Below are 57,671 nucleotides of genomic sequence, written 5' to 3' on the forward strand. Positions count from 1 at the left end.
GTATTTAGTATTTTGGTGTTTCTACTGCTCGTATTATTTCAACCCTTTGAATATAGATCATACTCATTGGCCAGAATAGTTGGAGATTCTTTACTCTCTTCTTTTCTAGTTTTATTAGCGACAGCAAGTACTAGAATTGTTTTTCCATATCTATTTAAAGATTATTTGCAGAATAATAAGAGTATTTTTGTTCATGAATTGAAGAATGTTTTCCTGGACATTTCATTGTTTTTAATACTTTCCTTTGTTATTAATATGTTTTTTGCAGGCTTTACTACGATCACTTATTTCAATTGGTTAAAGCTTTCGATAAAGTATGTTCTAATCTTCGAAATACTTTTTATTCCTTTATCTTTATTTCTAAAGCATTATTTTCGATCTTATTCTACTTCTGACGAACAAGAAATACTGTCATTGCAACAGAATCAAATTGAAAAACTAAAGCTTACATCTAATCTGAACCAAGAGTATATTGAAATCTCTCCGTGTGATTTGATAATGATTAAAAGCTGGAATAATTATATAGAAGTTTTCTATACAAAAAATAACGAAGTGGTATCGAGTTTACTTCGTAATACTATGAACAATATTAATGCTATATTAGTTGAATATCCTTTTATAATAAGATGTCATCGCTCTTATTTAATTAATACTAATAAAATACAAAGCGTTGCCGGTAATTCTAGAGGATATCAACTCTCAGTAGAAGGAGTGGGGGATAAAATTCCTGTATCTAGATCAAAGATATCTTCGTTCAATAAGATTCATCAAGGGTTCAAGTAATAACGTTTTCTACACGTTTTAGCCATTACATACTTAATATCTGAATTCTTCATTAGGGTATTCTTCCATTTTACCACAATTACTTCCAGATCACCCCATTTTATTGCTTTTACATCAATAAAAATCTTGTTTTGTAAGGGTAATCTAATTTGTTTTTCTATGAAAAAAGTAATAAATAGTGTTCTTATATTTAGCATTCTACTTGGATGTATACAATGCAAAACGGTAAAGAAGGATAATCTTTTAAAGGCTCCAGATAACTGGAGGGGAGAAGTATTGAAATTTCCGTTGATCTTTGCTAGATCACTACCATATAAAGGTGAAGAACATATTCGCTTCGCTAAAGGATGGGGGGATACGACTAGTGAAGAATATTTTAGTTATGTATTTGTCTGGATTCTGGATGAGAGCTCAGGTTTCACAGCGGATAAAATTAAGGAGAATATGGATATTTATTTTACAGGGTTGATGAAGACAGGGTTGATTATAAAGCTGAGATTTTTCAAAAGGCTGCCCAAAACGTTAGTAATGATTAGTGAAGATGATCCCGAAGAAAACTCCTATAAAGGCAAAATTCGTGTATATGATGCTTTTTTTAAGAAAGAGGAAATTAATTTGAATTCTAAAGTATCTATATCATACTGTAAAAAGATAGATAAACATCTTGTTTTCTTTCGATTGTCTCCTAAAGAATTTGAACATGCAATATGGAAGGATCTTGATGATGTCAGAATTAAATTTGACTGCAATTTGATGTAAAGTTTTAAACAAAAAAACGGCATCTAAATAAGTAGATGCCGTCGTGAAAAATTTTATTTTGGGGCTACAAAATAAAATTCATTTTATATTAGTTTCCAGTGTATCCAGCAAATTGCTGTATAGCTGTTTCTGTAAGCTCTTTAGCTCTGTTTACATAAAAGTTTTTAGTATCGTTAAGTGACTCATTTTTTAAATCATTTTCACTTCTTAGATAATCTCTTTGTGATTCGAATTTTGATTCTTCATTTAAAACTACACTTAATTCTTGAAGTGCTATTTCTAACTTTTGAAGTGCTTTTTCAGCCTTGGATTTTATTAAAGATTGCTCTTTAAATTCAGCAGCTCTTTTAGCTTCTAACTCAGCTTTCATTTTATTTTGCATTGCAATTTGCTCTTCAAGCTCTTTTTGCTCGATAGCTAATTGTCTTCTTTTTTCTTCAAGCGCCTTTTGCTTTTCAGAAACCTCATTTTCTGCTTCTGCTATTTCATTCTCTTCTTCAATCGAAGCTTCTTCAGCATACATGTTATTTCCAGTACTAGCTTGGCAATATGTTAATTGCTCAAGTAGTTGAGAACCTAATTCTTTAGCACGCTTAGCAAAAAATCTACTGCGTTCATAAGTATCTTGCTCTAATGAACTTTGCATGTCAACTCTAGCTTGATATGCAGTTTCATTGGCTATTTTACAACCACATTCGTTAGCAAGGTCTTCCACTTTTTGAAAAGACTCAATAGCTTTATCTGCATATTCTTGAGTGTGATAAACATTATTCGCTCCATGTGCTTTTTTGCTATGAGAATATGCATAGCTTGCTGCAGTTAAAGCGTCATCATAAAGGTCTTGAGCATTTGCTTGAAAAGCAAAACAAGATAAAAATAAGATAAGTGCAATTCTTTTCATTGTAAGGGGGCTTTTAAATCACGAAGCAATAATACAATTTTTTTCATGTAATACCCAAAAAAAATGTCATTAATCGATAAAAAGCGCATTTTATCTTGATTTTTACGGGGAAACCTTAGTTTTTTGGAATAAATGTCCTACTGTTTTGTAAGAATAACCATTTTATTACATGAATATTTAAGAAACGATAATATTTATGTAATATTTTAACAACCATAAATAAATTTTAATTTTATGATTCTATACATATAATATGTAAGTTAATTATGTATCTTTCGTCTTAATATTTTATGAAACGATTAATTATATCCTCAATAAATCATAATCTTAATAATGCTGTTGCTTTATTAAAGTCTATAGATTCAAAAACGTATTGCGATGCTTCATTAGGGCCGTATTATTCTAGTATAGGTTCCCATATAAGGCATACTTTGGATTTTTTTGACTGTATTATCAATGGGTTAGATTCTAATGATATTGATTTAACCGCTAGAAAACGCGATGAAATTTTGTCTACTGACAAAGCTGCTGCAATACAACATATATATAATCTGCAAGAAACTTTATTGTCTTATGTTGATGTCAATACTGATTATTTGATTCATGTAACCGACAATATGGGGCAGGGTAAGGTGACCGTTAATTATACATTAGAAAGTATTCTGGCTCATGCTAATAGTCATACTGTTCATCATTATGCGACTATAGGCTATATACTTAATCATTTAGGTAAGGAAGTAAAAATTCCTGGTTTTGGATATAACCCAACAACTCCTATCAATAAAAGAGAGGGGATATAATAATTGTATTAACTCTACGATTAGTACGAAAATGTCCTATTTCTTACCAAATATGGAATTCATTATAGTCTTTAATCCTCTAAAAGCCATGAATATGGCAAAACCAGCACCTATTAGCCCTAAAACCAAAATGGGTACATATAACGGATGATCTTGATTTTTAAATGCAGAATGAATGATCACCGGGCTTATAAACATAAAGATAAGGGCTATAGCCATTCTCTGTACACCCTTTCCTAGTAATTCTTTATTGGTTCTATTGGGCTCCATAGTGATCAATTGCATTACGCACACTTCCATATTGCTTTAATAACTCGGCTGCTTGTTTTTTATCAATATGCAGTTCTTCCATAATCATGCGAGTTCCTCTATCCACTAGTTTGTTGTTGCTAAGTTGCATGTCTACCATTTTATTGCCTTTTACTCTTCCAAGTTGTATCATCGAGGAAGTAGAAATCATATTTAAAACCAATTTCTGTGCTGTTCCAGCTTTCATACGAGAACTTCCGGTAACAAATTCTGGTCCAACAATAACCACAATAGGAAATTGAGCAGTATTTGCTAAAGGACTTCCTTCATTACATGTAATACAACCTGTAATAATATTGTTATTGTTACAATGCTGTAATGCACTAATAACATATGGTGTTGTTCCTGAGGCGGCGATACCTATAACAACATCTTTTTCAGAAATATGATACTCTTTAAGATCTTTCCACCCTTGCTCAGAACTATCTTCTGCAAATTCTACTGCTTTTCTGATGGCATCATCTCCTCCCGCAATTAGACCAATTACCAAATCATGAGAAACGCCAAACGTAGGAGGGCACTCGCTTGCATCAACAACTCCTAATCTTCCACTGGTTCCGGCACCTATATAGAAAAGTCTACCTCCATTTTTTAGTTTTTGAACAATTTGGGTTACTAGAGCTTCAATCTGAGGGATTGATTTTTCTACAGCATTAGGAACTGTCTTATCTTCTTTATTGATGTTAGAAAGTAACTCATTAATGCTCATTTTTTCTAAATGATCATAGTCTGAGGTTTGTTCTGTAGTTTTTATAAAAGACATAGGTCAAAAGTACTGATTTTTGATTTCTGAATTACACACTATTTTCTTTTACTACAAATTTTTATCCTCAATAGTGAAGTCAATTCTATCTGCTTCAGATAAGTTGAAATATCCATAAGCAAAATTATCTTGATTTGTAGTATTAATAATATTGCCTCTTAATACCGATGGAGGGGCTAGAAAAGGATTTCCCCCATCTTGCTCACTTTGTTCGATAAGTAGAGTGGCATAATTGTAGTAACGTTGATCAACCCCTAAAATTTTAATTGTTACATCTTGTCCTGCTACCATATTTTCGTAGAAATATGAAAATTTAAAAGGTTGACCCTGGTAAAATCGATCTTCACTTGCAAGAAATAAACTAAAATCGAAATCAAAAAGATAAAAATCATCTCGACTTCCATCATCAGTAAAGGAAATAATTATCTCTGTTTCGTCATCATCAAAAAGAGTAGCATCTCCTTGTACGACATTGTCAATAGGGACTGTTGGGATAAGTTGAGTAGTCGCTACATAGGTTTCTCCTAAATAATTAACTGTTAATTCGTATGGAGTATTGAATTCAGGAAGAAAACCTAGTGTTTCTGGGATATAGAACCCATCTTCTCCCGACTCTACAAAATTAATAATTGAATCATCATTTTTATTGGTGATAAAAACATTTGCATTACTTACAGTGGGAACATTTGTATCAAAATACGGAGCTGATAATGTCAATCTAACTCCACCTTCCAAATTAACGGGAGTTTCGTTTGTATATAATTCAAATGAAGCATCGACAACTAATCTAGGATCACTAAAAAGAACGTCTACATCAACTACATCTTCACAACTTAGGCAAATCGTAATTGATATAAGTATATAAAATATTTTTTTCATTGCTCTAGAATTTAAAATTATAAGTTACCGCTGGTATAATTCCGAATATTGAAGTTCTAATGGCTTCATTTATAAACGTATCTTCATTTCTCGTAAATGTTATCGAAGCTGCATTTCTACGGTTATAAAGGTTGTAGATGCTAAAAACCCATTCACCTTTCCACTTTCTATTCTTATTTTTTCTGGGAGTTAAGGTAGCCGATATATCTATTCGGTGATATGCGGGTAAACGTTCACTATTTCTTAATCCATCGAATATTGGTACTGATAACCCTTGAAATTCAAACTGACCTGATGGATAGTTGGTCGGTTGCCCGGTCTGGAATACAAAATTGGCCCCGAATTTCCATTTTTCATTTAATTCATAAGACCCATTAAATGATATGTCATGAGTTTTGTCGTATGGGGTATTGTACCATTCGTTATTGCTGATCCCGGGTTCTTGAGGTGTTCTTCCTGGCGTTCGTTGTTCTGATTTTGATAAAGTATACGCCAGCCACCCTTTGAGTTTACCTTCGTTTTTTCTTAGTAACATCTCTAAACCATAGGCTCGTGCTTCACCGTTAAGAATATCTTGTTCTATAGCATTATTAGCAATAAGGTCAGCTCCGTCTATATAATCGATACGATTTTCTATGTCTTTATAAAAAACTTCGGTTTCTAGAGAGTATTTGTTATCGCTAATGTTTTTGAAATACCCTAATGCATACTGGTTTAGCAATTGAGGTTTTATGTATTTGCCACTAGGAGTCCAAACATCCAAAGGAGTAGGGGAGTTTGTATTTGATAAGAGGTGAAGATATTGCGCCATCCTGTTGTAGCTTGCTTTTATCGATGTGTTATCATTAAGTACATAGGCTAATGATACTCTCGGTTCTAAATTGGTAAAAGTTGCTATTTGATCACTTCTTTTAAAATTATCTACTCCAATGGGCTCTGCAGATTCATACACCTGAAGCTCTTCATTGAATAAAAGTGGAATATCATTTTGATATCTGTTCAATTCGTCTTGTCCCAACCGTATAAAATTGCTTAGCCTTAGTCCATATTGTAATGTTAAGTTGTCTGAAACTTTATGTTCTGCATCTATATATGCTCCAAATTCGTTTGCATATTTATCGGTTAGTTTTTCTCTATTGATTCCAGAATCATTACTATTTGGCTTTATTTCTCCAGGATTAAATTTAAAATAGATGTTGTTGATCCCGTAATTGAGCTGAAAGTTGTTGCTTATATAATGCTTCAAATCATATTTTACATTAAAATTTCTAATTCCGGAATCCCATTCAAAACCTACAAACCCTAGTTCCAAGCCATAAAAATAATCTGAATATATCAAAGATAGATTGGAGAATAACTTATCTGAAAACAGATGATTCCAACGTAAGTTAAGTACCGTATTGCCATAAATGTTTTCAAAACTTTCGGATATACTAAATACATCACGTCCAAAATACCCAGAAAGATATACATTGTTATTATCGTTAATTTTATAATTCAATTTTGTATTTAAATCGTAGAAATATGCTGAGTTTTCGTTATCAAAAAGTGGTAAGAATAGGTGAGCATATGATGCCCTACCTCCTATAAGAAAGGCGCCGCGGTCTTTAACTATTGGACCTTCGGCAAGTAACCTGCTTGATACTGCCCCAATACCTCCATTCATTCCAAACTTTTTACTATTACCTTCTTTTTGATAGATGTCTAATACTGAAGAAACCCTCCCACCATACTTCGCTGGGATTCCTCCTTTATAGAGTTTGATATCTTTTATAGCATCTGGGTTAAATACAGAGAAAAAACCAAAAAGATGAGAGGAATTAAAAATAGTCGCTTCATCAAGTAAAATCAGGTTTTGATCTGCCGCTCCACCACGCACATTAAACCCTGATGCACCCTCGCCGGCACTTGTTACTCCAGGAAGTAATAAAATAGATTTAATCACATCAGCTTCTCCTAAAACTACCGGTACCTGTTTAATTGTGGCAGCAGAAAGTTTGTTGACACTCATTTGTGGCGTTTTAATATTCAGTTTTTCGGCTTTTTCGGTTATAATAACTTCATCAAGCATTTCGGATGACTCAGATAATTGAAAATTTAGCTTTTTATCTTCATTAAGATTAATTTCTTGGATGAGATCCTTAAATCCTAAATAGCTTATTTGTAATTTATAATTTCCTTGAGGTAGTGTGATAGAATAAAAACCATACTCATTAGTAACAACACCTTTACCTATTTCAGGAAAAATGACATTCACGCCAATTAAAGTTTCGTTACTTGACTGTTCGGATATCGTTCCACTAAGTGTAAATTTTTCTTGAGCTGTAACAGATAAATTTGTAATAAATGCTAAACAGAAACTAAATATGACGAGTTTTTTCAAGATATGCTGGTTTTAATAGAATACATATATACAAGACCCTAAATCAAGAGAAATGTTGCGTTCGATGTTAAATTATGTACTTTTTTATCTACACTGTAGTTGTTGTGTCAAAGTTATGTTGAAGTCATTTTTTATCAAAAAACTATATACTAACTTAGAATATTTGTCTACCAGCAAAATTTTATAATCCATAAACAAAAGTTATTTAGATTCAAAACTACAGACAATTTTGATAAACTAATGTTATTTAATTATTAAAAAAAAGCTTCTTGGAGAACCCTCTAAGAAGCTTTTTTCTTTACAGCGTTAGATACTGTTATTTCAGACTTATTTTTAAGTTGTTGTAGTTATTTGAACGGATACCGATGATACCAGCAACAGTTTCTCCTTTTTTTATTGTTTTACCTTTTAGATTATGTAGTTTAATCTCTTCTTTGAATTTTTTATTGGCGGATCCTGCAGTAATGGTGTTGATTGCTGTAACTCCAGGGCCAATTACTAAACCGATCGGTATAGAAGAGGTAGTTTCTTGCTGCCCAAATTCATTAGTTTTTGTAGTAAAAAGATTAATAGGGGTTAGCAATAGATAGAGAAAATAGGTTGCAACATTTTGCTTTAGTGGTTTAAATATTTCATCATTTTCTAACATATTGATTTTTGATCCCTGGTTATTTGTTATAATCATACTGTTTCCAAAAGTTATGTCCTTGTCAGAATTATTTGTAACCTTGATTGCGACTACATTAATATTCTTTTTTAATTCTTTTTTAGCATATTTCTTTTTAAGAACATTGTATTTATATTCGATTTTAACATTGTTTTGCTCATCAGAAGAAGCATAGTTTTGATTTTTGGGATTTATGTTTACATATCCCGTTGCGCAGCTATTCATTAAAATAATAAGGCTAAGCAATAAAAAGTTTGTTTTCATTTAATTTGATTTACTTTTTTAGTTAATGTTATGAGATGAGAAAATGTTACTTCTGATTTATATATTATTACTCAAAAAAAAACCTTGCATAGAAATTTCTATGCAAGGTTTTTTTGTAGTCGTATTTTTTTAAATACTTATGCGCTTATGATAGTATTTAATGTTTTACTAGGTCGCATTGCACTAGATACTTTTTCAGTATTTGGCCAATAATAACCTCCCATATCTACTGCGCTCCCTTGGGCATTATTCAGTTCATCAATGATTATGGTTTCATTATCAGCTAGCTGTTTGGCAATTATAGTAAATTCTTCTTGTAATGCTTTGTCCTGAGTTTGTTCTGCAAGAGCTTGAGCCCAATACAATGCCAAATAAAAATGACTTCCTCTATTATCAAGTTCGTTAACTTTGCGAGAAGGAGATTTTTTATTATCTAAAAATTCTATTGTAGCTTGATCTAAGGCTTCAGCTATAATCAACGCTTTCGAATTATTGTTTGTTTCTCCTAAATGTTCTAGAGATACAGCTAGTGCTAAAAATTCACCTAAAGAATCCCATCTTAAGTGTCCTTCTTTGTTAAATTGTTGAACATGTTTTGGAGCAGAACCTCCGGCACCCGTTTCAAAAAGCCCTCCACCATTCATTAATGGTACAATAGATAGCATTTTGGCACTAGTTCCAAGTTCAAGAATAGGGAAAAGATCTGTATTGTAATCACGTAATACATTTCCTGTAACTGAAATAGTATCCTGACCATTTTTAATTCTTTCTAAAGAAAAACGAGTTGCTTCTACTGGAGACATAATTCTAATATCAAGACCTGTAGTATCATGCTCTGGTAAGTACTGTTCTACTTTTTTAATTAACTCAGCATCGTGGGCTCTATTTTTATCCAGCCAAAATATAGCCGGAGTATTTGTGGCCTTTGCTCTACTTACAGCAAGTTTTACCCAGTCTTTCACTGGTGCGTCTTTGGTTTGACACATTCTCCAAATGTCACCTTTTTCTACAGCATGTTCTATAAGTACATTACCCGATGTATCTGTTACACGAACAGTACCATTTCCTTGGATTTCAAAAGTTTTATCATGAGACCCGTATTCTTCTGCTTTTTTGGCCATAAGCCCAACATTGGGTACTGTACCCATTGTAGTAGGATCAAAAGCACCATGTTTTTTACAGAAGTCTATAGTTTCTTGATATATACCTGCATAACTGCTATCAGGAATTACAGCTTTTGTGTCTTGAGTGTTTCCATTAGCATCCCACATTTGCCCAGAATTTCTGATCATTGCTGGCATTGATGCATCGATAATTATATCACTTGGAACATGTAAGTTGGTAATTCCCTGATCAGAGTTTACCATAGCTAATTTTGGGCCTTTCTCGTAGCATGCTTGTATATCTGCTTTTATCTCAGCGCGTTTAGCATCAGGAACTCGTTTCAGTTTATTGATAAGATCCCCAAACCCATTATTTACTTCTACACCAATTTCTTCTAGAATTGCTGAATGCTTTTCAAAAACATCTTTGAAAAATACTTCTACAGCATGACCAAAAATGATAGGGTCAGAAACTTTCATCATCGTTGCTTTCATGTGTAAAGAAAACAATACGTCTTTCTCTTTAGCGTCTTTTATTTGTTCTTCAAGAAAAGAAATGAGCGCTTTTTTACTTAATACAGTTGCGTCAATTACTTCTCCTTCAAGTAATTTAGTTTCTTCTTTCAGAGTTGTGGTATTTCCATTTTTATCAATGAAATCGATTTTTACAGTATCAGCCTTTGAAAGAGTAACAGATTTTTCATTAGAACGAAAATCTCCATTTGACATGGTAGCTACATGGGTCTTAGAGTCTGAACTCCATGCCCCCATAGAATGCGGGTTTTTTCTTGCGTATTGCTTAACTGGTTTAGGTGCTCTACGATCAGAGTTACCTTCTCTTAAAACCGGGTTTACAGCACTACCTTTTATTTTATCATATCGAGATTTGATGTCTTTTTCTGCATCGTTCTCTGGTTCTTCAGGATAGTTAGGTAAGTCAAACCCTTGAAGTTGTAGTTCGGCAATGGCAGCTTTTAATTGAGGAACAGAAGCACTTATGTTCGGAAGTTTTATAATATTGGCTTCTGGTTTTTGTGCTAATTCCCCAAGTTCAGCAAGAGCATTAGCTTGCTTTTGTTTGTCGGTTAATTTTTCAGGAAAAGTAGCTAGAATTCTGGCTGCAAGAGATATGTCTTTTATTTCTATGGTGATATCTGCAGCTTTTGTGAATTTTTCAACTATTGGTAGAAAAGAATAAGTTGCTAAAGCAGGTGCTTCATCAGTTTTGGTGTAAACAATCTTTGAGGTATTAACTCCCATAATTTTTAATTTTTTATCAAGGTATCTCTTTATTCGATTACAACTTAATAGTTTTTGATACCATATTTATCATTATACTATTGTTCAAGAAAATACTTAGTCGTTTAATTTCTCTTTTATAAACAATATAGATGGTGTTTTTAAGCACATCTCTAATATATTGTGTTTTACAATAGTAATATTCGGAGAATTTCCGAGCGCGAAGATACAAATCTAGCAAAGCATATGCAACCTGTGTCTTGTTAGTTTTGCGTTAAAGAGACTGAATTGTATTTTCTTAAAAAATTAAGAAGAAAGTATTGTGAAATCTAAAATGTGTAGTTTAATATTATAAAATGCCTAAAATTAAAAAGCCATATCAAGAATACGAATATTTTGATATGGCTTTATCGGAAATAATTTTTTTTATGTTAGCTGTTTTACCCGCTATTAAATAAAAACTTTCGTTATTTATAACATGTTTTTTATTTCCGGATTTTAAGTAGAATTTTAATCTTCGTCATTGAACTATGATTGGATTAAATAGTATTCTACTCAGACGACTAATATGAGTGATTGTGTTTATAAATTACAGTGTAATTATTTAAATTTTCACTCGTATAGTCTAATGCCATTTAGTTTAAGAAGGTGTCAAAACTTAATTTTTTCTTTTGAATTTCATTTTGAAATGATTTTAAAGTAAAGCCCTTAAAGTTATTTCAAGGATGTACTCAAAAAAATAACTTTCGTCTCATATTTATCTTAAATCTAAAGATGGTCTTAAAAATGTTCAAAGAACGTATTGTGTGAACTACATACTTAGGAATCCTTGTGTCATCTCTTAATTATGTAATTTCTTCTATAAAGATAAGAAAAATCGATAATGATATCAATACTTGTTATATCATTAGTTATCAACTGGTTATGAACTGCAGTTGTTAACTTTTGTTCATAAAAAAAGGTTGCTCAAACAGCAACCTTTTTTGACTTGTAAAAAAGAAGAAATTAGCTTCTTCTTTCTTTAATACGTGCTTTCTTACCAGTAAGTCCTCTAAAGTAGAATATACGAGCTCTACGAACTTTACCTCTTTTATTTACTTCAATTTTTTGAAGTGCTGGTAAGTTTACAGGGAAAATACGTTCTACACCAACAGTACCAGACATTTTTCTAATAGTAAACGTCTCTGTAGCTCCGGCACCTCTTCTTTGGATAACAACCCCTCTAAAGAACTGTGTACGTGTTTTGTTTCCTTCTTTAATTTCGTAATAAACAGTGATAGTATCACCAGCAGAGAATTCAGGCATCTCTTTTCTTGCAACAAACTCGTCTTGTACGAATTTTACTAAATCTTCCATTTTTGATATAGTTTCTTGGGTTTTATTAAAACAACATTCACGATTTTCGCCAGAGGTTGATCCAATCAGGGTGCAAAAATAAGTATTATTTGATTATCTGCAACTATTTTTAAAGGTTTTATTAGTGTGAGGCTTACTCGTCTAGCAAATCTGGTCTACGCTCTTTTGTTATTTGATATGCTTGCTCTTCTCTCCAGGCTTCTATTTTTGGAAAATTTCCTGAAGTCAATACTTCCGGAACTTTCCATCCTTTATACTCGGCGGGTCTAGTATATATTGGTGGAGCTAATAGATTATCTTGAAAAGAATCTGTTAGGGCAGAGGTTTCATTACCTAATACCCCAGGTATTAGTCTTATTATAGCATCACATAAAATCAATGCACCTAATTCACCTCCAGAAAGTACATAATCTCCGACAGATATTTCTTTGGTAACAAAGTGATCTCTTACTCTTTGATCGACTCCTTTGTAGTGACCACATAGTATGATAAGATTACCTTTTAATGATAGTTGATTTGCTATTCTCTGGTTAAGAGTTTCTCCATCTGGGGTCATGTATATGACTTCGTCATAATCTCTCTCTGATTTTAACTTAGAAATACACTTGTCTATGGGTTCGATCATCATTACCATACCTGCGCCACCGCCAAATTGATAATCGTCGACTTGTCGATAATTGTCGGTAGTATACTCTCGTAAATTATGTAAATGTACCTCTACTAATCCCTTTTCTATGGATCGCTTCATGATAGAAGCTTCAAAAGGACTTTTTAAAATGTCTGGTACTACCGTAATAATGTCTATTCGCATTTTTAAGAAATTCAACTAAATATTGCCTGCAAAGATGCGAAAGAATATAATAAAAATCTAAAATTAAGTTTATTTAGCCCCAGCTTTGCGCTGCTTATTAATTTCGTCCTGAAGTTTGCGCATTACTTTTTGTTCTCGCTCTAAAGCTCTGCGTCTATGGTCTTCAAATTCAGCTTCGGTCTCTGCTAAAGTCTTTTTGGCTTGCTGCGTAATGGTGTTACTGTTTTTAAACTTGAATATGAAGAAACCAAGTAGCAGCAGAAGTCCACCTACGATTAGCCACATAATAGTCATGTAGGTTGATTTGGTTATAGAGGCGCCAAAAAAGCTCATGCTGTCTTTTTCGTTAGTAACAGCCGTTAGATCCTCATTTGTTTTTGCTAATGATTCTTCTAATCCGGTTATAGTAGATTTTTGTTTGGTTATCTGAAGGTTTGTTTCTTTTAATTTTGATTCGAGAGTTTTTATAGAATCTAAGGTATTTGCTTTTAATTTATTTACCCAAACCTGCTTGATAACTTTATATTCTTGGTATCTTCCGGATTTTTGTATTACGATATCAAATTGCTCCTCTATTTTTTGTTGCTTTAAAGCTTGCTCAACAGTTACATTTTCCTCCTGCCCATTGATCATTTGAGGAAATGATAGTAATACGGTTAAAACGAATAGATAATGCGATAATTTCATGTGATAGTATTCTTATTTTATAATTATATATTCCAAAATTTCACCTGTTTTTGAAGCGTAGGTGAATACATAAAAACTTTTCCTAGTTAAAAAAATCGTTGAAAGGCTTTTTAATTCCTTTCGCTGTTCTTAATTTCTTCTGTAACGATAATAAATGTACGATATTGTAAGTAATTAAAAAGTTTTTTTTGTAAGAATTTTTGATAAAATAAGTTTTGTTTTAACCTGTTGATTTAAAATGTGTTATCCAGATTTGTTAGGCGATGTTTTTTGAAAGTTGTATTTGGTTTTTTATGCCTTAAGTTTTAGGAATAAAAAAAGCCGTTACATATGTAACGGCTTTTAAGAGTTGTTTTACTACTAATAGTATGTAAAGCGTCTAACTTTTGCAATATATTTGGATAGCCTTATTACCTGATGACTATATCCATATTCATTATCATACCATACATATAGTACTGCATTATGACCTTTTGGATCAACAATTGTAGCATTGCTATCGTATATAGATGGTGCAGAAGAGCCAACAATATCGCTAGACACGAGTTCGTTATCCAAAGAGTATTTGATCTGTTCTACTAAGTTTCCTTCTAATGCATATTTTTTTATTACTGCATTCATACTTTCTTTAGAAGCCTTTTTTTCTAAATTAAGATTAAGGATGGCTAATGAACCATTAGGAACTGGTACTCTGATGGCATTAGAGGTTAGCTTTCCTTCAAAACTTGGTAGTGCTTTTGAAACTGCTTTTCCAGCTCCTGTTTCTGTAATTACCATGTTAAGAGCCGCTGCACGACCTCTTCTATATTTTTTATGCATATTGTCAACCAGATTTTGGTCATTTGTATATGCATGTATAGTTTCTAAGTGGCCATTAACTACTCCAAAACTCTCGTCTACTGCTTGTAAAATTGGGGTAATTGCATTAGTTGTACATGAAGCGGCAGAAAAGATATTTACTTTATCTGGATCGTGTTCTTTGTGATTTACCCCATGTACAATATTAGGAATACCTTTTCCAGGAGCAGTAAGTAATACTTTATCAACACCTTTTGCTGCTAAATGTCGGCTTAATGCTTCTTCATCTCTAAAAGCTCCTGTATTGTCAATAATTAGAGCGTCGTCTATTCCATATGTTGTGTAGTCTATATCTTCCGGATTATTAGCACTAATGATATTTACGGTAGTGCCATTAATAATAAGTGCACTATTATCAACATCGGTTTCAACAGTACCTGCAAAATCACCATGTACAGAATCATTTCTAAGTAAAGAAGCTCTTTTTTCTAATACTTCTTGGGTAACCGCACCTCTTGTTACTATAGCTCTAAGTCTTAATTGGCTTCCTTTTCCAGTTATGGTCATAAGCTCTCGAGCGACCAAACGACCAATACGTCCGAAACCATATAGGACTACATTTTTTGGTGAAATTGGTTTAAATTCTTTGGCGTCTTTTAATTTGTTTTGCACAAAACGATTTATAGAGCCATACTCATCACTTGCTAAATGATATTCGTAGGTGAGTTTACCGATATCTAGTTTTGAAGGTGGTAAATCCATTAGTTTAATAGCTTGTGCAATTTCTACAGAATCAAAAATTGAAATTGGTTTTTGTACAAACTCTCCTGCATACTCGTGTAGATTGATAATCTCACTTACATTTTTGTCGATCAATTGATTTCGGAAAAGGACCAACTCTATAGAGTTGTCATACCATAAATCGCTTACAGTTTTGATAAATGCCACCGTAGCTCGGCGTCTATCTGCCTGAAAGGCGAGTTCTTTTTCATAAACTTCGTTAGAGCTCATAATTCGTTGTGTTTTTATAGTCTTGAAATTTCGTGCAAAAGTATATATTTCAAACGTTTTCGTGAAACTTTTTTAATAAAAAACTCCCATTACTTTTTTTAAGCAATGGGAGATGTGATTTTATCTAGCTTTTTGGCTTGTTACTGAAAAACAAATTCTCTCTTTTCGCCATTACGATCTATCAAACTAATTGTGATATCCTCATCTTTGTATTTGTTTTCAATAATTTCTTTTACCTCAAGAACACTTTTTACTTTTTTACCATCGATCTCACTGATAATTAGTCCTTCTAGGTTGTATCTTTTCATTCTAGAGCTTAATGCCTTGCTAATAACCACCCCATGATCCAGGCTGAATTTCTTTAAATAATCCTTTGGTGGATTAACAACTTCAACCCCAACATCATCTATATTATAACTCTGAATTTCATATTTTGATAATGTTACTGGAAAAACAATTTCTTCGTTTTTTCTTAACACTTTAATATTAATTACGTCTTTAGGTCTTTTACTATTTACATACCCGGTCAAATCTGCAAATTTTCTAATAGGTAATCCGTCAATTTCTTTAATAACGTCTCCTTCTTTTATACCTGCTTTTTTTGCTCCACTTTTTTCGGCTACAGATGCAACAAACACTCCTTGTGATGTGGCAATGTTGTATTCTTCCATAGCTTTTGAGTTAATAGTACCTCCGGTAATTCCTATGATACCTCTCTGTACGTCGCCAAACTCCAATATGTCTTCAACTATTTTACGGGCATTGTTTGAAGGTACTGCAAAAGCATATCCCACATAACTTCCTGTTTGTGATGTAATTGCTGTATTAATGCCGATTAATTCACCATTAACATTTACAAGCGCGCCACCACTGTTTCCAGGGTTTATAGCAGCATCTGTTTGTATAAATGATTGTGTATTATTATCTCTCTCGTTAAGGTCTCTTGATTTTGCACTTATTATACCTGCGGTAACCGTCGAAGTAAGGTTAAATGGATTACCCACAGCAAGAACCCATTCTCCAATTTTAGCGGAGTTTGAGTCTCCGAAAGGGATGTAGGATAATTTTTCATCGGCATCTATTTTGATCAATGCGATATCAGATTGAGGAGCAGTACCGATTACTTCTGCTTTGTAAGATTTATTGTTGTTTAGTGTAACTTCTAGGTCGGTGGCCCCATCAATAACATGATTGTTGGTAACAATATATCCATCTTCTGTAATAATAACTCCAGAACCAGCACCTTGAATTCTTCTTTCTTCGGCTCCTCCGTTTCTCAAATATTCCATCAGGTTTCTGGGGGTTCTGCTAACTCCATATTGTTTTACGTGCACCACTGCATTTACCGTTTTTTCTGCAGCTACAGTGAAATCTGCTCCCGCATTAACAGGATAAGTGTTAGAATTAGCAACAGTGTATGTAGTAGGAAATACATTAGGTTTGGATTCGCTCTCAGTAATAACTGTAGGTTCAGGTTCTAAAAATACTTTATAGGCTCCTAATGTTAGTATTCCGGCAAGAATAGCTACAGTTAATAAACTCAAAAATCTTTTCATCTTCGTTTTCTTTTGTTTAATTTATTTTAGTACTGCTTTAATAGACTATAGATAACTTTTAAAATTACAATTATAGTATACTTTTTTTATGATATTTAACTCACAATTAACAACGGTTTTATGTTAACATTCTTTGTACCTTTGCTCGATATAATGTAAAGAATAATGACACTTACTTTTTATAAATATCAAGGTACAGGTAATGATTTTGTCATCATTGATAATAGAGAACAAATACTCTCCAAAAATAATACCAAATTATTTGCTAAGTTATGTGACAGAAAATTTGGAATCGGAGCAGATGGGTTGATGTTGTTAGAACTTCCTGAAAATCAAGAAGATGATTTTACTATGGTGTATTTTAATGCCGATGGAAATGAAAGCTCTATGTGTGGTAATGGTGGCAGATGTCTAGTAGCTTTTGCTGCCTTTTTAGGAGTTGTTAAGCATAAGGCTACTTTTACAGCGATTGATGGAAAACATCATGCGGAGATTAAGAATGATTTGGTGTATCTTCAGATGCAAAATGTTTCTGAAATAGAGAAGCATGATTCTTATTTGTTTTTAGATACAGGGTCTCCTCATCATGTTGCAATGGTAGAAGGCTTGTCTGATTTTGATGTTTTTACAAAAGGGAGAAAAATCAGGAATGGCGCACCTTATTTTGAGTCTGGTAGTAATGTAAATTTTGTAGAAAAGAAAAATGGAAATCATTTTGCCGTTAGAACCTACGAAAGGGGAGTAGAGGATGAGACGTTGTCTTGCGGTACCGGAGTAACCGCTGTTGCGCTTTCTATGCATGCTACACAGCTAACAGATAAGCAGGAAGTTATTATACATACACTTGGAGGAGAGCTTAAGGTTACGTTTAAACAAACTGCGAACGGATATGAAGATATTTATTTGATAGGACCAGCAAAGCAGGTTTTTAAAGGAGAAATTGTATGTTAACGTTAAAAGGTGAACATATCTATTTAAGAGCTCTGGAGCCAGAAGATCTTGATTTTATTTACACCATTGAAAACGATGAACAGGTCTGGGAAATGAGTTCAACTCAAACTCCGTATTCTCGGTTTTTGATAAAACAATATCTGGAAAACGCCCATAAAGATATTTATGAAGTGAAGCAATTAAGATTAGTGATCTGTTCTATCGATCATGCAGTATTAGGGCTTATCGATTTATTTGATTTTAACCCTACTCATAATAGAGCAGGGGTTGGGATCTTAATAGCCGAAAAAGAAAATAGGGGCAAAGGTTATGGAAAAGAAGCCTTGCAACTTATGATAGACTATGGAGCGACCCATCTTCGTTTACATCAGTTATATGCTAATATTTCTGAAGATAATCTATCTAGTGTGAAATTATTTGAAAGTCAAGGATTTACAAAAATAGGTGTAAAAAAAGAATGGAATTTGGTAAACAATATTTATAAAGACGAATTTTTATATCAATTAGTATATGTACATTAAAAAAATAGTATTAGCAATTGTATTAATAGGCCTTGTAGCTGGAGGAATTTTTGCATATTATGTATATCAAGCAGTTTTTTCTCCAAACACAAATTTTGAATCAGAAACTACAGAAATGTATATTCCTACAGAGGCTACTTATACAGAACTTGTAGAGTTGATAAGTCCTTTAGTGAAAGATATTTATAGTTTTGATCGAATAGCAAGAAGAAAGGGATATGTAGATAATATTAAAGCAGGCCGATACATTCTAAAAAAAGGACTAAATAATAATGATATTATTAATGTTTTACGTAGTAAGAACACTCCAATTAAACTTAGCTTCAATAATCAGGAAAGATTAGAAAACCTTGCTGGGAGAATTGCTGCTCAAATTGAGGCTGATAGCACTTCTTTAATACAAGCTTTTAAAGATGTTACTTTTTTAAATGAAAAGGGGTTCACTGCCGAAAGTGCTTTGTCTATGTATGTGCCTAATAAGTACGAGTTTTTTTGGAACACTTCTGCAAGTCAATTTAGAGATAGAATGTTTAAAGAGTATAATCGATTTTGGAATACAAATCGAATGTCTAAGCTCGAAAAAATAGGCTTAACTCAGGCTGAGGCTACTACTATAGCTTCTATCGTTCAAAAAGAAACAGCAAAAGTAGATGAAAGACCTAGGGTAGCTGGAGTATATATGAATAGATATAAGAATGGATGGAAATTAGATGCAGATCCTACTGTGATCTATGCTATTAAGAATCATCGTAATGATTGGGATACAGTAATCAAAAGAGTTTTGTATAAAGATTTAGAGTTAGATAGTCCTTATAATACTTATAAATATAAAGAATTACCTCCTGGTCCTATTTCGATGCCAGATATCTCATCAATAGATGCGGTTCTAAATTATGAAAACCATGAATATTACTTTTTTGTAGCCGATGTTGAGAATATGGGGTATCACAAATTTGCAAAAACACTCAATCAACATAATCGAAATAAAAAACAGTATGTAAATTGGGTAAATAAACAGGGAATTAAACGATAAAAATACGTGTCGAATATTGCTCCCAAAAAAATCGATAAATTGCATTCTCTTCGATAAATGGTATTCGATTTATTAACAAAATCCCAATTTTTCTGTTAATTACGGTTTGTTTTTAGATAACAATTTTATTCGATAAAATTACATGATTTGACGTTTAAGTGTAATAATCGAGTGTTTTTTAGGGTGTTTTTATCTTTTTTTTGCTTCTTTTTAAATGTAAATAACTAGTAATCAGTAATTTAATTATTTTAACATTTTGTTCTTAGTAGTTTAAAAAAACATCGTATATTTGCACCGCAAAAATTTAAGTAGAGGGGACCATTTTTTAATGGCTACTTAGAAATTTTTTATATGATAAAAAGGATAATAAGTTTATCTATATTACTTACGATTGGGGGAATACTTTTGTTGAGTTTTACGACTACTAAAAAACCGGATTTTAGCTCATATAGCACTTCTGGACTTGACTTGTATTACGTTGCACCGAACTTTAATGAAATAGAGGATAATAATGTATTTGTTTTTCCTGAACTTGGTAAATCTTATATCGGGTTTAAGGAAGCTGTTGCATTTAAAGAATCTAGAGGAGCGTATGGTGTAGTGAACCAATTTGGTTATATGGGAAAATACCAGTTTGGAAAAAGTACTTTAGATTTAATAGGAGTTGGGAATGTAAGTAGAAAGGAATTTCTTGGCAATCCGCAGCTTCAAGAAAAAGCATTTTATGCATATCTTTCAAGAAACAAATGGGTTTTGCGCAGAGATATTAAGTGGTTTGCTGGTAAAACTATAAACGGGGTTAAGGTTACTGAGTCTGGAATTCTTGCTGCAGCTCATTTAGGAGGTCCAAATGCTGTAAAAAGATACTTGCGTAGTGGAGGTGTTAATGGTTTTGCTGATGCGTTTGGTACAACTATCCGTTACTACATGAAACGATTTGGAGGTTATGATACTTCTTTTGTAGTGTCTAATCGAAAAGCAAAGGTAGTTCTTTAGTATCTTTTTAATAATCTCTTTGTATGATGTATATAGTTGGTCTTTTGTGAAGATCAATTTCATTCTCTTTTTTCCATTCTGCGATGGTTTTAGTGGCAATATACTCTGTAGTTAGGGTAATGTCGCACGCAATGCATAAACGCGTATTGTTGTTTAGTATAGATTTGAGATCATCAAACATTTTATCATTTCTATAAGGTGTTTCAATAAAAATTTGTGCTTGATTCTTTTCTAGAGAGGTTTTTTCTAAGTATTTGATTGTTGATTTTCTTTCGTTCTTGTCAATGGGTAAATAGCCATTAAAACTAAAGTTTTGACCATTCATGCCGCTGCTCATCATTGCTAATAATATAGATGATGGGCCTACAAGTGGAGTGACTTGTATTCCTTTTTCGTGAGCTATTCTAACAACTTCTGCTCCTGGGTCTGCAATCCCAGGGCACCCTGCATCTGACAGTAATCCAACAGATTCTCCATTAAGACAAGGGGTTAAGTATCCAGGGATTTCTGAAATATCAGTGTATTTATTTACTGTGTGTATAATCAGTGATCGCTGTGATTTGCTTGGGCTTACCTTTTTAATAAATCGTCTAACCGGTTTTTCGTTTTCAACGATATAGTGATTTACCTGTTCTAATACTTTTTTGATGGATATGGGTAAGACTTCTAGAGGTACATCGTCTCCTAATCGTGTTGGGATTAAGTATAGTTTTCCTTTGGGATCTAGGGGTTTAAGCTCCATAGGTTTGTTTTATAGCCAATTGATGGTAATTGGTTTGTTTTTTAGTGTTTTAAAAGTTGTATTGTGTATTAAATCAAATTTAAATATACAAAAACTTTATTTTTGAAAAGCTAACTACGGTTTTCTAGTTTTATAACGATATTATCACATGCTTTATTGAGCATTTGGTATACATCTTCAAAGCCTTGCTCGCCACCGTAATATGGGTCGGGAACATCTAGGTTTTCGTTTGTATATAGTTCGTTTAGGATAAGGGTTACTTTGTTCTTGTCTTGTTCTTTGTTTGTTAGTTTTTTAATATCCTGATAGTTAGAGTTGTCCATAACATAGATGAAGTCGTAAGTTTGGAAATCTTCTATGTTAAATTGCGCAGCCCTTTGGTCGCTAATATCAATACCGTATTTTTTTGCTATAGCGATTGATCGTTTATCGGGTTTGCTGCCAATATGATAATTGCTTGTTCCGCATGAGTTTACTATATACTTACTGGGGTCAAGCTTGTTTTTTAAGATGCCTTCTGCCAAAGGGGATCTGCAGATATTGCCTAGGCAAACCATTAAGATTTTGGTTTTCATATTTCGATAAAAAGTTACAAGGTGAGCTTTTTGCCTAAATCTTCTACGTATTTTCTAAATTGTTTATCGGTAGATGAAAGGTTGTCTACTGTCTTACATGCGTGCAGTACAGTGGCGTGATCTCTTTTGCCAATTTGAGTTCCAATACTTGCTAATGATGCCTTGGTAAGTTTCTTTGCAAAGAACATTGCAAGTTGTCTGGCTTGAACGATATGTCGTTTTCTTGTTTTGGACTGAAGAGTTTCAACGTCCATTTGGAAATAATCGCTTACTACTTTTTGAATATAGTCAATAGAAACTTCCCGTTTCGTGTTTTTGACATAATTATCCACTATAGCTTTTGCTAAATCTATAGTAATGTCTTTTTTGTTGAACGATGAGTGTGCTATTAGAGAGATAATTGCCCCTTCCAATTCGCGGATATTGGTTTTGATATTATTGGCCAGGAATTCAACAATCTCTTCTGGCATTTCTACACCATCTCTGTATAATTTGTTTTTGATAATAGAAACCCTGGTTTCAAAATCTGGTTGATGCAACTCTGCAGATAATCCCCATTTAAATCTAGAGAGTAGTCTTTGTTCTATATCCTGCATATCAACAGGAGCCTTGTCACTAGTTAGAATTACTTGTTTTCCGTTTTGGTGTAAATGGTTGAATATATGGAAAAATACATCTTGAGTACCAGCTTTTCCGGATAATAATTGGATGTCATCAACTATAAGTACATCTATAATTTGATAAAAATGAATGAAATCATTTCTATTGTTCTTTTTTACAGATTCTATGTATTGTTGTGTAAATTTCTCTGCAGAAATATAAAGCACTGTCTTTTCTGGGTAATTATCTTTAATATTTACACCGATTGCATGTGCTAAATGTGTTTTTCCTAAACCAACACCACCAAAAATAAGTAATGGGTTAAATGAAGTTCCTCCCGGTTTATTGGCAACGGCCATACCAGCGGATCTTGCTAATCTATTCGAATCTCCTTCTAGGAAATTGTCAAAGTTGTAACTTGGATTAAGCTGAGATTCTATTTTTACATTTCGTATTCCAGGAATAACGAAAGGGTTTTTTAATTCAGGGTTCTTACTTTTGATAGGTACATCTACTTCCTGAGCATTTACAGGGGTTCGGTTTGCACTTGGGATTTTTTCGGTAAAAGGTTTTTTGTTACCGTAGGTGTTTTCCATTTTGATTACATAAACCAATTTAGCGTTTTCTCCCAATTCGCGTGTTAGAGATACCTTAAGTAAGTTTACATAATGCTCTTCTAGCCATTCGTAAAAAAATTTACTAGGGACTTGAATACTTAAAGCGCCATCTGTAAGTTTTACAGCTTTGATGGGTTCAAACCAAGTTTTAAAAGCCTGTGGAGTAATATTATCCTCTATAAAAGATAAACAATTATCCCAAACTGATTGCGCGGTTACATTCATTCCAGTGGTTAGATTTACTATTTTTCTGTTAAGTTACTAAAAGTAATTGTTGAAAAACTCCTTACTGTTTTTGCTTGACAAATATGTGAACAAAAAATGTAAAAAAAAAACGATTTCGGGGTTGAATTTTAATTATTTTTTTTGCATAATTTGATAGTACTACTTTTAACAATTTTAATGTTTTTATATTTTTATCCTATGTCAATCACCTCAGAGACTACATTGAAAGTGCGATATTCAGAAACTGATCAAATGGGGGTTGTTCACCATGGCAACTATGCGCAATACTTAGAATTGGCGCGTATTGATTGGTTATCCCGATTAGGTATTTCTTATAAATCAATGGAAGCAAATGGTATTATGCTTCCGGTATATACTTTAGACTTTAAATTTAATAAATCTGCTTTCTTCGATGACGAATTGACTGTTAAAACTTTGCTTAGGAAAATTCCTACGGCAAGAATTATTTTTGACTATGAGATCTTTAATGGAGATCGGGAACTACTAACAACTGCGTCTTCAACCCTTGTGTTTGTTGATAGTAAAACAAGAAAACCTATCTCGTGTCCTTCTTACTTAATCGAAAAAATTAAAAATTATTGATCTGCTAACCTTTTAATTTTTATTTCATACAACGGGGAAAAAACCTCATTTATTTTATCAATATTTCTTTTTCTGACTAAAATATATAGTTTACAGTTCAATTCAAGTTCTTGTTTTGTGATTTTAATGTTGTTTTCTTTGATGATACGCATCACTTTATTCATATCCTTGTATTCAAAATGAATAACAAAACTGATATTGATTGTTTTTTCTACAATTTTTGAAGCTTCGAGAGCTTGTTGAGCCGAGGTGCGATAAGCGTTGATAAGCCCGCCAACTCCTAATTTTACACCTCCAAAATATCGAACTACAATAATTAAAATATTGGTAACTTCAAAGGATTGTATTTGTCCGTAAATGGGTTGTCCGGCAGAATTAGAAGGTTCTCCGTCATCATTAACACGATATCTATAGTTTTCTGATCCTATTTGCCAGGCATAGCACCAATGTCTCGCAGAATGATGTTGTTTTTTTAGATTTTCTATATATCGTTTAACCTCTTCTTCAGATGAAACTGGAAAAGTGTATCCAAAAAATTTACTGTTTCTATCTTTAAATAGAGTTTCTTCTCCGGGAGAATCTATAGTCTTATATGTGTCCTTTATTTCCAATTAATTTTAATTATATAGAAAAAGCAACCAGAATTATACTTATAATGGCTAGAATAATACCGATCCAATTTTTAAGTATTAATCGTTCTCTAAAAAGTATTATTCCTGCAACAGTAGAAACTAAAAGTATAGCTACATTATTTATGGTAAACACGGTAGAACTATCCATGTTGTCATATCGCAATGCTTTTATTAAAAAATAAATTGAAAAGTAATTAGGAACTCCCAATCCTATTCCAGCTATGACATTCCTTATCGATAATTTTAGGGAGCCTTGTATTGCTTTGTATACTAATGTGCAAATCCCAACAATAGCGGCAAAACCAAAAATTGAAGCTGAAAAAACGGGAACATCATTCTCTGCTACGTAGTTAGTTTCAAAAAACTTAAGACTTGTGTCAATAATCCCACTTCCAATAAAAACCAATAGTGGAAAAATTAGATTTTCTTTAGTAATAGAAATCCCTTCGGCCGTTTTCATTGATGTAAGATATACGGCAAATAAGGCAATAATAATTCCGATGATCTTAACGATACCTGTACTTTCGTGATATACCAGAATTCCAAAGATTATGGGTATAGCTAGGCTCATCTTGGTGGCTACAGCGGCAACAGATAATCCATTTTTTTGTGTGGTAATAGCCATTAAATTGAATACAGATATAAAAATCACTCCCAACCCCATGGCACCGTAAAACCAACCTTCTTTAGAAACAGTACTTATGTCTATAGGGTCTGAATAAGCCACAATACCAGAGATTGATGCAACAACGTAATTAATGACAATGGCTTGTAGCGTGTCTACATTGTATTTAGAGAATAGCTTAAAGATTACAAAAATCAAGCTCGAAGCTAATATGCTTAAGATTAAATAAATCAAAATAAATCAGATTTTATGGTAAATAAATTTGTTATGTCTTCTTGTCTAGGATCATTGTTCCAGGTATGAATTCCTAGTCTTGAGGCTCCGTTGGTGTTTTCTTTGGTGTCATCAATAAATAAAGTTTCATGAGGCTGTATTTTATGCTGTTGTAAAACGAATTCAAAAATATCAGATTCTGGTTTTCTTAGTTGAATTTGATGAGAGAGATAAAAAGCATCGAAGCAGGATTTAAAATCATTATAAAATGTAATGTTTTCTTTGATCCAGTTAATATGTAATTCGTTGGTGTTGCTAAGTAAAATTAGTTTGTATTCATGGTTTTTGGCCAGATTTTGAATGAATTCTAATCGATGCTTCGGAAAATCAAGTAAAATAGCGTTCCAGGCATTAATGATTTGTTTTTCTGAAGCTTTCGGGTATAATCCTTGGTAAAAGCGAATAAAATCTGGAGTTGTAATTGCACCAATTTCGTATTGATTGTTAACTGTTTCTATTTCATTGAAATTGGAAGTTTTTCCTAATAAAGAGAGCTCTCTAATTGTTGCGGTTTTATCTAGATTAATGAAGACATCGCCAAAATCAAAAATTATTGTTTTAATCATTTTTATATATTCTTATGGTGTCATTCATAATTTTTCTTTCAGAAACCAAATTTCCCTTTAGCGTAGGGGCTTTGATTCCGTTGTTAAATGTAGTATTTCCTTCAAAAACTCTGGCTTCATCCCATAGATTTTCATTAATAAAAGACTGTATCGTTTGTGTGCCACCTTCAATAATTACAGACTGAATCTCATGTCTGTAGAGTATGGTGCATATTTCTTCAATAATTTTCTCCTTCGTTTGTATTACTTCGTAAGTAAGATTATTGAAACTTTCTTTTTTAAACTTTTCTGAAGTAATTATGATGGTAGCTGTCGTGTTGTCTAATATTGCAGAATCCTCAGTTATTTTACCAGATATGTCAATGGCAATTCTAATTGGATTTTTACCGGGCCATTCTCTGGTTGTAAGTTTTGGATTGTCTTTGATTACAGTTTTATTACCTACAAGAATGGCTTGTTCTTCTGAGCGCCATTTGTGCACTAATTGCCTGGAGTGCGAATTAGTAATCCAAATAGGTTTTCTGTTCTTTCTCGTTTCTGGTGCAATAAAATGATCTTGGGTTTGGGCCCATTTTAAAATGATATAAGGCCTTTTCTTATTGTGAAAAGTAAAAAATCTCTTGTTAAGTTCGAGACATTCTTTTTCTAATACGCCAACCGTAACATCGCAACCGGCATTCATTAATTTTTGAATTCCGGTTCCAGATACTTCTGAAAAAGTATCGATGGTTCCTATAACAACTTTTTTAATTCCTTTTTCGATAATTAAATCACTGCAAGGAGGTGTTTTTCCATGATGACTGCAGGGTTCCAGACTTACATAAATAGTGGCGTTTTTTAATACCGCTTTGTTCTTGACCGATTTAATGGCGTTTACTTCGGCATGAGGTTCTCCGGCTTGATAATGCCATCCTTCACCAATAATCTGATTGTTATAAACGATAACGCTACCAACCAATGGATTTGGATAGGTACTTCCTAAACCATTTTTAGCTAGTTGAATGCATCTACTAATGTGTTTTTCGTGTATTGTCAATTTATTTTAATGATATTTTTTGTTCTTTATCAATCTTGTACGGATAAGAAAAACTACCTAAATGGTATCTGATGTTTCCTTTGTATTGTACGTTTAGAGAATCGGTCTGGATTACTTTTAAAACACTTCCTAAAATGTTGGTTTTATTTTTCTCATAAATTTTAGAGAGCGAAAACGTGCCTTCTAGAGGGATTGCAAATTCATTTTCTGCCGGAACATCAAATTCTTTCGAAGAAATTGTTCCTACGTCGATGTTATCTATAAAAACATGAATATCATCTATAGAAAGTTTTCCTTTTAGATTATTCGGGTTGTTAAAAACAGCATCTGCTCTAAGGGTAACATTACGTAAACCTATGCTTTTAACTTCAAGATTTTCAACATGTTTAAATTTTGGTTTTTTAGATATTGTACAGCTGGTTATAAGCAGAAACGTTGTTAATAATAAAAAAAAGTTCTTCATTGATTCCTGATTAGATTTAACGTATATTTCAATATCCTTTAGAAGTAATTTTTTGCCCAAAAGTAATTCATGAGAATATTCTTATTTGTAATTATAGATAAGGCAAAAGTAGTATTTAAAAATATAATGGGAACAATAAAAATAAGGAAGATAAAGCCAGAAGATAATCAAGTAATCGCTAAAGTAATCAGAGAGGTTTTGGTAGAAATGGGTGTTCCTAAAGTTGGGACGGTATTTGAGGATGAGGCTCTTGATATGATGTATGAAACATATACTTCGAAAAATGCAGCATATTTTGTTGTAGAAGAAGATGGCATTGTTATTGGAGGTGCTGGAATTGCTAGATTAGAGCATGGGAGCTCTGATACCTGTGAACTTCAGAAAATGTATTTCTTACCTATTGCCAGAGGCAAAGGGATTGGGTATGAAATGATAAACATCTGTCTTGATCATGCAAAAGAACAAGGATTTACTAAGTGTTATTTAGAAACTATGCCATATATGAAGGCAGCGAGAAAATTGTATAAAAAAGTGGGTTTTAAAGATCTTGATGGTCCTGTTGGTGATACAGGTCACTTTAGTTGTCAAGCATGGATGATCAAAGATTTGTATTAAAAAAAATATTCCAATTGAAGATAAAAGATCTTAGAAATAATTTTTTGAATTCTCTATCGGCAATTTATGGTATAGAAGAAACGCGTTCATTTTTTTATATGCTTTCAGAACATATTATGGGATTACGAAGAGTAGATATTGCTGTACATTTAGAAAAGAAATTGCCTGAGGCAGAAATGGTTAGTTTTGCCGATGCTACGGATCGATTAAAAAAACAAGAACCAATACAGTATATTATAGGTGAGGCCAATTTTTATGGACTTGACTTTAGTGTAAACTCCCATGTTTTGATCCCAAGGCCGGAAACTGAAGAGTTAGTAGACTGGATTATAAAAAATCTAAGCACAAGAAAAGAACAAATAAATATTCTTGATATTGGCACGGGTAGCGGTTGTATTGCAGTTTCTCTGGCTAAAAATTCACCCCATGCAAAAGTATATGCACTTGATGTTTCAGAAGAAGCTATTTCTGTAGCTAAAAGCAATGCAAAGAAAAATCAAGTGGAAGTAACATGTATACAAGCAGATATTTTAAAAACTGAACGTTTACCACTGGATTTTGATGTTATTGTGTCTAACCCTCCTTATGTACGAGAGTTGGAGAAAAAGGAGATGAAAGCGAATGTTTTAGATAACGAACCAGCATTGGCATTATTTGTGGCAGATAATGATCCCTTGATCTTTTATAAAAGAATTACCGAATTAGCAAAAAGAAGCTTAACTCCAGGGGGTTCATTGTATTTTGAAATTAATCAATATTTGGGTTTAGAGACAAAAAATATGATCGAAGCTTCAGGTTTTGAATCTGTGATATTACGTAAGGATATATATAATAATGATCGAATGATACATGCGTCTATAAACTAAAATAATAGGATATGAATACTTTAGATTCGATTTGTGTGTTTTGCGGAAGTAGCGAAGGTAATGATACCCGTGTGATTTCTGAGGCATTCCTTCTTGGAGAAAAACTCGCTCAAAAAAATATTACCTTAGTATATGGAGCGGCTAAAATTGGAATTATGGGTCAAGTAGCCATGGGGTCGATGAAGCATAAAGGGAAAGTGATTGGTGTGATTCCAGAATTTCTTAAGTTAAAAGAAGTCGTTCATCAAGGATTGCATGAGTTAATTACAACAAAGAATATGCATGAAAGAAAAATGAAAATGCATGAGCTTAGTGATGGCTTTATTACATTGCCTGGTGGATTTGGGACGTTAGAAGAACTTTTTGAAATTATAACATGGGCGCAATTAGGGTTGCATCAAAAACCGATTGGCCTTTTAAATACTGGTGGCTTTTATGATAATCTTTTAGGGTTGTTAGAAAATATGGTAAGAAGAGGGTTCTTAAAAATGGAAAATTATGAGTTACTTCTGGTCGATGATGATATTGATCTCCTATTAGAAAAAATGAAAACCTTTAAACCTGTTCAAGTGCCTAAATGGTTAAAATTGGACAGAACCTGATATTATTTAGTATATAAAATGACTACAGAACAAAAAATCAATCAACTACGAGAAGATCTAAGACAGCATAATTATAAGTATTATGTGCTGGATACACCTACAATAAGTGACTATGAGTTTGATATGATGCTTAAAGATCTACAGGCACTAGAAGAGAAGCATCCAGAGTTTTATGATCCTAATTCGCCCACACTAAGAGTAGGTGGAGAAATAACCAAGAATTTTGAAACTGTGGTTCATGATTATCGGATGTATTCTCTAGATAACTCATACTCTAAAGAGGATCTGCTTGATTGGGAAAAACGAATAAAAAAAATAGTAGATGGAGAGGTTAGCTATACTTGTGAGCTTAAATATGATGGAGCATCTATAAGTTTGACATATGAGAATGGAGAGTTGCTGCGTGCTGTTACTAGGGGCGATGGTATTCAAGGTGATGATGTAACAACAAATATAAAAACGATTAAATCAGTTCCTTTAAAACTCAAAGAGGGGTATCCACCTAAATTTGATATTAGAGGTGAGATTGTGTTGCCTTTTGAAGGGTTTGCTAAAATGAATCAGGAGCGAATTGCTGCGGGAGAAGAGCCTTATATGAATCCTCGTAATACAGCCTCAGGAAGTTTAAAATTGCAAGATAGTAGTGAGGTGGCCAAGCGTCCTTTGGATTGTTTGTTGTATAATATTACAGGAAATAGATTAGGAATTAGTTCTCAGTTCGAAAGTCTTGAAAAGGCTAGAGAATGGGGATTTAAGGTGCCGCCAGAGTCAAAAAAGGTAAATACTATTGATGAGGTATTGGATTTTGTAGCCTATTGGGATGAGCATCGTCATGATTTACCTTATGAAACCGATGGAGTGGTAATTAAAGTGAATAATATTCAACAACAAGAAGAGCTAGGTTTTACTGCCAAAGCACCAAGATGGGCAATGGCATACAAGTTTAAAGCTGAACAAGCGGTTACTATACTTAATGAGATTACTTACCAGGTAGGAAGAACTGGAGCGATTACTCCCGTTGCTAATCTTAAACCTGTATTACTAGCAGGAACTACTGTAAAAAGAGCTTCGCTTCATAATGCAGATCAAATAGAGAAATTAGATATTCGAGAAGGGGATACCGTTTATGTTGAAAAAGGAGGTGAGATTATTCCTAAAATTATTGGTGTAGATTTCAAAAAAAGAACATCTGATTCTGTGCCAACACAATATATAACTCAATGTCCTGAGTGTCATACTTCGCTCATTCGAAAAGAAGGTGAGGCACAGCATTATTGTCCAAATTATGCTGGATGTTCTCCTCAAATCATTGGCCGGATCCAACATTATATTTCACGTAAGGCCATGGATATAGAAGGTCTAGGAGGTGAAACAGTGGCGTTACTTGTAAATGCAGGCCTGATAGTGAATTATGCAGATCTCTATGAGTTGAAAAAAGAACAAGTGCTACCTTTAGAGCGAATGGCAGAAAAAAGTGCAGAAAACCTTATTTCGGGGATAGAAAAATCCAAAGAAATCCCTTTTGAAAGAGTGCTATTTGCTTTAGGGATTCGGTATGTTGGAGAAACTGTTGCTAAAAAACTAGTAAAGCATTATAAAACTATTGATGCAATTATTGCCGCTACAGAAGAAGAATTGGTAAACGTTGATGAAATAGGGATTAAAATCGCCCAAAGTGTAAAAGAGTTTTTTGATTCTGAAGATAATAAAGCTTTAGTGGATCGATTAAAACAATATCAAGTTCAATTGGAGATTTCTGCAGATAAATTAGCTAATCAAACCGATACTTTAAATGGTCAGGCATTTGTTGTCTCTGGGGTTTTTGAGAAAGTGTCGCGTAATGAACTAAAAAAAATGATTGAAGATAATGGAGGTAAAGTGTCAAGTTCTATTTCCTCTAAAACTTCATACGTTGTTGCTGGAGCCAATATGGGGCCAAGTAAATTGGAAAAAGCGAATAAATTAGGGATACCAATCATCAGTGAAGATGATTTCCTTAGTAAAGTAACATGAAAGTAAGAACGCTTATTAAAGTATTACTACTAATCACGGGTGGGCTTTGTGTGTATAGTACTGCAATGCAATTACCAATGCTAGAGTTTTATGTAAAGCCAACTACAGTTCCTTTGTTTTTTATGTTGTATTGGTTTAATGTTAAAAAACCAGATGGGCTATTTTTATTCATATTGTTCCTTTGTTTTTTGGGAGATATTTTTTTACTAGTCAATGTAGATAATAGCTTTATGTATGTACTTTTAAGCTATACTACATGTTATATAATCCTATTTTATTTTTTGTATAAAAATCATAAGCCTTTAAATTACAGCACTACAGATATTATTTACTTAGTTGTGTTTTTTTTGTTGTGGACTTTAATTGCTTATAAGATTTATGATGTAACTCATGGTTCAATGGGGGTGATTAAGCCTTATGGGGTGAGTTATTTAGTGATTTTATATCTTCTTTTGATTGGTGCCGTTTTTCAATATGTCAATATAAGATCAGCAAAATCATTATTCTTCTTAATTGCAATACTAAACTTTGTTGTAAGTGATGCTTGCTTTGCTTTAAACAGGTTTTATATCCCTTCAATAGAATTCGAAATTATAAATTCGATTTATCAATTATTGGCAGTTTTCTTTCTTGTGAAATTCAAGATATCAAGTCCTGTACCTTTAAAGTTGCAGGAGGTATGAATTAAAAGGTAGAGGGCTAAGAGTTTTAATTGTTATAATTTTGCTATCTTGTGTACAGGAGATTATCACACTAAATTATTTCGGGATGGCGTACTCAGAATTAATTATGATTAATTTTTTGAGTATAAAAAATGTTTAATGAATGGAGAAAAATTACTAAAACTTGTTATTTCTTTTTTAGTTGTAGTACAGGTACTTGGTTTTGTATTCAAAAACTCGTTGTTATACTTGTGCGCCAATGCAATACTTCCCGCTTTAATTGCTTTAATTTACTTTATAAGCACTAAAAGAATAAAATTGTTTCATGTCGTTGTTCTTTTAGCTCTTTTGTTTAATAAGTGGATTGTTTTTTTTATTGAGAATAATTTGATGAAATCTCTGATAATAGGACGTATTATGGTTTATGTCTTGTTGTTTTATTTTTTGTATTACAACCATAAATCGTTTAAATACAATAGCAGAGATGTGTTTACATTGGTATTGGGTAGTTCTTTGTATACTGTTATCTTCTTTATGGCATATTTATCGCTGAAAGAACAAATGGGAGAGTTGCATGTGATCGGTTTTCTTAATCTGCTATTGATTTATATTTTACTAATTGTTGGTGCAATGCACTATATAAATATACAATCGGAAAAATCACTTTGGTTTTTTTTGTCAATGTTAAACTTTGCGTTTAGTGATTTTATGTTGTTGTTAGATACGTTTTATTTACAATCATATGAATTAGAGGTCTTGTTGTTGATATGCGAGCCCTTAGCTATTCTTTTTTTAGTGAATTATATGGTTACAAAATCTCTAAAACTCAAATCAGAAGAATTTGAGGGGTTTTAATTAAAAGATGACTATTTGAAAGTAGCAAAATTTACATATTATTTGTTTTATGTAACTGGATTTCTAACTATGTTGGCCTCTATTTTTGCTCGTGACATAGTTATTTACTTCAAACCTTTTGTTATTGTAGCATTAAGTTTATTGTATTTAACAAATACCGAAAAGAAAAACTATTTTGTTTTAGTAAGCTTATTATTGCTTTTGGTTTGTGAAATACTTTTTCTTCGGGATTATTTACAGAATTTTGCAATTATACATGTTTTGCTTTCCGTGCATTATGCTCTTAATATTGGTCTGCTTTGGAAGAGTTTACAATTGATTAAGATAAGGCTTAAAAAGATTTTTACATTACAATTGTTGATATCTATGGCTTTGATTGTGTATGTGTTGTTTTCTGTTGCGAAATTGATTCTTCCTAAGGTAAACGATCATTTTTTTGCTCTAACAATGTTGGTTTTTTTCTTCTCTTTATTTATCGGGGTGTGTTATTATATTTATTTAAATAGTAAAACTGTGGTTAGTTATTCGTTGATGGTGGCAGCGTCATGTTTTTTAATTGTTAATATTCTTGCGGCCTTAAATCGGTTATACATTTCCATAGAGGTGTTTCCGATAATAAATAACCTGCTGCAGGTTTTTGGACAGTTTTTTTTAGTGAAATTTTTTATTGAACAACACAAATTGGTTCCGAATGAAGAAGATTTTTTTTAAATACGATCTTTTTTAGGGTTGATTTGTGTTGGTAATTTTTATAGGTAATTATTAGATTTTTGAAAAAAATAGAGTTTACATATTTAGTGTTCTATTGCGCTTTTGCAGTAGTGGTATGTGTATCTATCTTTTTAGATAAATGGTTGTTGATCTATGTAAAACCAATAGTTCCTCTTTCTTTGATTTTATTATATTCGAGATCGATCAAAAAGATTGATTTTTTGTTTCCGTTTAGTATGATTGTTATATTAATTACAGATATTTTTAATTATACTGATTTTGTGAATTTTTTTGACCTTATTGCAATATTAATATCGCTTTTTTATGTTTTATGCCTTCTTTTACTTAAAGATTTTATTTCTATAGAAGATATTCAACTGGACAAATTAATATCACCTCCGGTTATAGTCAGTTTAGTTTTTATCGTGTATCTAATATATTCTATTATAGAACTGGCAATGCCCAAAATTGGTAGTTCTGTAGGTTCGATAGCTATAATTGTAGCGAGTTTACTTTTATTTGTGGCAGTTAGTTTCTTTATTTATGTGGCAGATAGATATGAAAAATCGATTTATTTATTTATCTCTGCTTGTTGTACGTTATTTGTAGATGCGCTTTTGGCGATAAGTGAATTGTATTATTACACAAGGCTTTTTACAGTTCTGATCAATATAGCTGAGATAGTTGGTCTTTATTTTTTTACTATTTTTTTAATAAAGACAAAACTTGTTGATGTAGAAGAGCTAAAAGAAAAATATTTTTAGAGTTAATTGTACTAAAAATGTATAAGAATTGTTTTTATCAGCAACCATATAAAATGTTGAGGTTTGATGTAATATTGAGTAAATGTATGTATAGGTTGTCTGTTTTTGTTGTACTGTGTTGTAATTCAGTTGGTTTATTCGGGGTTTATAATCCGGTGTTTTAATTAGAATATAAAAGAAAGAGTATCCGATAGAATAAATAATTTATGAAGAAACGATTTTTTAGTTTTCTTGAAGTAAACGAAGTGATTTTAAATTGTAAAATAGCTACATTTGTGGCTTCTTAATCTTTTTTATAAATGATTTTAAAGGGTCTTAAAAGAAATGCAATAAAAAAAAGTATTGAAACTCATTTGAAGAAGAGAGATTCTTCGTCTACAGGAATTTCTAGCCTTAAAACCCTTGCCGTGCTTGTTGATGCATCGTATGCTGTTAATATAGCTTCAATTGTAAAATTGGCAAGCGAATTACAAGTCGACCCCGAAAATTTAAAAGTAGTAGGATATAAAGAAGATAAAGATCTAGAAGATGATAAGGATGCTGCATATTATAATGATAAAAGCTTTGCTGTTAATGGCTCTATAAGAAATAGTGCTTTGCAAGATTTTGTAAATAAAGATTATGATGTATTGATAAACTTTTATGAGGAGGATAAACTTGAGTTGAACTATGTTGCTGCAGTTTCAAAAGCAAAACTTAAGATTGGTTTTGCAGAGGTAGATAATCGAATTAATGATTTGATCATTGGTTCTACAACACACGATACTAATCTCTTCATAGCAGAACTAAAGAAATATTTAAAAATTTTACAGGTTATATAATTATGAGTGGGTTTCTTAGAGGAACGGGTGTAGCACTGGCTACTCCATTTAATAAAGATGGTTCTATAGATTTTGATGGGGTTACCTCATTAGTTAATTACTGTATTGATGGAGGTATAGAATATCTTGTTGTGTTAGGAACAACTGCAGAATCGGTTACACTTTCTAAAGAAGAAAAAAAGACACTGGTTCAGCATGTTGTCAAAGTTAATAATAAGAGACTTCCTGTTGTTATTGGTATTGGAGGTAATAATACAGCTGCAATACTGGAAGAATTAGAACAGATAGATACATCAGAATTTGATGCTATTCTCTCTGTAGTTCCAATGTACAATAAACCAACTCAAGAAGGCATGTATCATCATTATAAAGTTATCAATGATACTTCTCCATTGCCAATTTTGTTATACAATGTGCCATCGCGTACTGGAAGCAATATGACAGCAGAAACTACATTGCGCTTATCTAAATTAGATAATATTATTGGTATTAAAGAAGCGGTAGGAGATTTTACTCAAGTCCTAAGGATTATAAAAGATAAACCGGATGATTTTCTAGTGATTTCTGGAGATGATACATTAGCTTTACCTGCAGTAGCGGCTGGAGGTGATGGCGTTATCAGTGTTATAGGTCAAGGTTTTCCGAAAGAGTTTTCAGAAATGATTAGATTAGGGTTGTCAGGTCATATCCAACAAGCTTTTAATGCGCTGTATGGACTTTTACCGGTTATCGATTATGCCTTTGAAGAGGGTAACCCCGCAGGGATAAAAAGCATCTTAAAAACAAAAGGTGTTTGTGATGACAATGTTCGTTTGCCTTTACTACCCGCAACGCAAGATTTAGCAAAAAAAATAAAAGTGTTTATTGAAAATTACTAATTTTCACCCTCATGGCTAAGCGAATAAAGGATCCGGGAATAGGAAAATCATCAAATAGGCATGCTAAACGTTTTATTAATCAAGATGGATCGTTTAATATTAAACATGTTAATAGACCTAGTTCTTTATCAGAAAGTTATAACTATTTAATTAGTATAAGTTGGTGGAAATTCTTTCTTTGGGTGGTAGTAGGGTACATCTTGGTTAACTCTTTATTTGCAATAATTTATATAATCTTAGGTGTATCCGATATTGCAGAGCCTACAGGTAGCATTTTTATGGATTTTCTTAATGCTTTCTTTTTTTCGGCTCAGACAATTACTACCGTTGGATACGGAGCAATGGCACCAAAAGGGATGTTATTTGGTATTATTTCTTCATTTGAGGCCCTCATTGGGTTGCTAAGTTTCTCATTTATTACAGGGTTATTGTATGGTAGATTTTCTAAACCAAAAGCAAATATAAAGTTTAGTAATAGTATAGTTTTACTAGAGCACAATGGTGTAGATTCTATAATGTTTAGACTAATGAGCGGAAGCTCAAATGTTATGATTAGACCTAAAATAGAAGCTACACTAGCACTTTCTCAAGAAGGGGATGATAAAAAGTATATAAACAATTTTTATAGCCTTAATTTAGAGCGTAATTCGATTACCTATCTTCCTACTACTTGGACTATTGTGCATCCAATTGACGAAAAAAGCCCATTAAAAGAATTTAATAGAGAAGAATTATCGCAATTAACAGCCGAGATATTACTTCTAGTTAGTTATTATGACGAGTCTTTTAATCAAGAGGTGCATCAAGTTCATTCTTATGTCCTTAAGAACCTTAAAAAAGATCATCGTTTTACTCCGGCATTTTATTATAACGAACTTGGGTATACGGTTCTTGATCATGATAAGTTGAACAAGACATATGAGAATAAGCCAGGTAAGTTATAAAGAGGTGTTATAGTTTGTATATTCTGCAACATATACTTAATTGTATAGTTATTAAAGTAAATCAAAATCAAGAAAGTTTTAACAATTGATATTGTTTTTTAAAGTATTTTATCTGTCTGTCAAAAAATAATAGATATCGACAGTTGAATTGATGAATTAAAGTTTTTGTAATACCGCAGAAATATCTATTTTTGCACGATGTTTTTTAAGCTATGAAGAGATTATTGTATTTACTAATTTTTGTGTTAACCTTTGGATCGTGCAGCGAGTACCAAAAAGTACTTCGTAATGACGATGTTTCTCCTAAATATAAAATGGCCGAAGAGTTGTATAAAGAAGGAAAGTACAAGAAAGCTTTAAGACTTTTTGAACAAATTGTTCCTCAATATAGGGGGAAACCACAGGCAGAAAGAGTAATGTATTATTATTCTGATACATATTATCAGTTAGAAGATTATTACTTGGCTGGTTATCAATATGAGAGATTTGTAAAATCATTTCCTAGAAGTGATAAAATTGAAGAAGCAGCGTTTAAAAGTGCAAAAAGTTATTATTATTTGTCTCCCAGGTACAGTTTAGACCAAACTGAAACTACTACTGCGATAGAAAAACTGCAGTCCTTTATTAATACTTTTCAAGAAAGTGAAAAATTGGCAGAAGCTAATACTTTAGTTGCAGAATTAAGAGAGAAAAAAGAAAGAAAAGCATACGAGATTGCTAAACAATATCATCATAGAGAGAATTATAAAGTAGCAATTTCTGCTTTTGATAATTATTTGGTTGACTACCCAGGGTCACCTTTTAAAGAAAAAGTACTATATTACAAGCTAGAGTCTGAGTATCTTTTGGCTATTGGAAGTTATGAAAACTTGGTCGAAGATCGTTTAGAAGTTGCTCAGGGCTACTATAATAATTATAAAAAATATTACAAGTCGGGTGAGTATACAGAAAAAGCTGAAGAAATAGCGCAAGATATAAAGTCACGACTAGAACAATTTAAATAAAAAATTAAGTAGAAGATGGATTTGAAAAAAAGTAATGCTCCGGTAAATACTACTACAATCGATAAAAACCTTATTGATCAACCAACAGATAATATTTACGAGGCGATTTCTATAATATCAAAAAGAGCAACTCAAATTAATACTGATATTAAAAAAGAACTTCTTGAAAAATTAGATGAGTTTGCTACGTATAATGATAGTTTAGAAGAAATCTTTGAAAATAAGGAGCAAATAGAAGTTTCTAAATTCTATGAAAGGTTACCGAAACCACATGCTTTAGCGGTACAAGAATGGTTAGAAGATAAGATCTACCATAGAAATACAAAAGCGGACACAGAATCTTTATAAATCTATGTCTGTTTTAAGCGGTAAAAAGATTTTAATAGGTGTCACCGCTGGTATTGCTGCATACAAGATCGCTGGTTTGGTACGTCTTTTTATTAAGGCTGGTACTCAGGTAAAAGTGGTAATGACACCTGCAGCAAAAGACTTTGTTACGCCACTTACATTATCAACACTATCCAAAAACGAAGTCTATTCTTCTTTTTATAATGAAGAAGATGAGAATGCAGTATGGAATAATCATGTAGATCTTGGTCTATGGGCCGATCTAATGATTATCGCCCCGGCAACAGCTAATACCTTGTCTAAAATGGCTACAGGTAATAGTGATAATTTGTTGCTAGCTACGTATTTATCTGCAAAGTGTCCTGTTTATTTTGCACCTGCAATGGATCTGGATATGTATAAGCACCCTTCTACCAACGAAACATTCAAAAAACTACAAGAGTTTGGTAATATTATGATTCCGTCAGAATCAGGTGAATTGGCAAGTGGTCTGGTGGGGCAAGGCAGAATGGCAGAACCAGAAACCATTGTAGACTTCATAGAAAAGGATATAGTTAGTAAATTACCACTCAAAGGCCAGAACGTACTAATAACTGCCGGTCCTACATACGAAGCTATTGATCCTGTAAGATTTATTGGTAATCATTCTAGCGGTAGAATGGGGATTGAGCTTGCAATGGCTGCTGCAAATTTAGGAGCACAGGTTAATCTAGTGCTTGGTCCATCATCATTAAGAATCGACCATAGTTTTGTTAATGTGATCAATGTGGTAAGTGCAGAGGATATGTATCAAGCTGTAGTTTCTAATTATGATAGCTGTGATATTGCCATAGCATCTGCTGCTGTAGCCGATTATAGACCTAAACATGTGTCTGATCAAAAAATTAAAAAAGCAGATACGGCCTTTTCAATTGAGTTAGAGCGAACTAAAGATATCCTTAAATGGATGGGAGCCGAGAAAAAGGATCAGTTTCTAGTTGGTTTTGCATTAGAAACGGAAAATGAAGAAGAAAACGCAAAAAAGAAGTTAAAAAATAAAAATTTAGATTTAATTGTTCTAAATTCTCTCAATGATAAAGGAGCTGGTTTCAAAGGAGAAACTAATAAAGTGAGTCTGATTAATCATAAATTTGAGATTAAAGCGTTTCAATTAAAAACTAAAGCAGAAGTTGCTAAAGATATATTCAATGAAATTAATGCACTTAAAAATGAATAGATTCTTCCTCATTGTACTACTTATTTTCAGTTTTAATCTTTCTGCTCAAGAGTTTAATGCTCAGGTAGTTGTCAATGCAGAACAAACTGGAAATCCAAACCTGCAAGTATTTAAGACTTTAGAACGTTCTTTGAAGGAATTTATCAATAATACTAAGTGGACTAATATAGACTATCGAACAGAAGAACGAATCAATTGTAGCTTTTTTATTACCATAGTAAGTTATACTAATGATGCTTTTTCAGCAACTGTTCAAGTGCAAGCTTCTCGTCCGGTATATGGATCGAATTATGAAACTACGATCTTTAATGTCAATGACAAGCAATTCAGTTTTGATTATTTAGAATTTCAGCCGCTAAACTATAACCCTAATAGTTTTGAGTCTAATTTGATCTCTGTTATAGCATTTTATTTATACACTATTCTTGGGGTTGATGCTGATACGTTTGAGTTAAACAGCGGTACTAAATATTATGAAGAAGCTAAAAACATTGTAGGTAATGCTCAAGGAACAACTTCTTCAGGTTGGATTAGGGATAAAGACCCAAATAGATATAGACTTAATGATGATTTGCTTTCAGGTACATATGATGGATATAGAACGGCTATGTATACCTATCATAGAGAGGGCTTAGACGTCATGAATAATAACCTGAAAAAAGGAAAAGAAGTGATTACAGAGTCTATGAAATCACTTCAGGATATGCATAATAACAGACCAAACTCATATTTGATGAGAGTGTTTTTTGATGCCAAAGCAGATGAGATATCAAGTGCACTTTCTGGAGGTCCTTCAGTTAATATTGCTGAAACTATACAAATACTGAACAGAATAGCGCCAACATATTCTGATAACTGGAAAAACATCAAGTTTTAGAAAACTCTTTTTTTAAAACAGATAAATTCTTCTTAAAACTATAGTATCTTTACTTTTTAAACAATAAAAATTTCTATCCGTTGCTTAGAGGTCTTTCTATAAAAAACTTCGCTTTAATAGAACAGCTACAAGTCTCTTTCGATTCTGGTTTAATAACTATAACCGGTGAAACAGGAGCTGGAAAATCATTATTGTTAGGAGCTTTAGGGTTGTTGCTCGGTAAGAGAGCCGATCTTAGTAGTGTAAAAGATAGTTCGCAAAAATGTATTATTGAAGGGGTTTTTGAAATAAAACACTATGATCTTACAAGGCTTTTTGAAGAAGAAGGTCTCGATTATGAAAATGAAACAATTATAAGACGTGAGATTTTACCCTCTGGAAAATCAAGGGCTTTTGTAAACGATACGCCAGTTACGTTGCAATCTTTAGCACTGTTGGGTGCTAAATTAATTGATATTCATAGTCAACATCAAACCCTAGAGGTTACTACCAATGATTTTCAGTTTGAAGTTCTGGATGCATTAGCAGAAACATATCGAGAAATAGAATCGTATAAACGTGGGCTTACCTTACTTAAAGAAAAAGAAAAAGAAGTCAATAGTTTAATTGCTAATCAAGAAGAGTTTAATAAAGAATATGATTACAATGCTTTTTTGTTGAAAGAGCTGGAAGAAGCAAAGCTTAAGGCTGGAGAGCTGGCAGAGCTGGAAGAGCGATATGAAAAGCTAAATAATATTGAAGAAATTCAGGAAAGGCTATCGGGATCAATAGCTATTGTGTCTTCTGAAGAAATAGGAGTTTTAGATCAATTAAATACGATAAAAACTAACCTTTCTAAAATTGAGTCCTTTTCGGGAGCATTAAAAGAGCTTTCAGATCGAGTTCAAAGCATTTACATCGAGTTAGATGATGTACATCTATCATTGCAAAACGAATTAGAAAAACTTGAAGCTGACCCTGAGCAATTAGAGCAACTAAGTAAACGTATAGAGCTCTTACATAACTTACAGGTGAAACATACAGTTTCTACAGTAGAGGAGTTAATAGAAATTTCTGAAACACTTCGACAAAAAGTATCCAAGACAGAATCGCTTACAGATGATATCAATGAATTAAGAAATGAGATCGATAGAATAAAATCTCAATTAGATGATGTAGCAGAAAAGATCCATAAAAAGAGAAATAAAGCACTTCCGAAATTAATTGAAGAATTGGAAGAGATATTAAAATCTTTAGGAATGCCTAATGCTTCATTTAATGCTACTTTGGAGATGCAAGAAAAGTATCTGTCTAACGGAAAAGAAGTGTTAGCATTCTTGTTTTCTGCCAATAAAGGAGGTTCTTATGGAGAATTGAAAAAAGTAGCTTCTGGTGGAGAATTATCGAGGATTATGATTGCTATAAAAGCAATTCTTTCCAGATATGCACAATTGCCTACTATTATTTTTGATGAGATCGATACCGGAGTTTCTGGTGAAGTGGCTCAGAAAATGGCAGATTTGATGATGAATATGAGTAAGAATCTACAAGTTTTTAGTATTACTCATCTACCGCAGATAGCTGCTAATGGACAAAGTCATTATAAGGTATACAAAGAAGATATCAATAATACCACGGTTACACAACTTAAGCTATTGGATAAAGAAGAACGAGTGCATGAGATTGCAGAAATGATAGGAGGCAAAAGTATTTCTGATTCTGCATTGACCCACGCAAAATCTTTATTACATAATTAAACGCTAAAATGTATTTTGATGGGTTGCTGTTTGGGTCGTTTTATTATCTTTACGGCTTGTATAACCATCTTTAATTAAGAATTAAAATGTCACACAATTTATTAAAAGGTAAAAGAGGAATTATTTTTGGTGCACTTGATGAAAATTCAATTGCCTGGAAAACTGCAGAACGTGTTTTTGAAGAAGGAGGAAGTTTTGTGCTTACCAATGCTCCGGTTGCTATGCGTATGGGGGCAATTAATACTCTGGCCGAGAAAACTAATTCTCAGGTTATACCTGCAGACGCTACTTCTTTGGAGGATCTTGAAAATCTTATTGAAAAATCAATGGAAATTTTGGGGGGCAAACTTGACTTTGTTTTACACTCTATCGGAATGTCGGTAAATGTTAGAAAAGGACGTCATTATACAAACCTTAACTACGATTGGAGTCAAAAAGGATGGGATGTATCCGCACTTTCTTTTCATAAAACAATGCAAACATTGTATAAAAAAGAAGCTATGAATGAGTGGGGAAGTATAGTTGCACTAACATATATGGCTGCACAACGTGTATTTCCGGATTATAATGATATGGCAGATAATAAAGCATATTTAGAATCTATTGCACGTAGTTTTGGGTATTTCTTTGGTACAGATCATAAGGTTAGAGTAAATACAATTTCTCAATCACCAACACCGACCACTGCCGGAAAAGGAGTAAAAGGATTTGATGGTTTTATAGAATATGCAGATAAAATGTCTCCATTAGGTAATGCTACGGCAGATGAATGTGCAGATTATACTATTACTTTATTTTCTGATTTAACAAAAAAAGTAACATTGCAAAATTTATATCATGATGGTGGTTTCTCTAATGTAGGAGTAAGCCAATTGGTAATGGATAAATTTGTTGATGAAGAATAAATAGTGTAGAAACCAATAATACGTTATATAAAATCCCATGCTTAATTGGTTATGGGATTTTTTGTTGATTACCTTTGTTATATGCAAATAGATTTTTCCTTTATTATACCCGTATATAATCGACCGAATGAAATAGATGAATTGCTAGAGAGTATGGCAGATATGGATTATACTAATGCATACGAAATCGTAATTGTTGAGGATGGGTCATCAGAAACATCAGAACAGGTAATAGAAAAGTATAATGATAAGCTGTCTATAAGCTACTATCAAAAACAAAACACAGGCCCCGGAGATTCACGTAATTATGGAATGCAAAAGGCTCAGGGTAATTATTTTATTATCCTCGATAGCGATGTGATATTGCCAACAAATTACCTCTCTGAAGTAGAAGATTTTTTATCTAAAAACTTTGTACATTGTTATGGTGGCCCTGATGATGCACATGAAAGTTTTACAAATCTTCAAAAAGCGATAAGTTATAGTATGACATCATACTTAACAACCGGTGGTATTCGTGGTCGTAAGAATACATTAGGAAAATTTCAGCCACGTAGTTTTAATATGGGTTTATCTAAAGAAGCTTTTCAGGCTTCAGAAGGTTTTGGAGATATACATCCAGGCGAGGACCCAGATCTTACAATACGGTTATGGAAACTAGGATATGATACAGCATTACTGCCAGACGCCAAGGTGTTTCATAAAAGAAGAATTTCTTGGAAAAAGTTTTACAATCAAGTGCATAAGTTTGGATTAGTACGGCCTATTTTGAACCGATGGCATCCTGAAACATCAAAACTTACCTATTGGTTTCCGACATTGTTTCTCGGTTATATAGTGTTTTCGTTGATTTCAGTAATTTTTGGTTTTTGGTATTTTATTCTTTTTTTAGTTGGGTATTTCGTGCTCATATTCCTTGGTGCCACCTTTACTTTTAAGAATTTTTCTATTGGGATACAGTCTGTTATAGCCGTTTTGATACAATTTTATGGATATGGTAAAGGATTCTTAAAATCTTATTATTATATTCATTTATTGAAAAAAGAGCCGGAAAAGCAGTTTAGAGCATTGTTTTTCCAAAGCAGTAATTCATAATATGTCGAGTAATAGAAAAAAAAATAGATTTTCGCTAAAGAGGAATAATGTAAAAACCTTTTTGTTTTTCCTGATATTCACTTCAATTCTATGGCTTCTCATTCAGTTTTCTAAAAATTATACTCAAGAAGTTGAAGTGGCAATTCAATATACTAATCTTCCAGAAGGTAAGATTTTTAATGAAGAAAGCGATCAGCTTTTAAGGATGGTGCTCAACGGTAATGGGTTTAGACTCATGAATCATAATTGGAAAAAACCTATTCTATATTTTAATGTAGATGATGCCGTTTCAAGTAATGCAGATGAGTACTTTTTTTATGTAAATAAAGAATCTTCTATTTTAAAGAAAAAGTTAGATTTTAACGGAAAAGTGTTGTCAATACCTAAGGATACGTTACGATTAAAACTTGATGTCAATTTAGAGAAAAAAGTACCCGTTAAAACCCAACAAGACATCCAATATACGGTTGGGTACGGTAGTGATAAAGGGTTGGTGATTTCGCCAGATTCAGTATTGATAAGTGGTCCTTCAAAAATTATAGATACTATACAAGTTGTCAATACCGAGGATTTGAATTTAGAGGGTCTTAATGTGAATTATTCTTCAGAGTTAAATATTAATTCAGAAGAATTACCCGTTTCCATTGTTGTTGCTCCTCAAAAGGTAAAAGCCGATATTTTAGTGAGTAAGTTTACCGAAGGAAATCAAAAAATTCCTATTACGGTAAATAATGTTCCTGAGGGTATTGAAATTAAAATTTTTCCTAAAGAAATTACAGTGGTGTATCGGGTCGGATTAGATGTTTATAACGAGATTAGTTCTCGAGATTTTATGGTAGTGGCAGATTATGCAAAAGCTTCAGAAGAGAGCTCGTTTATGACATTAGAATTAACAAATACACCTAAGTCAATTCATGATGTTAGATTGCAAGAGAAACAAGTGCAATTTGTTGTTTTAAAATAAACATCTTTATGAAAATAGTAGGTTTAACAGGAGGTATTGGTAGTGGTAAATCCACGGTGGCTAAGATGTTTAAAGAGCTGGGTATATCAGTTTATATAGCTGATAATGAGGCTAAAAAGTTAATGAATGAAGATGAAATTGTAAAACAAAAAATTATAGCATTACTCGGAACTGATTCGTATGTTGATAATCAATTAAACAGGCCATATATTGCTTCAATAGTTTTTAATGATTCTTCTAAGCTTACGCAATTAAACGCAATTGTTCATCCGGCAGTAGCGACTCATTTTGATATATGGAAAAATAATCAAGGGGGTGAGTATGTGATCAAAGAGGTGGCAATTCTTTTTGAAAATGAAGGACATAAACAGTGTGATCATACTATTCTTGTTATGGCTCCTATAGATGAGCGAATTAAAAGAGTGTTAAAGAGAGATAAAACGACAAAAGAAGAAATACTTTCGCGAATTAATAATCAATGGGATGATACTCAAAAAATTCCACTGGCTGATTTTGTCATAAATAATATGGATTTAGAAGAAACTAAAAAGCAAGTGTGTGAAATTCATAAAAAAATATCTTCTCAAAGGGGTTCTAATGCTAATCTTTCATTTTGTTAACATTTGGTTAAACCGTAAAGTAGCTAAATGTTAAAGTCTTACTTTTGATTTATGAATAAACGGTTATTCGTATTACTGATAATCCTTATGAGTTTATCATTAATCGGGATTATTTTCGTTCAGGGATATTGGATTAATAATACAGTTGAGAATAATGAAGAACAGTTTTCTTTTAATGCTAAACAAATACTGATATCTGTATCTAACAGGGTGCAGTATCGAGAATTTGAAGAGATGTTTTTTCCTTTTCGGGAAATTCTTGATAGCATAGAAGAACCTGATAATAAAACAATACGTCAGCTTTTAAATATAAGTATTGATAATACCACAAAATCATTTGCATATGCTAACGGGATTTTGGAAGAAGATTATAAGTTGTTTTCATCTTTTATAAACTTTAATATCGATACGGTTAAATTAAAAAATATACTAAATCGAAATATTGATGTTACGACGCAGAACAGTCAAAACAATAACATAAAACAAAATTCTAAATCAAAATTAGAACGGATAAAAGGTCTAACAGACCTTCAGCGGAAGGATTATGAGATAGTTATTGGGCAGATTGCTAGTTTTATTCCAATACACCGAAGGGTTAAAAAGGAAGAGATTGAATATTTATTAAAAAAAGAACTTGAAGAAAGAGATATAAAAGTAGGTTTTGAGTATGCTATATATAGTAATGCTTTATCCACAAAAGTACGTTCTGATGATTTTAGTTTGGATCATCCTGCTACATATGCAATACCACTTTTTGTAGATAATGAAGGCATTAGTAAATATCAGCTGCTAGTAAACTTTACAGGTAAAAAACAATATGTACTCTCGACTATTAAAGGGATGGCCATATTATCTATAATATTTACATTGATTATCGTGGTAGCATACTCTAGTGCACTGTCTCAGTTAATGCAACAACGACAAATATCACAGATCAAAACGGATTTTATTAATAATATGACTCATGAACTCAAGACTCCAATAGCAACAATCAACTTGGCATTGGACTCTATTAAAAATCCTAAAATAGGAGGAGATCCAGAGAAAGTGCAACGCTATATGGATATGATACGTGAAGAAAACAAGAGAATGCATGCACAGGTAGAAAATGTACTTAGGATATCTCAATTAGAGAAAAATGAACTTAATATAAAGAAAGAGAGACAAGAATTACATGATATTATAGAAGATGCAGTAACTCATGTTTCTTTGATTATTGAAAATAGAGAAGGGTATATTAAAACACATTTAGGAGCTCTTAAATCATCAGTATTAGCTAATGATAGCCATATGACAAATGTAGTAGTAAACATTTTAGATAATGCTATAAAGTACTCTGAGACAGAACCTAAAATTGATATATATACCGAAAACGTAAAGAATAGTATAGTTCTTAAGATTCGTGACCAAGGAATTGGAATGAGTAAAGTTGCTCAAAAAAAGATTTTTGAAAAGTTCTTTAGAGAGCATACAGGAGATCTTCATAATGTAAAAGGACACGGATTAGGACTTACATATGTAAAAAGAATTATTGACGACCACCATGGTCAAATTTGGGTGGAGAGCGAAAGGGGAAAAGGCTCCACATTTATTATTAAATTACCGTTAATATCTTAAAATATGGAAACAGAAAACAAAAAGATTTTGCTTGTAGAAGATGATCCAAACTTTGGAACAGTATTAAAGGATTATCTAGTTATGAATGATTATGATGTTGTGCATGCTAAAAATGGTATGGAAGGCTTCGAAAAATTTAAAAAGGATGATTATGATATGTGCATCCTGGACGTAATGATGCCTTATAAAGATGGGTTTACCCTGGCAAAAGAAATTAGAGATAAAAATGAAGAAATACCAATCATTTTCTTAACAGCTAAAGCAATGAAAGAAGATGTATTAAAAGGGTACAAAGTAGGAGCAGATGATTATCTTAATAAACCTTTTGATAGCGAAGTGTTATTAATGAAAATACAAGCTATAATGCAGCGTAAAAATACAGAGTCTGTTGCGGATAGCAAACAGTTTGAATTTAAGATAGGAGGTTTTCACTTAAATTCTAAACTTCGTTTTTTAACCTATAAAGATGAAGATCCTATCAAGCTTTCGCCAAAAGAGAATGAATTATTACGTTTATTGGCTTTACATCTTAATGATTTAATGCCTAGAGAGTTGGCTTTAACAAAAATTTGGAGAGATGATAATTATTTTACTTCTCGAAGTATGGATGTATATATCGCTAAACTAAGAAAGTACTTAAAGAAAGATGAAAATGTAGAAATCCTTAATATTCATGGAGAAGGATTTCGATTAGTGGTTCGCGGAGAAGAATCATAGAAATTAATAACGGTAACAGTAGTCCAAAAAAGGTCATTATAAGTATTATAATGACCTTTTTTTGATCTCTAATACTACTGAATCGAGATCTGCTTCAAAATCGAACCATGTGATCTCTGTGTCTTTTCTAAACCATGTAAGTTGTCTTTTAGCAAAACGCCTGGTATTTTTTTTAATTTCAGAAATGGCAAAATCCAAATCCCATGTATGATCCAGGTAATTGAATATTTCTTTATATCCTACAGTATTCAGGGCATTTAATGATCTGTATTTATAAAGAGATTTTACTTCTTCAAGTAAGCCATCTTCAATCATAATTTCTACTCTTTGGTTTATTCTGTTATAAATGATTTCTCTTTCAGCTGTGATTCCTATTTTGATAGTATTAAACGGTCTTGTTTTCTTTGTAGCGGTTAAGAAAGAGGAGTAAGGTTTTCCACTACTAATACATACTTCAAGTGCCCTCATAATCCTATGTGTATTATGTATGTCGACTTTTTCATAATAGATAGGATCTAATGCTTGTAACTGCTTTTGTAAATGTTCAATGCCCTTGTCAGAGTACTCTTTTTGTAGTTTTTTTCTTATTTCTATGTCGATTTCGGGAAAACTATCTAGGCCTTTAGTTACAGCATCAATATAGAGCCCAGATCCTCCAACCATAATAACATAGTTGTTGCGAGTAAATAGCTCATTTATTTTTTCTAGAGCTTCTTTTTCAAATTCGCCAACGGTATATATGTCATGAATGCTTTTGTGTTGTATAAAATGATGTGTAGCTTGTTCTAATTCACCGATAGACGGTACCGCGGTACCAATACTCATTTCTTTATAAAACTGTCTACTGTCCGCAGAAATAATTTCACATCCAAATTGTTTTGCAAGTTTGATGCCTAGACTTGTTTTGCCAATTGCGGTTGGCCCAGTAATTACAATAAGATTTTTATTCATTATGTAAATCTTCTCCACATTTATGGCAGAATTTTGCACCATCTTTATGATCAGATGTGTGGCAATTAGAACACACCTGTGTATTTAGATTGATTTTTTTTGGTTTTTGACCAGAGGCATATTCGGCAGAAACAATACCCGTTGGAACCGCAATGATGCCATAACCTACCACCATAATCATAGCCGCTATTAGTTGCCCTAATGGGGTAACCGGTGCTATATCTCCATATCCAACCGTCGTCATAGTCACAATGCACCAATATACGCTTAAGGGTATACTTCTAAAACCACTTTGCTCGCCCTCCACCAAATACATTACGGTACCCATAATAATACAAAGCACAATAACAGCAAAAAGAAAGACCAATATTTTTGCGCCACTGTCTCTAATTGCTTTGGCTAACCTATTAGATTCTCCAATGTAACGTGAAATCTTTAGGATTCTAAAAACTCTTAACAATCGTAAAGCTCTAACGGCTAATAAGGCACTGGTACCTGTAATAAAAAATGACAAATACAGGGGCAGTGTAGATAAAAGGTCAATGATACCATAAAAGCTAAAGACATACTTTGATGGTTTTTTGATAGTGATAATTCGAGCAATATATTCAAAAGTAAAAAATACGGTAATTACCCATTCCCCATAATATAAAAATGTATAGAGAGAGTCATGCAATCCTTTTACACTTTCTAACATTACAAATACTATGCTCAGTACAATTAAAATAAGTAGAACTACATCGAATATTTTTCCAATGGGAGTATCGGCTTCATAAATGATACCATGTAATTGATCTTTCCAGGTTTTATGATTTGTTTTCTTGTTCAATTGTAATTGTAAATTTGATTAAAAATACTAAAACTAAAAAGAAGTTAACTTTTAGAAATAGGAACAACCTTTAACTTTTTATTCTTACGGGTATAACTTTGTATAATGTGTTGTACATCTCTATTATGCTCCATTGGAGTAATAATTGATCGTAGAATTTCTATATTGTTTATTTGATGGTTTAAATTAAAAAATCCAATACCCTTGAACTGTCCTTTTTCTATTAAGATAACGCTTTGCTCATCAATATTTCTACCACGATCAATAATAATCATATCTTGACTATCAAAAGAGTTGTTTTGAATTAACTGTTGAACTCGCACATTATACTCTTGTGGGGTTTCCTCTGAAATACAAGCACCAAAACACTGTTTTATAGTGTAATTAAAGCAATTATTCTTTCCGGTGTCTATACCAGTGAATTTTTGACAAAGATTGTATTCTTCTGTCCATCGATGTATAAAAGACTTAGCTTGTTGTCGATTAGAAAATGTGGTTATCACGGTTTTTCGATGGTCAACTTTCGCTATTTTTAGATTTATAAAACCATTATCATCTGTGAATTGATATAATGCCTGGTCAAATTTTGTTTTTCGTAATGCTCTGTTGTATTTGGGTTTGTTGCGTTTTATTTCTTCACTCTCTTTTAGGAGTGCAACAAGTTCACTTCCCGTAATCTCAAAAGATACACTTTCTACTTCTTGTTGTATTCTTCGAGATTTTCTATTATCATTTGTAAAATGTTGATTAAGACGTTTTTTAATGTTTTTACTTTTTCCAATATAAATTATAGTTCCATCCTCACGATGCATATAATATATTCCTGTTGCAATCGGAGCTTGTTCTACAAGTTTCAATAATTTATCATCGATCTGCTTTTTAGTATCTATTCTAACGGCTTCGGTAATTATACTTTTATTCGAATCTTTGGTTAGTAATAGTTTAAACAGTTTTACGGTAGCAAGTGCATCACCATTTGCACGATGGCGGTCTGATAATGGAATGCCAAGGCCTCTGACTAATTTTCCTAAACTATAAGATTCTTGATAGGGGATTAATTTTTTTGAGAGTTCTACAGTACATAAAGATTGTCTTTCGTATTCAAATCCTAAGCGAGAAAACTCTGTTCTTAAAATTCGATAATCAAAGCTTGCATTATGGGCAACAACAACGCATTCTGAAGTTATCTCCACAATTCTTTTGGCTACTTCATAAAATTTTGGAGCGTTACGTAGCATTTGATTATTTATGCCGGTTAGGTTTGCTACAAAAGGTTGTATAGGTCTTTCGGGGTTGACTAAGCTGATAAATTGATCTACTACCTCATGTCCGTCAAACTTATATATAGCAATTTCAGTAATACCTTCTTCATTGTATTTTCCTCCAGTAGTTTCTATATCTAAAATTGCGTACATAATTAGTTCGTAGTATTTAGTAATTGGGAGTTAGTCGTCCTAATGTAATGCATAGAGATGATAGCGTGTTGTGTTCTTTCATGGAAGAGTTCTTGCAAGAATTATAAATAAGATTAATGGGATTCATTGAATTTTGGTAGGTCATTACGTTTTTAAATTTTATACATTTCATCATTTAATACTCCCCTTATTAAGCCAGTAATTGCTAAAATAGGTTTTTTCGGTCGTTAACTCCTGAAACCTATCTAAGATTGTAATTTCTTGCTCCAAAGATAGAACTTCCTATTCTAACCATTGTACTGCCACAATCGATAGCATCCTTGTAATCTCCACTCATTCCTATTGACAGAATTTTTAACTTGGGATATTTGGATACATTTTGGTCAAAGAAACTCTTAATTTTTTGAAATTCTGCTTTCACCTGGTTTTGATCATTAGTAAAGGTCGCCATGCCCATCAATCCTTGGATATGCACATTGGTTAAATCCTTTACTTCTTGGGAATTCAATAATGCGATTGCATCTTCTTCGTTAAGACCAAATTTACTTTCTTCTTCGGCAATTTTAATTTGGAGTAAACAATTAATCGTTCTATTATGTTTTTTTGCTTGCTTGTCAATCTCTTTAAGTAGCTTTAAGCTATCTACGGCATGAATAAGATCAACAAAATGGGCCATATACTTAACTTTATTCGTTTGTACATGACCAATCATATGCCAGCGAATATCTTTTGGCATGTTTTCCCATTTTTTTGCCATTTCCTGTATTTTATTTTCACCAAATATGCGTTGCCCGGCATCATAGGCTTTCATTATTTCGGAAACAGGCTTTGTTTTAGATACGGCAACCAGAGTTACATCGTTAGTAAGTGATGTTCTGATATTATGCAGATTTCTTTCAATATCATTCATAAGGTGCAAAGATATTTAAAAAATCGTTTTCTGGGTTTAGAAGGTAGTTATGTGTTGTTCTAATTTATTAAATATTCTAGTTTAGAATTCGTAAATAGTAACTCCACTTCTGAGTTTGGGCTCTATATACGTACTTTTTGGAGGCATAATTAGGCCTTGATCTGCAATTTTTTTCATTTGTTCTACTGAAGCGGGAAACAAACCAAAACCAACTTGATATTCATTATTATCAACTTTGCTTTTTACCGAAATAATATCATTCTTACCGTGGGAATATTCGATCCTGGTATCAGTACGCAGATCGTTAATTCCTAATATTGGCTTTAAAACGGTTTTATACAAGATTTGAGCATCTAATTCTTCTAGGGCGTCGGCAAACTCATAGATTGTTTTTCTAAGATATAAAGAGTAGAACTCACCATCTAAATACATACTAAAATGATGTGGTTTTGAAGGTTTATACACTTCAATTCCTCTATTTTCGATTCTAAACCATTCATCTAATTGTATTAAGAATTCTTCTTTAGATAGTCCATTAAGATCCTTTATTAATCTATTAAATTCATAAATTCTTAAATCGGACTCCGGAATCAAATAACTCATAAAAAAGTTATAGGCTTCATCTCCTTTATGTTTAGAATTATCTTCTTTAAGTTCTTTTGCCAGAAGATAGGATGAAGCCGAACGATGATGCCCATCGGCAATGTATATGGTGTTTATTTCTGAAAAAGCTTTTTGTATAGTACTAATTGATTTTTGATCATCTACTTTCCATAGATAATGAGTATCTCGATATGTCGTGGTAAATTCGTATTCAGCTCTATTTTTGATCGTTTCTAAAATAATTTCAGAAATCACATCATTATCCGGGTAAGTGAGTAGTACCGGTTCTGCATTGAACCCTACAGTTTTTAGGTACTCCTTAAAGGTGTTTTCTCGATCTTGTAGTGTGTTTTCATGCTTTTTTATAATATCGTTTTCATAATCTTCGGCACTTGCGGCTGCTATAATGCCACAAAAGGATTCGTGTTCTCGATTTACGATTTTATATACATAGTAGCAGGGGGATTCATCTTGTATAAAAATCTCATCTTCTTTAAACTCTAGATATCTATTTCGAACCAGTTTATAACGTTCTTCTCCAGATATTTCTTTTTGATATTTATATCCAGGGTTTACAATATGAAGAAAAGAGTAGGGGTTGTAATCCATTCTAGAATCACGTTCGTTTGGAGTGTAGCTCTGGTAGGATCTAGATGCCACCAAGCTCACTTTATCTCTAGTCGGACGAATTGCTCTAAACGGATAGATTTTTGCCATATTCTTTCAGTGGTTAAATATTAAGTTTAAGTAGTTAATGGTTGGTTTTTTAGTAGTCTTTACTATACATCCATTGATACATACCAAGGGCTTTTAGTTTAAAAACGATCCAAGCATTCGTGTACAAATACTTAAATTAACCACTATCCTCTAACTACTATTTAAACTGCTTTGAAACCTTTTCTGCTTTTCTACTTTCAGAATAGTCGTAAAATCCTTCTCCGCTTTTAACTCCTAACTTACCCGCCATAACCATATTTACCAATAATGGACAAGGAGCATATTTTGGGTTTTTGAAACCATCATACATTACATTAAGAATCGAAAGGCATACATCTAGGCCAATAAAATCAGCTAATTGTAATGGTCCCATAGGATGTGCCATTCCTAGTTTCATGACAGTATCAATTTCGGTAACGCCTGCAACACCATTATATAAGGTTTCTATAGATTCATTAATCATAGGCATTAATATTCTATTGGCAACAAATCCTGGATAGTCGTTAACCTCTACAGGTACTTTGCCTAAGGTTTTAGACATTTCCATAATCGTATTGGTTACTTCATCAGAAGTATTGTATCCTCTGATTATTTCGACCAATTTCATAATGGGTACAGGGTTCATAAAATGCATCCCTATCACCATTTCTGGTCTGTCGGTAACAGCCGCTATTTGTGTAATAGATATTGAAGAAGTATTACTAGCAAGAATTGTATCTTCGGGGCAAGCTTCATTAAGTTCTTTGAAAATTTTTAATTTAAGATCAACATTTTCTGTGGCTGCTTCAACAACAAGGCCAGCATACTCTACACCTTCTTTAATATTGGTATAGGTAGATATATTAGCAAGTGTTTCTTCTTTATCAGCTTCAGAAATCTTTTCCTTAGCGATCATTCGATCTAGATTCTTTGTAATTGTTACTAGACCTTTATCAAGTGCTTGCTGAGAAATATCGATAAGCTGAACTTTAAACCCTTTTTGAGCAAAAGTATGTGCAATACCATTTCCCATGGTTCCTGCTCCAATAACTGCTATGTTTTTCATTGTATTTATTTAGATGTGGTGTGTGTTTATATTTTTAATGCTTGAAACAGTCTATAACTTTCAAGGCTACTTCTAATGCTTTTTTACCATGCTCAAGAGAAACTATTGGGGTGGTGTTATTTTTGATCGCTTTGGCAAATGTATCTAACTCATCTAAAATAGCATTGTTAGACGAAACATCAGGGTTGTCAAAATAAATTTGTTTTTTAACCCCTTCCGCATTTTGTAGAATCATTGCAAAATCATCTGGCTGTTCAGGAGCATCTTTCATTTTCACAACCTCACATTTTTTCTCAAAAAAATCTACAGAAATATAAGCATCACGTTGAAAGAAACGTGATTTCCTCATGTTTTTCAATGAAATTCTACTGGCAGTAAGGTTAGCCACGCAACCATTTTCGAATTCGATTCTTGCATTGGCTATATCTGGCGTTTCACTAATCACAGAAACTCCACTGGCACTAATATGTTTTACTTCAGAGTGAACTACACTTAGTATAGCATCAATATCATGAATCATAAGATCCAAAACAACAGGTACATCTGTTCCTCTTGGGTTAAACTCTGCCAATCTATGTGCTTCAATAAACATTGGATTGTCAATCTTACTAGCAACTGCAGTATATGCAGGATTAAATCGTTCTACATGACCAACCTGTCCTTTTACATTATTGGCATTAGCCAAGTTAATTAATTGCTGTGCTTCTGCAACGGTATTGGTAATTGGTTTTTCTATAAAAACATGTTTACCCGCTTCTATGGCCTGTTTTGCTACTTCAAAATGAGCAAATGTAGGTGTAACAATATCTACGACATCTACAGCATTGATTAATTCCTCAACAGAATTGAATAGTTTATATCCAAATTCTTCTACAATGGCCTGGGCCTGAGCTGAGCTTGCATCATAGAACCCTACAAGTTCATAATTTTCAGATTGTTCAAGAAGACGTAAATGGATTTTACCAAGGTGTCCCGCACCGAGTACTCCGGCTTTGAGCATAATTCAAGATTTTACACAAAAATAGTATTATTTATAAATTTTAAATCCTAATTATATCTAAAAAGCAAAATTTTAATTCTAAAGCCTAAATAGTTTATTAATCTTTAAAATCTTTATGTAATTTTAGCCTGCTAAATAACCCTCAGAAATAGTGAAAGACACTCTTAGACATGCCGGAAAACGAAAACAATTGGTTGATGTTTTAATCCAAAAAGGAATTAAAGACAATGCTGTGCTAATGGCTATTGGAAAAATACCGAGACATTTGTTTATGGATTCTGGTTTTGAAGATCATGCCTATCAGGACAAGGCATTTCCGATTGCTGCAGATCAGACTATTTCACAGCCTTATACTGTGGCTTTTCAGAGTGAATTATTGCAAGTTAAAAGAGGGGATAAGGTACTGGAGATTGGTACAGGATCTGGTTATCAAACGGCTGTTTTGTGCGAATTAGGAGCTAAGGTATATAGCATAGAACGCCAAAAAGAATTGTTTAAAAAGACAAAATTATTTTTATCTAAGTTAGGGTATCGACCTAAACATCTATCTTTTGGTGATGGATATAAAGGGTTAGTAGAGCATGCTCCTTATCATTCTATTATTGTTACTGCAGGAGCTCCTTATGTGCCTAAACCTTTATTAAGTCAATTACAGATCGGTGGTCGTTTGGTAATACCTGTTGGAGATGATCCACAGATAATGACCTTGTTTGTTAGGAAATCCGAAAAAGAATTTGAAAAACGTGAGTTTGGGGAGTTTAGATTTGTACCCCTGTTAGAAGATAAAAATTAAATGTTGTACGAGTTTTGGATATTCTTTTTGTATAGAATAGATTAAGACCTAGCCCTTTTCGAGAATTGTAATAATTAAAAATACTGACATTTCTACAGTAAAACCTGGACCATAGACTTGTAAATTTTAAGTGGTATTAAAATTGCAATCAGCTCTTATAGATAGAACCCAAAATAAAGTTCTATTTTTGTGCCTAATATCTTGTTGTAAAGTACATGAAAAATTACTTTAAGCGAATGCTATAAGACAAGATTTTATTCTAAACGAATTTGAATTAATGAATTATTTAAAGAAGTTATCAAGGTTTATTTTACCTTATAAGAAATATGCTGTTTTAAATATTGTTTGTAATATTTTTTATGCGCTATTTAGTACACTATCTATGGTCTCATTAATGCCGATGATTAATGTTTTATTTGGAGAGAGTAAAAAGGTGACTGTAAAGCCCACCTACGAAGGAATAAGTAAAATCAAACCCTATTTAGAAGATTCACTTAACTATTTTGTAACATCTGTATCGCTTAATGATGGTCCGCAGCAGGCATTGATGTATATGATTGTTTTGATTATTAGTTTATTTCTTCTTAAAAATTTGTTTAGTTATCTAGCCGTTTTTTTTGTTACTTATCTTAGAAACGGTGTTTTAAAAGATTTGAGAGATAATATATACGATAAGGTTATTAATTTGCCAATTTCTTATTATTCGGAAAAAAGAAAAGGTGATATTATAGCCAGAATTTCGGGAGATGTTAACGAGGTTCAGGTATCATTACTATCTGTTTTAGAACTGATTGTTAGAGAGCCGTTAACCATTGTTTTTGCCATTATAACAATGTTTATTATAAGTGCAAAACTCACCATATTCGTATTCTTATTTATCCCTGTGGCGGGTTTTATTATTTCTCTTATTGGTAAAAGGCTAAAAAAGCATTCGCAAAAAGTACAAGAAGAACAAGGGTTGTTTTTATCTACTCTTGAAGAAACATTAAGCGGATTAAGAGTTATAAAAGGGTTTAATTCTGAATCCTATTTTAATAAGAAATTTCAAGAT

The 57,671-nt window shown here is 32.6% G+C and carries 58 protein-coding genes (2 of these 58 cut by a window edge); 31 read left to right on the forward strand and 27 right to left on the reverse strand.

All coding sequences use genetic code 11. The features are described 5' to 3' along the window. A protein-coding gene (locus JJQ60_RS03140) for a LytR/AlgR family response regulator transcription factor (RefSeq protein WP_201916527.1) crosses the window boundary here: on the forward strand, positions 1–783 show its 3' portion. 72 nt of this gene lie to the left of the window's left edge; the window shows 783 of its 855 coding nt (coding positions 73–855); the start codon falls outside the window, past its left edge; the stop codon is at positions 781–783. 159 nt (positions 784–942) lie between these two features. Continuing rightward, complete coding sequence (locus JJQ60_RS03145) at positions 943–1,542, forward strand: hypothetical protein (RefSeq protein WP_201916529.1); 600 nt, start codon at positions 943–945, stop codon at positions 1,540–1,542. A gap of 88 nt (positions 1,543–1,630) precedes the next feature. Here JJQ60_RS03145 and JJQ60_RS03150 read toward each other — a convergent pair whose 3' ends face one another. Next, entirely contained in the window at positions 1,631–2,443 is an 813-nt protein-coding gene (locus JJQ60_RS03150) for a hypothetical protein (RefSeq protein ID WP_201916531.1), read from the reverse strand. A gap of 290 nt (positions 2,444–2,733) precedes the next feature. Between JJQ60_RS03150 and JJQ60_RS03155 the strand changes: the two genes are divergently transcribed. Then, positions 2,734–3,243 carry a DinB family protein gene (locus tag JJQ60_RS03155; RefSeq protein WP_201916533.1) on the forward strand — a complete coding sequence of 170 codons (510 nt, stop codon included), beginning with the start codon at positions 2,734–2,736 and terminating at the stop codon, positions 3,241–3,243. Between the two features lie 36 nt (positions 3,244–3,279). Here JJQ60_RS03155 and JJQ60_RS03160 read toward each other — a convergent pair whose 3' ends face one another. The 11 genes from JJQ60_RS03160 to JJQ60_RS03210 all read right to left on the reverse strand — a co-directional run bounded on the left by JJQ60_RS03160 (position 3,280) and on the right by JJQ60_RS03210 (position 17,069). Further along, positions 3,280–3,513: a DUF6095 family protein gene (locus JJQ60_RS03160; RefSeq protein WP_201916535.1), complete on the reverse strand. Its 234-nt coding sequence runs from the start codon at positions 3,511–3,513 to the stop codon at positions 3,280–3,282. Then, positions 3,500–4,315 carry an N-acetylmuramic acid 6-phosphate etherase gene (gene murQ, locus JJQ60_RS03165; RefSeq protein WP_201916537.1) on the reverse strand — a complete coding sequence of 272 codons (816 nt, stop codon included), beginning with the start codon at positions 4,313–4,315 and terminating at the stop codon, positions 3,500–3,502. Before murQ ends, JJQ60_RS03160 begins: the two co-directional genes overlap by 14 nt. Positions 4,316–4,366: 51 nt before the next feature. Next, the gene (locus JJQ60_RS03170; RefSeq protein WP_201916539.1) at positions 4,367–5,194 is read right to left on the reverse strand and encodes a DUF4249 domain-containing protein; all 828 of its coding nucleotides are present in this window, start codon (positions 5,192–5,194) and stop codon (positions 4,367–4,369) included. 4 nt (positions 5,195–5,198) lie between these two features. After that, a complete protein-coding gene (locus JJQ60_RS03175; protein WP_201916541.1) occupies positions 5,199–7,577 on the reverse strand; it encodes a TonB-dependent receptor in 2,379 nt (792 codons plus the stop codon). Positions 7,578–7,893: 316 nt separating this feature from the next. Then, positions 7,894–8,508 (reverse strand): hypothetical protein, encoded by a 615-nt coding sequence (locus JJQ60_RS03180; protein WP_201916543.1) that lies wholly within the window; start codon positions 8,506–8,508, stop codon positions 7,894–7,896. A 137-nt stretch (positions 8,509–8,645) separates the two neighbouring features. Beyond that, a complete protein-coding gene (locus JJQ60_RS03185; protein WP_201916545.1) occupies positions 8,646–10,871 on the reverse strand; it encodes an NADP-dependent isocitrate dehydrogenase in 2,226 nt (741 codons plus the stop codon). A gap of 984 nt (positions 10,872–11,855) precedes the next feature. Continuing rightward, positions 11,856–12,206, reverse strand: a complete 351-nt coding sequence (gene rplS / locus JJQ60_RS03190) for a 50S ribosomal protein L19 (protein ID WP_201916547.1) — start codon at positions 12,204–12,206, stop codon at positions 11,856–11,858. Between the two features lie 133 nt (positions 12,207–12,339). Further along, positions 12,340–13,017 (reverse strand): tRNA (guanosine(37)-N1)-methyltransferase TrmD, encoded by a 678-nt coding sequence (gene trmD, locus JJQ60_RS03195; protein WP_201916549.1) that lies wholly within the window; start codon positions 13,015–13,017, stop codon positions 12,340–12,342. 69 nt (positions 13,018–13,086) lie between these two features. Then, positions 13,087–13,704, reverse strand: coding sequence for a tRNA (guanine-N1)-methyltransferase (locus JJQ60_RS03200; protein ID WP_201916551.1), 618 nt, complete (start codon positions 13,702–13,704; stop codon positions 13,087–13,089). 360 nt (positions 13,705–14,064) lie between these two features. Next, positions 14,065–15,513, reverse strand: a complete 1,449-nt coding sequence (locus JJQ60_RS03205; protein ID WP_201916553.1) for a glyceraldehyde-3-phosphate dehydrogenase — start codon at positions 15,511–15,513, stop codon at positions 14,065–14,067. 140 nt (positions 15,514–15,653) lie between these two features. After that, a complete protein-coding gene (locus JJQ60_RS03210; protein WP_201916555.1) occupies positions 15,654–17,069 on the reverse strand; it encodes a trypsin-like peptidase domain-containing protein in 1,416 nt (471 codons plus the stop codon). Between the two features lie 165 nt (positions 17,070–17,234). Between JJQ60_RS03210 and dapF the strand changes: the two genes are divergently transcribed. From dapF to JJQ60_RS03230, 4 genes are all read left to right on the forward strand, one after another. Further along, positions 17,235–18,020 carry a diaminopimelate epimerase gene (gene dapF / locus JJQ60_RS03215; RefSeq protein ID WP_201916557.1) on the forward strand — a complete coding sequence of 262 codons (786 nt, stop codon included), beginning with the start codon at positions 17,235–17,237 and terminating at the stop codon, positions 18,018–18,020. Next, the gene (locus JJQ60_RS03220) at positions 18,014–18,541 is read left to right on the forward strand and encodes a GNAT family N-acetyltransferase (protein WP_201916559.1); all 528 of its coding nucleotides are present in this window, start codon (positions 18,014–18,016) and stop codon (positions 18,539–18,541) included. The genes dapF and JJQ60_RS03220 overlap by 7 nt, the downstream gene beginning before the upstream one ends. Further along, positions 18,531–19,574 carry an endolytic transglycosylase MltG gene (mltG, locus tag JJQ60_RS03225; protein ID WP_201916561.1) on the forward strand — a complete coding sequence of 348 codons (1,044 nt, stop codon included), beginning with the start codon at positions 18,531–18,533 and terminating at the stop codon, positions 19,572–19,574. The genes JJQ60_RS03220 and mltG overlap by 11 nt, the downstream gene beginning before the upstream one ends. Before the next feature lie 351 nt (positions 19,575–19,925). Continuing rightward, on the forward strand, positions 19,926–20,570 hold the full coding sequence (locus tag JJQ60_RS03230) for a peptidoglycan-binding protein LysM (RefSeq protein WP_201916563.1): 645 nt from the start codon (positions 19,926–19,928) through the stop codon (positions 20,568–20,570). 7 nt (positions 20,571–20,577) lie between these two features. On the opposite strand, the gene JJQ60_RS03235 is transcribed toward JJQ60_RS03230, so the two are convergent. The 3 genes from JJQ60_RS03235 to dnaA form a co-directional block, all read right to left on the reverse strand. Further along, the gene (locus JJQ60_RS03235; RefSeq protein WP_201916564.1) at positions 20,578–21,312 is read right to left on the reverse strand and encodes an SAM-dependent methyltransferase; all 735 of its coding nucleotides are present in this window, start codon (positions 21,310–21,312) and stop codon (positions 20,578–20,580) included. Positions 21,313–21,422: 110 nt separating this feature from the next. Then, positions 21,423–21,887, reverse strand: coding sequence for a low molecular weight protein-tyrosine-phosphatase (locus JJQ60_RS03240; protein WP_201916566.1), 465 nt, complete (start codon positions 21,885–21,887; stop codon positions 21,423–21,425). Between the two features lie 14 nt (positions 21,888–21,901). Next, the gene (dnaA, locus tag JJQ60_RS03245; RefSeq protein ID WP_201916568.1) at positions 21,902–23,329 is read right to left on the reverse strand and encodes a chromosomal replication initiator protein DnaA; all 1,428 of its coding nucleotides are present in this window, start codon (positions 23,327–23,329) and stop codon (positions 21,902–21,904) included. Between the two features lie 198 nt (positions 23,330–23,527). Between dnaA and JJQ60_RS03250 the strand changes: the two genes are divergently transcribed. After that, positions 23,528–23,932, forward strand: coding sequence for an acyl-CoA thioesterase (locus tag JJQ60_RS03250; protein ID WP_201916570.1), 405 nt, complete (start codon positions 23,528–23,530; stop codon positions 23,930–23,932). On the opposite strand, the gene JJQ60_RS03255 is transcribed toward JJQ60_RS03250, so the two are convergent. Genes JJQ60_RS03255 through JJQ60_RS03275 form a run of 5 tightly spaced genes read right to left on the reverse strand, consistent with a single transcriptional unit; the run spans position 23,926 to position 27,527 of the window. Beyond that, the gene (locus JJQ60_RS03255) at positions 23,926–24,543 is read right to left on the reverse strand and encodes an IMPACT family protein (protein ID WP_201916572.1); all 618 of its coding nucleotides are present in this window, start codon (positions 24,541–24,543) and stop codon (positions 23,926–23,928) included. The two genes, JJQ60_RS03250 and JJQ60_RS03255, sit on opposite strands and share 7 nt — an antisense overlap. A gap of 10 nt (positions 24,544–24,553) precedes the next feature. Beyond that, the gene (locus JJQ60_RS03260) at positions 24,554–25,423 is read right to left on the reverse strand and encodes an EamA family transporter (RefSeq protein ID WP_201916574.1); all 870 of its coding nucleotides are present in this window, start codon (positions 25,421–25,423) and stop codon (positions 24,554–24,556) included. Continuing rightward, positions 25,420–26,028 (reverse strand): HAD family hydrolase, encoded by a 609-nt coding sequence (locus JJQ60_RS03265; RefSeq protein ID WP_201916576.1) that lies wholly within the window; start codon positions 26,026–26,028, stop codon positions 25,420–25,422. Before JJQ60_RS03265 ends, JJQ60_RS03260 begins: the two co-directional genes overlap by 4 nt. Beyond that, positions 26,021–27,064, reverse strand: a complete 1,044-nt coding sequence (gene ribD / locus JJQ60_RS03270; RefSeq protein ID WP_201916578.1) for a bifunctional diaminohydroxyphosphoribosylaminopyrimidine deaminase/5-amino-6-(5-phosphoribosylamino)uracil reductase RibD — start codon at positions 27,062–27,064, stop codon at positions 26,021–26,023. Before ribD ends, JJQ60_RS03265 begins: the two co-directional genes overlap by 8 nt. Before the next feature lies 1 nt (position 27,065). After that, positions 27,066–27,527: a hypothetical protein gene (locus JJQ60_RS03275; protein WP_201916580.1), complete on the reverse strand. Its 462-nt coding sequence runs from the start codon at positions 27,525–27,527 to the stop codon at positions 27,066–27,068. 126 nt (positions 27,528–27,653) lie between these two features. Here JJQ60_RS03275 and JJQ60_RS03280 point away from each other — a divergent pair, with 126 nt between their 5' ends. The 21 genes from JJQ60_RS03280 (at position 27,654) to JJQ60_RS03380 (ending at position 48,357) form a co-directional block, all read left to right on the forward strand. Beyond that, positions 27,654–28,142 carry a GNAT family N-acetyltransferase gene (locus tag JJQ60_RS03280; RefSeq protein ID WP_201917202.1) on the forward strand — a complete coding sequence of 163 codons (489 nt, stop codon included), beginning with the start codon at positions 27,654–27,656 and terminating at the stop codon, positions 28,140–28,142. 14 nt (positions 28,143–28,156) lie between these two features. Then, positions 28,157–29,008 (forward strand): peptide chain release factor N(5)-glutamine methyltransferase, encoded by an 852-nt coding sequence (prmC, locus tag JJQ60_RS03285; RefSeq protein ID WP_201916582.1) that lies wholly within the window; start codon positions 28,157–28,159, stop codon positions 29,006–29,008. A gap of 11 nt (positions 29,009–29,019) precedes the next feature. Beyond that, positions 29,020–29,610 carry an LOG family protein gene (locus JJQ60_RS03290; RefSeq protein ID WP_201916584.1) on the forward strand — a complete coding sequence of 197 codons (591 nt, stop codon included), beginning with the start codon at positions 29,020–29,022 and terminating at the stop codon, positions 29,608–29,610. 18 nt (positions 29,611–29,628) lie between these two features. After that, positions 29,629–31,623, forward strand: a complete 1,995-nt coding sequence (gene ligA, locus JJQ60_RS03295) for an NAD-dependent DNA ligase LigA (RefSeq protein WP_201916586.1) — start codon at positions 29,629–29,631, stop codon at positions 31,621–31,623. Continuing rightward, entirely contained in the window at positions 31,620–32,306 is a 687-nt protein-coding gene (locus tag JJQ60_RS03300; protein WP_201916588.1) for a lysoplasmalogenase family protein, read from the forward strand. The genes ligA and JJQ60_RS03300 overlap by 4 nt, the downstream gene beginning before the upstream one ends. A 138-nt stretch (positions 32,307–32,444) precedes the next feature. Continuing rightward, positions 32,445–33,140 (forward strand): hypothetical protein, encoded by a 696-nt coding sequence (locus JJQ60_RS03305; RefSeq protein ID WP_201916590.1) that lies wholly within the window; start codon positions 32,445–32,447, stop codon positions 33,138–33,140. 770 nt (positions 33,141–33,910) lie between these two features. Then, on the forward strand, positions 33,911–34,615 hold the full coding sequence (locus JJQ60_RS03310) for a hypothetical protein (RefSeq protein ID WP_201916592.1): 705 nt from the start codon (positions 33,911–33,913) through the stop codon (positions 34,613–34,615). A gap of 299 nt (positions 34,616–34,914) precedes the next feature. Beyond that, complete coding sequence (locus JJQ60_RS03315) at positions 34,915–35,436, forward strand: DUF6913 domain-containing protein (protein ID WP_201916594.1); 522 nt, start codon at positions 34,915–34,917, stop codon at positions 35,434–35,436. A gap of 2 nt (positions 35,437–35,438) precedes the next feature. Next, positions 35,439–36,314 (forward strand): 4-hydroxy-tetrahydrodipicolinate synthase, encoded by an 876-nt coding sequence (dapA, locus tag JJQ60_RS03320; RefSeq protein ID WP_201916596.1) that lies wholly within the window; start codon positions 35,439–35,441, stop codon positions 36,312–36,314. Between the two features lie 11 nt (positions 36,315–36,325). Beyond that, a complete protein-coding gene (locus JJQ60_RS03325) occupies positions 36,326–37,258 on the forward strand; it encodes an ion channel (RefSeq protein ID WP_201916598.1) in 933 nt (310 codons plus the stop codon). Between the two features lie 212 nt (positions 37,259–37,470). Then, positions 37,471–38,262, forward strand: a complete 792-nt coding sequence (locus tag JJQ60_RS03330; protein ID WP_201916600.1) for an outer membrane protein assembly factor BamD — start codon at positions 37,471–37,473, stop codon at positions 38,260–38,262. Between the two features lie 15 nt (positions 38,263–38,277). Beyond that, entirely contained in the window at positions 38,278–38,610 is a 333-nt protein-coding gene (locus JJQ60_RS03335; protein ID WP_201916601.1) for a DNA-directed RNA polymerase subunit omega, read from the forward strand. A 4-nt stretch (positions 38,611–38,614) separates the two neighbouring features. Beyond that, positions 38,615–39,826, forward strand: coding sequence for a bifunctional phosphopantothenoylcysteine decarboxylase/phosphopantothenate--cysteine ligase CoaBC (gene coaBC, locus JJQ60_RS03340; RefSeq protein ID WP_201916603.1), 1,212 nt, complete (start codon positions 38,615–38,617; stop codon positions 39,824–39,826). Then, complete coding sequence (gene porD, locus JJQ60_RS03345; RefSeq protein WP_201916605.1) at positions 39,819–40,703, forward strand: type IX secretion system protein PorD; 885 nt, start codon at positions 39,819–39,821, stop codon at positions 40,701–40,703. The genes coaBC and porD overlap by 8 nt, the downstream gene beginning before the upstream one ends. A gap of 80 nt (positions 40,704–40,783) precedes the next feature. Next, positions 40,784–42,439: a DNA repair protein RecN gene (recN, locus tag JJQ60_RS03350; protein ID WP_201916607.1), complete on the forward strand. Its 1,656-nt coding sequence runs from the start codon at positions 40,784–40,786 to the stop codon at positions 42,437–42,439. Between the two features lie 86 nt (positions 42,440–42,525). Further along, positions 42,526–43,344 carry an enoyl-ACP reductase FabI gene (locus tag JJQ60_RS03355; protein ID WP_201916609.1) on the forward strand — a complete coding sequence of 273 codons (819 nt, stop codon included), beginning with the start codon at positions 42,526–42,528 and terminating at the stop codon, positions 43,342–43,344. 81 nt (positions 43,345–43,425) lie between these two features. Next, a complete protein-coding gene (locus JJQ60_RS03360; RefSeq protein WP_201916611.1) occupies positions 43,426–44,439 on the forward strand; it encodes a glycosyltransferase in 1,014 nt (337 codons plus the stop codon). Position 44,440: 1 nt separating this feature from the next. Next, positions 44,441–45,403 (forward strand): CdaR family protein, encoded by a 963-nt coding sequence (locus JJQ60_RS03365; protein WP_201916613.1) that lies wholly within the window; start codon positions 44,441–44,443, stop codon positions 45,401–45,403. Between the two features lie 8 nt (positions 45,404–45,411). Next, positions 45,412–46,023: a dephospho-CoA kinase gene (gene coaE, locus JJQ60_RS03370; RefSeq protein ID WP_201916615.1), complete on the forward strand. Its 612-nt coding sequence runs from the start codon at positions 45,412–45,414 to the stop codon at positions 46,021–46,023. A gap of 51 nt (positions 46,024–46,074) precedes the next feature. Further along, complete coding sequence (locus JJQ60_RS03375) at positions 46,075–47,640, forward strand: sensor histidine kinase (protein WP_201916617.1); 1,566 nt, start codon at positions 46,075–46,077, stop codon at positions 47,638–47,640. Between the two features lie 3 nt (positions 47,641–47,643). Next, positions 47,644–48,357 (forward strand): response regulator transcription factor, encoded by a 714-nt coding sequence (locus JJQ60_RS03380; protein WP_201916619.1) that lies wholly within the window; start codon positions 47,644–47,646, stop codon positions 48,355–48,357. A gap of 45 nt (positions 48,358–48,402) precedes the next feature. Here JJQ60_RS03380 and miaA read toward each other — a convergent pair whose 3' ends face one another. The 7 genes from miaA to JJQ60_RS03415 all read right to left on the reverse strand — a co-directional run bounded on the left by miaA (position 48,403) and on the right by JJQ60_RS03415 (position 55,827). Next, positions 48,403–49,308 (reverse strand): tRNA (adenosine(37)-N6)-dimethylallyltransferase MiaA, encoded by a 906-nt coding sequence (gene miaA, locus JJQ60_RS03385; protein ID WP_201916621.1) that lies wholly within the window; start codon positions 49,306–49,308, stop codon positions 48,403–48,405. Beyond that, on the reverse strand, positions 49,301–50,137 hold the full coding sequence (locus tag JJQ60_RS03390) for an ion transporter (protein ID WP_201916623.1): 837 nt from the start codon (positions 50,135–50,137) through the stop codon (positions 49,301–49,303). Before JJQ60_RS03390 ends, miaA begins: the two co-directional genes overlap by 8 nt. A gap of 44 nt (positions 50,138–50,181) precedes the next feature. Then, positions 50,182–51,552 carry an exonuclease domain-containing protein gene (locus JJQ60_RS03395; protein ID WP_201916625.1) on the reverse strand — a complete coding sequence of 457 codons (1,371 nt, stop codon included), beginning with the start codon at positions 51,550–51,552 and terminating at the stop codon, positions 50,182–50,184. Positions 51,553–51,793: 241 nt separating this feature from the next. After that, positions 51,794–52,462 carry a YggS family pyridoxal phosphate-dependent enzyme gene (locus JJQ60_RS03400; protein ID WP_201916626.1) on the reverse strand — a complete coding sequence of 223 codons (669 nt, stop codon included), beginning with the start codon at positions 52,460–52,462 and terminating at the stop codon, positions 51,794–51,796. An 81-nt stretch (positions 52,463–52,543) separates the two neighbouring features. Next, positions 52,544–53,782, reverse strand: a complete 1,239-nt coding sequence (locus JJQ60_RS03405) for a DUF1015 domain-containing protein (RefSeq protein ID WP_201916627.1) — start codon at positions 53,780–53,782, stop codon at positions 52,544–52,546. A 157-nt stretch (positions 53,783–53,939) separates the two neighbouring features. Next, positions 53,940–54,827 (reverse strand): 3-hydroxybutyryl-CoA dehydrogenase, encoded by an 888-nt coding sequence (locus tag JJQ60_RS03410; protein ID WP_201916628.1) that lies wholly within the window; start codon positions 54,825–54,827, stop codon positions 53,940–53,942. Positions 54,828–54,861: 34 nt separating this feature from the next. After that, the gene (locus tag JJQ60_RS03415) at positions 54,862–55,827 is read right to left on the reverse strand and encodes a Gfo/Idh/MocA family protein (RefSeq protein WP_201916629.1); all 966 of its coding nucleotides are present in this window, start codon (positions 55,825–55,827) and stop codon (positions 54,862–54,864) included. Between the two features lie 151 nt (positions 55,828–55,978). Here JJQ60_RS03415 and JJQ60_RS03420 point away from each other — a divergent pair, with 151 nt between their 5' ends. Continuing rightward, positions 55,979–56,620, forward strand: a complete 642-nt coding sequence (locus JJQ60_RS03420) for a protein-L-isoaspartate(D-aspartate) O-methyltransferase (protein WP_201916630.1) — start codon at positions 55,979–55,981, stop codon at positions 56,618–56,620. Between the two features lie 277 nt (positions 56,621–56,897). Next, a protein-coding gene (locus tag JJQ60_RS03425; protein WP_201916631.1) for an ABC transporter ATP-binding protein crosses the window boundary here: on the forward strand, positions 56,898–57,671 show its start. 1,050 nt of this gene lie beyond the right edge of the window; only the first 774 of its 1,824 coding nucleotides appear in the window; it begins with the start codon at positions 56,898–56,900; the stop codon falls past the right edge of the window.

The organism is Aquimarina mytili (genome assembly GCF_016735115.1).
GTDB lineage: Bacteria > Bacteroidota > Bacteroidia > Flavobacteriales > Flavobacteriaceae > Aquimarina > Aquimarina mytili.

Coding starts and splice junctions, on each gene's coding strand:
- JJQ60_RS03145 (WP_201916529.1), top strand. CDS start 943: ATGAAAAAAGTAATAAATAGTGTTCTTATATTTAGCATTCTACTTGGA.
- JJQ60_RS03150 (WP_201916531.1), bottom strand. CDS start 2,443: ATGAAAAGAATTGCACTTATCTTATTTTTATCTTGTTTTGCTTTTCAA.
- JJQ60_RS03155 (WP_201916533.1), top strand. CDS start 2,734: ATGAAACGATTAATTATATCCTCAATAAATCATAATCTTAATAATGCT.
- JJQ60_RS03160 (WP_201916535.1), bottom strand. CDS start 3,513: ATGGAGCCCAATAGAACCAATAAAGAATTACTAGGAAAGGGTGTACAG.
- murQ (WP_201916537.1), bottom strand. CDS start 4,315: ATGTCTTTTATAAAAACTACAGAACAAACCTCAGACTATGATCATTTA.
- JJQ60_RS03170 (WP_201916539.1), bottom strand. CDS start 5,194: ATGAAAAAAATATTTTATATACTTATATCAATTACGATTTGCCTAAGT.
- JJQ60_RS03180 (WP_201916543.1), bottom strand. CDS start 8,508: ATGAAAACAAACTTTTTATTGCTTAGCCTTATTATTTTAATGAATAGC.
- JJQ60_RS03185 (WP_201916545.1), bottom strand. CDS start 10,871: ATGGGAGTTAATACCTCAAAGATTGTTTACACCAAAACTGATGAAGCA.
- rplS (WP_201916547.1), bottom strand. CDS start 12,206: ATGGAAGATTTAGTAAAATTCGTACAAGACGAGTTTGTTGCAAGAAAA.
- trmD (WP_201916549.1), bottom strand. CDS start 13,017: ATGCGAATAGACATTATTACGGTAGTACCAGACATTTTAAAAAGTCCT.
- JJQ60_RS03200 (WP_201916551.1), bottom strand. CDS start 13,704: ATGAAATTATCGCATTATCTATTCGTTTTAACCGTATTACTATCATTT.
- JJQ60_RS03205 (WP_201916553.1), bottom strand. CDS start 15,513: ATGAGCTCTAACGAAGTTTATGAAAAAGAACTCGCCTTTCAGGCAGAT.
- JJQ60_RS03210 (WP_201916555.1), bottom strand. CDS start 17,069: ATGAAAAGATTTTTGAGTTTATTAACTGTAGCTATTCTTGCCGGAATA.
- dapF (WP_201916557.1), top strand. CDS start 17,235: ATGACACTTACTTTTTATAAATATCAAGGTACAGGTAATGATTTTGTC.
- JJQ60_RS03220 (WP_201916559.1), top strand. CDS start 18,014: ATGTTAACGTTAAAAGGTGAACATATCTATTTAAGAGCTCTGGAGCCA.
- mltG (WP_201916561.1), top strand. CDS start 18,531: ATGTACATTAAAAAAATAGTATTAGCAATTGTATTAATAGGCCTTGTA.
- JJQ60_RS03230 (WP_201916563.1), top strand. CDS start 19,926: ATGATAAAAAGGATAATAAGTTTATCTATATTACTTACGATTGGGGGA.
- JJQ60_RS03235 (WP_201916564.1), bottom strand. CDS start 21,312: ATGGAGCTTAAACCCCTAGATCCCAAAGGAAAACTATACTTAATCCCA.
- JJQ60_RS03240 (WP_201916566.1), bottom strand. CDS start 21,887: ATGAAAACCAAAATCTTAATGGTTTGCCTAGGCAATATCTGCAGATCC.
- dnaA (WP_201916568.1), bottom strand. CDS start 23,329: ATGAATGTAACCGCGCAATCAGTTTGGGATAATTGTTTATCTTTTATA.
- JJQ60_RS03250 (WP_201916570.1), top strand. CDS start 23,528: ATGTCAATCACCTCAGAGACTACATTGAAAGTGCGATATTCAGAAACT.
- JJQ60_RS03265 (WP_201916576.1), bottom strand. CDS start 26,028: ATGATTAAAACAATAATTTTTGATTTTGGCGATGTCTTCATTAATCTA.
- JJQ60_RS03275 (WP_201916580.1), bottom strand. CDS start 27,527: ATGAAGAACTTTTTTTTATTATTAACAACGTTTCTGCTTATAACCAGC.
- JJQ60_RS03280 (WP_201917202.1), top strand. CDS start 27,654: ATGGGAACAATAAAAATAAGGAAGATAAAGCCAGAAGATAATCAAGTA.
- JJQ60_RS03290 (WP_201916584.1), top strand. CDS start 29,020: ATGAATACTTTAGATTCGATTTGTGTGTTTTGCGGAAGTAGCGAAGGT.
- ligA (WP_201916586.1), top strand. CDS start 29,629: ATGACTACAGAACAAAAAATCAATCAACTACGAGAAGATCTAAGACAG.
- JJQ60_RS03300 (WP_201916588.1), top strand. CDS start 31,620: ATGAAAGTAAGAACGCTTATTAAAGTATTACTACTAATCACGGGTGGG.
- JJQ60_RS03305 (WP_201916590.1), top strand. CDS start 32,445: ATGAATGGAGAAAAATTACTAAAACTTGTTATTTCTTTTTTAGTTGTA.
- JJQ60_RS03315 (WP_201916594.1), top strand. CDS start 34,915: ATGATTTTAAAGGGTCTTAAAAGAAATGCAATAAAAAAAAGTATTGAA.
- dapA (WP_201916596.1), top strand. CDS start 35,439: ATGAGTGGGTTTCTTAGAGGAACGGGTGTAGCACTGGCTACTCCATTT.
- JJQ60_RS03325 (WP_201916598.1), top strand. CDS start 36,326: ATGGCTAAGCGAATAAAGGATCCGGGAATAGGAAAATCATCAAATAGG.
- JJQ60_RS03330 (WP_201916600.1), top strand. CDS start 37,471: ATGAAGAGATTATTGTATTTACTAATTTTTGTGTTAACCTTTGGATCG.
- JJQ60_RS03335 (WP_201916601.1), top strand. CDS start 38,278: ATGGATTTGAAAAAAAGTAATGCTCCGGTAAATACTACTACAATCGAT.
- coaBC (WP_201916603.1), top strand. CDS start 38,615: ATGTCTGTTTTAAGCGGTAAAAAGATTTTAATAGGTGTCACCGCTGGT.
- porD (WP_201916605.1), top strand. CDS start 39,819: ATGAATAGATTCTTCCTCATTGTACTACTTATTTTCAGTTTTAATCTT.
- JJQ60_RS03355 (WP_201916609.1), top strand. CDS start 42,526: ATGTCACACAATTTATTAAAAGGTAAAAGAGGAATTATTTTTGGTGCA.
- JJQ60_RS03360 (WP_201916611.1), top strand. CDS start 43,426: ATGCAAATAGATTTTTCCTTTATTATACCCGTATATAATCGACCGAAT.
- JJQ60_RS03365 (WP_201916613.1), top strand. CDS start 44,441: ATGTCGAGTAATAGAAAAAAAAATAGATTTTCGCTAAAGAGGAATAAT.
- coaE (WP_201916615.1), top strand. CDS start 45,412: ATGAAAATAGTAGGTTTAACAGGAGGTATTGGTAGTGGTAAATCCACG.
- JJQ60_RS03375 (WP_201916617.1), top strand. CDS start 46,075: ATGAATAAACGGTTATTCGTATTACTGATAATCCTTATGAGTTTATCA.
- JJQ60_RS03380 (WP_201916619.1), top strand. CDS start 47,644: ATGGAAACAGAAAACAAAAAGATTTTGCTTGTAGAAGATGATCCAAAC.
- miaA (WP_201916621.1), bottom strand. CDS start 49,308: ATGAATAAAAATCTTATTGTAATTACTGGGCCAACCGCAATTGGCAAA.
- JJQ60_RS03395 (WP_201916625.1), bottom strand. CDS start 51,552: ATGTACGCAATTTTAGATATAGAAACTACTGGAGGAAAATACAATGAA.
- JJQ60_RS03400 (WP_201916626.1), bottom strand. CDS start 52,462: ATGAATGATATTGAAAGAAATCTGCATAATATCAGAACATCACTTACT.
- JJQ60_RS03405 (WP_201916627.1), bottom strand. CDS start 53,782: ATGGCAAAAATCTATCCGTTTAGAGCAATTCGTCCGACTAGAGATAAA.
- JJQ60_RS03410 (WP_201916628.1), bottom strand. CDS start 54,827: ATGAAAAACATAGCAGTTATTGGAGCAGGAACCATGGGAAATGGTATT.
- JJQ60_RS03415 (WP_201916629.1), bottom strand. CDS start 55,827: ATGCTCAAAGCCGGAGTACTCGGTGCGGGACACCTTGGTAAAATCCAT.